Source organism: Porphyromonas sp. COT-108 OH2963 (assembly GCF_000768895.1).
In the GTDB taxonomy this organism is placed as follows: domain Bacteria; phylum Bacteroidota; class Bacteroidia; order Bacteroidales; family Porphyromonadaceae; genus Porphyromonas_A; species Porphyromonas_A canoris.
In genome coordinates this window covers 230,685-288,355 of the sequence record NZ_JRAP01000002.1, presented here as the reverse complement: position 1 = coordinate 288,355, position 57,671 = coordinate 230,685, and the positions used below count along the sequence as shown (strand labels likewise).

Here is a 57,671-nt window from a genome sequence, read left to right as displayed (position 1 = left end):
GCTTCGGTAGAGACTTTCTCACCTTGCTTCGAGTGTATTTCTCGGAAACTTTCTTGCAGACTTGGATAAGCTTGTTCAGAATCACCGGATACCACTCTTCTATATTCTCCTCCCTGCGATGAACCTGCTCCAACATCTCCTTGGGATAGTAGATAAGAGTACACAATTCCCTCTTCTCATCTTGCCTGACATATGCGCCGAAGAGCTCATCTACTTTCCGCTTTATACTGCCGGAAGCATTCTTGAGTACATGATCAAAAGCTTCGTATTCCCCATGAATATCTGCGAGGAAATGCTCTGTGCCTTTAGGTAAACTTAGTATGGCTTCAAGATTGATAATCTCTGTGGCAGCCTCAACTGCAGAAGGAAATTTCTCTGCCAAAAGTTGCAGATATTCCAGACTATAATTCTTAATTTTCATCTTTAAGGTCAATGTCTATAATGATTTGTTTTTCTGTCTTCAAAGATAGTAAATAGATCAGATATAAAGCAGAAAGGCTGTGTTAACCAAATCTATATGGTAACACAGCCTTAACTTTTGGGAGGAAGACGGGTTTCGAACCCGCGACACCCGGAACCACAATCCGGTGCTCTACCACTGAGCTACAACCTCCATCTTCAAAAGGTCTATTTCCCTTTTGCTCTGCAAATGTAGATATTTATTTTGGATTAACAAGGGATTCAAAGCTTTTTACTGATGAATATTGGCACATTCTGCACAATATGAAGCAAAATCAACTCAATTTACCAACTCAATCCTTAAAAGCAAGGATATATTCAACCTTTCAGCAACTATAATCTTCCTAAGGTTCAAGATAAAATGATCCGAGAGGTTTTAGGCGTCTCTTTACTAATTTCTTCCAAACAACTTTCTTCTTTACACTTTCATCAAACATATTACCCGTAGTGATGCACTTTTTTGCTGTTAAAAAGTTGTAGCTCGCCACAGTACTTTCTCCCGTTGACCGACTAAAACCGGAGATCTCTTTTCCAATCAAGAAAAAGTCTCCCAACTGAAATCTAAACTTGTAAGTCGTATTAGATGTTCCGTAAGTACCGGCAATGGCAAAAAAGTTGACTGTGATATCAAATACTCCTTTGTCGGTAATTTTAAGATAAGACTCATATTTAGTATATTCATCTTCCTCTGTCGGGATAACATTATCCCACATCTTAAAGATTTTATATCCCTCGGACTCCGTACCGAAATAGATCGCCAAAATATTCGGATTATAGTTGTATTCATATCCATCATCACGAGTAGATATTTTTTCTCTGTAATTAGGCTGTGCTATTAAGATAATATCCTCAATTCCATCCTTATTAAGATCTCCCTTTTCGTGAGCAAAAGCCCAACCCTCCGGCACTATTTTTTCAACACTTTCTCCTCTTTTGGCTAAAGTTGGTCTTCCGTTATTTTGGTTAGTAGCATAAGAAGTGCTACCTAAGAACAATGCGGAAATTGCTATCAACAATGTTGGCAAATAAGATCTCTTCATTCTATTTTTCATTTTCATAATAAGTTATAATCCGTGATATTCTTACATTATCCAAAAAGTATTGTGGTTTGAAAGCCTACTAAATGCTCTCTTGCTTCTCTTTCCGCCGATAAAGGTATAGAATTTTCAAAATACAGCATGTTGATAGCAAAGAAAAGACACTAAGAGATACAGACAAAGGAAAAACATCTAAATAAAAAAAGGCTCCCAAAGTTGGATAACAACCAACTTCGGGAGCCTTTCTGTATAACGTTAATTCCTAATTAGAGGAAGAGAACACGACCTGTGGACATTTCATAGATCGCTCCGCAGATCTTTATTTTACCCTCATCTTCAAGTTTTTTGAGGATAGGACTGTCTCGGCGAATCTCATCCATAGTCTGTAGTACATTTTCACGTACCACAGCATCAGCAAACTCCTTATTAGAGTAAGTACGTTCTCCTGCGTACTCGGTACCTTCCACAGAAGGCTTGATCTCCTCCATCAAAGAAGTGATATTGCCCATCTCAACACCTTTAATGGCAGCTTTGACAGCGCCACAGTCCTGATGTCCCAATACGAGAACGACTTTTGAGCCGGAAACTTCACAGGCATATTCAATACTGCCAAGCATGTGTTCATCAGCCACATTACCGGCTACACGGCCGACAAAAAGATCACCGACTCCCTTGTCAAAAATATACTCAACAGGTACACGACTATCAATACACGAGAGGATGATTGCTTCAGGATATTGCCCCTCCAGACTGGCAACAGACTGAGCATTGAGATCACGAGGCAACTGTTTGTTGGCAATATAACGCTCATTGCCTTCGCGCAGACTGGCCAATACAATATCAGGAGTAAGTTCCTGCTGTTTGTCTTTGGTTAGCACCTCGGTGATAAGTTCCTTTGGCTCTGTGTTAGAGGTTTCTGATTGAGTCGACTGCGACTGATCGTTGCAGGAACATAAGATAACCACAGCTGTGGCAAGCATAAAGATTTTCTTCATCTTCTTGTTTTTTATGGTTAATAATACACAAATCCCCCTTCTATCCTCGGAAAGGAGGAGGATAAACAGATACAGCAATAAGGCTATTTAAGCCTTTGCACAAAGATAATACTTTTACAAGTATCAAGGAAGCCAAGATCATATAGGGTAAACTCGCAGGTCGTATAGGTACTATGAAGTCCTACATCTATAAGATCAAAAAACGGAGTTGTAGAGCCGAATGTGGGCTTATTTTTTGTTTAATAAAAGTTCTTAGATTTCATATTGACATCACTAATCCAATAAGAAGAAAAACAAAATAAAAAGGGCTGAAATACTTCCTTTCTTGTTTTAGAAGCTTCTAAATAGTCCTGAAAATGTATTTTGATTGTGCAAAATGTTTTGCTAATTATTTATGTCAATAATACATACAATACAAGAAGCCCAAGTCCTACAAGCAAAAGAATCAGACAGCCTGAATTCACACTCGAACGATTGACCGTCTGAGCTATATCTTCAAGACTTTCTTTATTCAAAACCTTTCCAAGTACGAGTAAATAATCGCTTAGGATTCCAACAAGGATGGAATTAGATGATAACGAGCCATATGCATTTGTAACAGTTATTTGTATTCTTGTCTTATCTCCCTCCTCTGTGAGTGCAATATCTGCAATTGCAGGATTTAGATTATTGGAAATTGGAAAATGGTATGTATTGAATACTTCATTGATGTCATTTTCCTGAAGCATATACTTTGATGGAAATTTTTCAAAGAGCAACATAATAGCTGCTTTGACCTCATTTAATGGGTAATTGATAACAATCTCCCTTTCTGCTTTTTGTAAGCTGCTTACTAGTGGATTCATAATCAATATTTTTATTTATCATGCTATCTATTTAAGTTCATAGAGAAGTCGTCATTGTTTTTAATCTGCGATAAAAACTTTTAATAAAAACCACTACACAAAGATAGTCTTTTTCAGTCGTATTGTGAAATTCTTGTAAAGATTGATTACCATTTCTGCCTTTGCAGAACAGTGATATTACTAATATCATTTATTGTATATGGTGCAAAACTTTACCTTATAGATTAAATCTTCATCACAGAAAAACTTCTTACCATCGTTTCTATTTTTATACAAACAAAAAAATGCCCCAAAACCTTTAATTTTGGGGCATTAAACACATAATTTCGTGTACAAATTCTGCAAGTTACTAAACATTAGTACTTATTGCGGAAGCGGGGGGATTCGAACCCCCGGTACGGTAACCCGTACGTCAGTTTAGCAAACTGGTGGTTTCAGCCACTCACCCACACTTCCTTTTTCGAGTGCAAAGATAATACATCCAAGTCTATCACGCAATAGATAAAGCACATTTTCTTCTATCTTTGTAAGTAAATGGCAGAAATAATGGAAAGAAAGAAGAAAAACAACATAATAAAGTGGTTGGGGATAGCGTCTCTTGCCGTCATCTTGTGCGCAGGAGTCTTTACCTACATGGTGGTTAAGCGACTTAAAGATCCCGGAACATTCGGGATGTACAACGCAGGAAAGGGATGGATTTACGTTTTTCCCGAAAGCAGCTGGGATGATGTAAGCAAATCCATCACGGAGTTATACAGTGTAAAGTATCCATCGCTTCTCCCCTATCTACACCTCATATCCGATAGTCCATCGCCGGCAGTGGGCGCATATACCATACATCCCTCGGAAAGTTTGGAGTCTATATCCAAACGCATCGGCAAAGGAGAGCAAGACCAAGTCTCTCTGACACTGCCACTCGACAGACTTACCGGAGATACGGAGAGAGTTTTAGCCAAATATCTCATGTACAAAAAGGATGAGTATCGCGATGCACTACGAGATAGAGAGCTGATACAATCGCTGAACATACAAGACACAACACTACTGAACCACATTCTACCGGGAGAATATACGCTCTTTTGGAATACTTCTCCCAAAGAGGTGGTTACGATGCTTGTAAAGAGATACGAAGAGTTTTGGAGCAAAGAACGTTTGGAGCGTGCAGAGAGTTTAGGTCTTACACCTTTCGAGGTCAGGGTCTTGGCTTCCATTGTAAGCTTGGAGAGCAGATACCAACCGGAGTTAGCCACCATTGCCGGCCTCTATCTGAACAGGTTGCGATTGGGCATGCCGTTGCAGGCAGACCCTACCATCATTTTTGCCCATCAGGACTATTCCATAGTGCGTGTGTTGAAAAAGCATTTGGAGATAGACTCTCCCTACAACACTTATAAGAACAAAGGTCTGCCACCTACCCCTATTTGCGTTCCATCTCAAGAGGCTATGGAAGCTGTTCTGAACGCCCAAAGCCACAACTTCTTATACATGTGTGCGGACTCCGACTTCTCAGGCAAACACATCTTTGCTGCGGATTATGCCACACACTTGAAGAATGCACGACTTTTCCAAGAAGAGCTAAACAAGAGAGGTATCAAGTAGAAGCCCTCTTTTCGACCACATCCAAAAGGGCATTGAGAATATCCGCATTGTTGGACAATCTCGGCACTTTATGCTGTCCTCCCAGCTTTCCTTTCGAGTGGAGCCAGTCATGAAACGTTCCGTTCGGTGCTATACTCAATTGGAGAGGGAGTAACGTGTAGTCGTTGAACCTCTTGGCGTCGTAGTCCGAATTGATCTCCCTGAGGGTTTTATCCAATATATCGGCAAACTGCTCCGGTGAATCGGGTTGCGTATAAAACTCTATCAGCCACCGGTGATAACCTCTTCCCTCCTCTGCCAGTACAATAGGTGCAACGGTGTATTCAGACACTTTAGCTCCTGTTTCGGCACAAGCTCTTTCTATTGCCTTGTCCGCATTGTGCACCATCAGTTCTTCTCCAAATGCGTTGATATAAGACTTTGTCCGCCCCACTATCTTTATCTTGTGAGGATAGATGGATGTAAACTCCACGACATCCCCGATGATGTAACGATACAAACCTCCTATTGTGGTGATGATCATAGCATAAGGGCTACCTCTCTTCACGCCTGAAAGTGGTACGATAGCCCTTTCGTCTCCTCTGTTATATGCGTCCAGAGGCCAAAACTCATAGAATACAGCGTGATCCAGAAGAAGCAACATTCCGGGATCTTGACTCTCATCTTGAAGTGCAAAAAAGCCTTCGGAAGCGTTGTAGGTTTCTCTATAAAAGATCTCCTTTCCCATTATGGAGCCGTATTCTGCCCTGTATGGGTCGAAACTGATACCTCCATGAAAAAACACCTCGATATTGTTCCAAATCTCCGCCACACTCTTTGCCCCCGTGTAGTCGAGCACTCTCTTGATCACCATCAATAGCCATGAGGGAACGCCCGAAATGCTTCCCACATCCGCTTTGGCTATCACCGGAATGAGCTTTTCCAGCTTTTCCTCCCAGTTTCCCATCAACAAAATCTCTTTTGAAGGAACTCTGATCCACTCCCCGATGCTTGGCATATTTTGCACAAGTATGGCAGAGACATCTCCTGTCCGGATCCCGCTGCCCTCGTATGTAGGAGCATGACTTCCACCGAGAACGAAACCTTTGGATGCGAAAAGCCTGCTGTCGGGATTTTCTGCCAGATAAGACCAGACCACGTCCGAGCCGGCTTTGTAGTGGTTCTGCTTCAAGTAAATCTTTGGAACCGGTATATACTTGCTCCTGTCATTGGATGTACCGCTGCTTTTTGCCATCCAAGTGACGGAATAAGGAGAAAGAACATTCTTCTCGCCCCTTAGCATTCGCTCGATGTATGGTGCCAAAGCCTCATACTCTACCACCGGGACAGACGATGCAAACTGCTCATAAGAACACTGTTGCCCTAATCGAAAAGGTGCAAGGTAAGCAGTATTCTTGCTTCTATCCAGAATATACCGCAGCTGTTGGTCCTGCAACGCTTCTCCGGTCTTTGCGTAGCTGTTCAGGACTTTTACCCGATGTTTCGTGGCTTGATGCAATATCTTAGTCAGAAGATCCATTATTGTCTATATGAATTCGGATGTACACAAAGCGCAACAAAAGCGAATAGCTCAGCAGGTTGCCCCATACTCCTATTCGCCTTTGAAGATATTGGTTCGGACATATTCCGTACCAAACAGTTATTTCAGATACTCGGAGAGATCTGTATTTCCAAGAATTTCGCCAAGTTTGGTCAGATTAGGCTCTAAGCGTCCCCTTACCATTCCGGCCAGGAATGGAGGAACATCTGCATCTACCAACAGTTGTCCGTAGTTTTTGCCCTCTCTTTCCGTAAGCTCTATTCTCAGGCGAAGAGGAATGGGAGTAGATATGCCTTGATAGGTTATACAGTTCGGAGCAACATCTATCAACTTCAACCCCACTTCTCCGAGCGTTTTCACTTTCAGTTTCAGTTCTCCCTCAGAAGCAGAAAGAGTCTGAACCTTCTCTCCTCCAAACTTTGCGATCAAAGGTTCTACTTTGGTCAGGTCTGTAAGATAAGAGTGAACAGCAGGTATATCGAGCTTTATTGGAAATTCGGGACTTGAGAATGTCTTCATCGTAAATAATCTGTTTTAGTGTTACTCTACAAAGCTAATGAAAAACGTTCAGATCTGCCATCCTCCACTATTCAAGGAGTGTGCATTGCGAACTTTCTACTCAAAATCTTCTCGATGAATGCGTTTCTTTTCTCTCTTTAACCTGTTTATAAAGAGATATTAAGCTATTAAGGAAACGATTTCAAGGCTTGGTCTGTAATATTCAAAGATTGGTTTGCAGGATCCAAGGCTTGGTTTCCAATATTCAAAGCTTGATGTTCATGCTTCACTATTTGATTTGAGATTTTTATAACGTTCAGAACAAGATATAAACGAGATAAGAGAAGCTTCTTAAAGCGTTAGGAAGAGGGTTTGAATTTTAATAGTTTCGGGTTTTGCAGTAACCCTTAAAAATATTATTTTTGCAACTTATAAAACATATAGGGTAGAAAGCCCTCGAACAACTCAGTAGAAAATATAGAACTGCAAGATATATGAATAAAAAATACACTGAATATAGTGGTATGGATTTAGCCTCCACCAACCGCACGATGCTTGAAAAATGGAAGGCTGAAAATCTCTTTGCTAAAAGTCTTAACATTCGTAACGGAGCTCCGGACTTTGTCTTTTTTGAAGGACCTCCCTCTGCTAATGGTATGCCGGGTATCCACCATATCATAGCAAGAACGCTTAAAGATGTATTTTGCAGGTATAAAACCATGAAGGGATTCCGTGTCGATCGTAAGGCCGGATGGGATACACATGGTCTTCCGGTAGAGCTTGGCGTGGAAAAGAATCTCGGTATCACGAAAGCGGACATCGGTACAAAAATCTCCATAGAGGAGTACAACCACGCTTGTAGAAAAGAGGTGATGAAGTACACTAAGGAGTGGGAAGATCTTACAGACCAAATGGGATATTGGGTAGATATGCAACATCCCTACATCACCTACGATAACAAGTACATAGAGACCCTTTGGTACATGCTCAAGAAGCTCTACGAGAAAGGGCTTCTTTATAAGGGTTACACCATTCAGCCCTACTCTCCTGCTGCCGGCACAGGGCTGAGTTCTCATGAACTTAACCAACCGGGGTGTTACAGAGATGTTAAAGACACCACTTGTACGGCTCAGTTTGAGATATGCGACCCTAAACAGGAAATGCGGGGATGGGGAGATGCCTACTTCTTGGCTTGGACGACAACACCGTGGACCCTCCCTTCCAATACGGCTCTTTGCGTAGGCGGAAAGATAGATTACTCCGTTATCAGAACATACAATCCCTATACATTCAAACCCATCACCGTGGTTTTGGCTTCGGATCTGGTGGGTTCATACTTCCATAAAGACGGGGCTGCTTTGGAGCTCGACTCCTACAAGGAGGGCGATAAAGTGATCCCCTACCAAGTGGTAGCACAGCTAAAGGGAGCAGATCTTGTAGGCATGAGATACAAGCAGCTTATCCCTTGGATCAAACCGATGGGAGACGCTTTTCGTGTAATATCGGGCGACTTTGTTACAACAGAGGATGGAACGGGTATCGTACACATAGCTCCCACATTCGGTGCAGATGATGCCAGAGTGGCGCAAGCCAATGACATCGTAGGTCTTCTGCTTATAGACCATGAAGGCAAGCAAAGACCTATGGTAGATCTGTCCGGAAAATATTACAGGTATGAAGATCTGTCCGAAGAGTTTATCAGCTCCTATGTGGACAAATCTCTGTATGACGAGTATGCAGGACACTTTGTAAAAACAGAATACGACGACTCCGAACAGAAAAAGGATGAGGAGTCTCTCGACCTTAAGCTCTGCATGATGCTTAAGCAACAAGGGCTCGCCTTCAAGATCGAGCGATATGTACACAACTATCCTCACTGTTGGCGAACAGACAAACCAATCCTCTACTATCCGCTTGACAGCTGGTTCATCCGATCTACAGCCGTACGAGAGCGTATGATAGAGCTGAATGAAACAATCCTTTGGAAGCCTGCAAGCACGGGCACAGGGCGTTTCGGAAAGTGGTTGGAAAACCTTCAGGACTGGAATCTTTCCAGAAGCCGCTATTGGGGAACACCTCTTCCAATCTGGAGAACAGAGGATGGCAAGCATGAGATATGTATCGGTTCCGTACAGGAGCTTTACGAAGAGATAGAGAAAGCTGTCAAAGCTGGAGTTACAAGCAAAAATCCTCTCGAAGGATTCGTTCCCGGCGACTTCTCCAAGGCGAACTACGACAAGATAGATCTTCACAGACCTTTTGTCGATGAGATTGTTCTTGTTGCGCCTAATGGCGAACCGATGCACAGAGAATCGGATCTGATAGATGTTTGGTTCGACTCCGGTGCCATGCCTTTTGCACAATGGCACTATCCGTTTGAGAATAGGGAGTTCATAGATAATCATCAAGCCTATCCGGCAGACTTTATCGCCGAGGGTGTGGATCAGACCAGAGGTTGGTTCTATACGCTTCATGCGCTGTCTACCATGATGATGGACTCTGTCGCTTTCAAGGCAGTGATCTCGAACGGATTGGTATTGGACAAGAATGGCAACAAGATGTCTAAACGTCTTGGTAATGGTGTGGATCCGTTCGATACGATCAACAAATATGGTTCAGACCCGTTGCGCTGGTACATGATGACCAATGCGTCTCCGTGGGATAACCTCAAGTTTGATATAGAAGGGCTGGAAGAGGTTCAAAGAAAGTTCTTTGGAACACTTTACAACACCTATTCGTTCTTTGCCCTTTATGCAAACCTTGACGGCTTCTACAACGAGCAAAACGAGATTCCGTACAAGGATAGACCGGAAATAGACAGATGGATACTCTCTAAAGTTAATACGCTTATAGAGGAGGTGGATAGTGCCCTTCAACAATATGAACCGACACGGGCAGGACGTGCAATAGCCGAATTTGTAACGAATCAGCTTTCAAACTGGTATGTGCGTCTCTGTCGTAAAAGATTCTGGGGCGGTGGTCTCACCGAAGATAAGCTGAGCGCTTACCAATCTCTCTATATATGTCTGGAAACGGTAGCCAAGCTGATGGCTCCAATAGCTCCGTTCTATGCAGATCTGTTATATAGAGACCTTCAAATGAGCACGGCATCAGAAGAAGATCCGGTCTCGGTTCACTTGGCCGACTTCCCTGTCTCCGATAACCGTGAGATAGATACTGCTCTTGAAGCACGCATGGAACTTGCACAGAATATCTCTTCCATGGTGTTGGCACTAAGAAGAAAAGCAAATCTTAAAGTGCGTCAGCCTCTGACTCGCATTATCGTTCCGACGATAGACAAAGAGTTCAAGAAGAATCTTAAGATGATAGAGCACATCGTGATCAATGAGGTCAATGTTAAGGCTATTGAGACTGTGGATCCTTCCGACAGCGTAATAGTAAAACGTGTGAAGCCGAACTTCAAGGCATTAGGTCCCAAGTGTGGTGCTCACATGAAGCAGGTGGCTGCATACCTTACCGCTCTCGAACAAGAGGATATAAACAGCCTTGAACAGGCAGGATCCATATCGTTTGAAGTGGCAGGTTCTAACATAACGGTAGATAGAGCCGATGTGGAGATCTTTGCAGAAGATATTCCGGGCTGGTTGGTTGCCAATGAGGGAACTTTGACATTGGCTTTGGATATCAATGTAACAGAAGAACTGCGCCGAGAAGGAGAGGCAAGAGAGTTTATCAATCGTGTGCAAAACCTCAGAAAGTCAAAGAACTTTGATGTTGTGGACAAGATAAAGATCACCATCAAATGCGATGAGGATCTCCAACAAAGCATACAGACACACATGGAATATATCTGTACACAGGTTCAGGCATTGGATATAGCATTCTCTTCAAACTTGGATGAGAACAGTGCAGATACGATAGATATAAACGAGATAATAGTACCTCTTGTTCTGGAAAAGGTACAATCTTGATGAGAATATAAATAACCTCTTATACATTAAATGCTATGAGTGAAAAAATTGAAAAGACCAGGTATTCGGATGAAGAGCTTTTGGAGTTTAAGGAGATCATAACTCAAAAACTGGAAAAAGCCATAGAGGACTATGAGCTGCATCGTTCTTCTCTTGACAATTCGGACAGCAATGACACCGCGGACACCTCTTTCACATTTAAGAATATGGGAGAAGGCGCCAATATCCTCTCTAAGCAGGAGTCTGCAATGTTCGCTGAAAGACAACTCAAGTTTATTCAGAATCTTCAGGCAGCTCTGGTAAGGATAGAGAATAAAACTTATGGCATTTGTAGGGAAACAGGAAAGCTTATTCCGAAAGAACGGCTAAGAGCTGTTCCGCATGCAACACTAAGTATTGAAGCCAAGAATAGCGGAGTGAAGTAAACCGGGAGATAAAGAATAATGATAGGAAGCGAAAAAAAGAAGAGGAGCATCATAGTGGGATCACTAATACTCCTTCTTCTTGTGGTGGATCAGATTGTAAAAATTCTGGTCAAGACTAATATGGCTCTTGGAGACTCTATTGAGATAACCAAGTGGTTTTATATACACTTTACAGAGAATCCGGGAATGGCTTTTGGCTGGGATTTCTTTAATAAGTATATACTGACCATCTTTAGGATTGTAGCCTCGATGGGACTCCTTTATCTCATTGTAAGACTTATAAAATCTTACGATAAAGAGAAGCCTCGTTACTCTCTAGGGTTTATACTTACAATCTCTGCCATATTTGCCGGAGCTTTTGGGAACATAATAGATTCCGTGTTCTATGGTCAGCTTTTTTCTCATAGTCACGGACAAGTAGCCCAATTTTTACCGGCGGAAGGAGGATATGCCCCTTGGCTAAATGGGAAAGTGGTGGATATGTTCTACTTCCCGATCATCCAGACAGTATGGCCAAGCTGGGTTCCATTCTTTGGAGGAGAAGAGCTTATATTTTTCCGTCCTATCTTTAATGTAGCAGACGCTTGTATCTCCGTTGGGGGAATACTTCTCATCACACTGTATTATAAGTCTTTCGGAAGATTGATAGAATCGTCTAAGAAACATGAAGACTCTACTGAGGAGAAGGTATAATACCATTATTCTCTCTGTATTCTTATGCAGTATTCTCATATTTGGTTGCCGGACAAGACCCAAATATGTTCTCAACAGCGATGAATTTTATGCAGTTTCAAAGGATATATTCATCGCCGAACAGATTTTACGATCCGAATCCGTAGAAGATTCCGTTAAGGTTCTTTACTATCAAAGTATTTTTGACAAGCACAACCTTACACAGGCTCAATATGATTCGTCTCTTGTCTGGTACGCCAAGAATGTGAATCTTCTTAATCCGATATATGACAAGATTGCCAATGAGCTTGCAGCAGAAGAGGCTCTATTAAAAGTGATCAAACAGGATTCTCTTCATGTTTTGGACAGATTGGCTCCTAAAATAGATGATCTGTGGACTCATGCCAGACAGTTTGAGGTTCCGACTTCTCACTCTATATTCAGACGCCTGTTCTTCTTCAACAGTTTTCCTAAGGGAACAGATAATGAAGGGTTACGCTTTTCCTTTAATGTTATCACTCCCTCAAATGAAGAGCGTTCAGATAGTCTGAGAGTGGTTTGGTTGATCTTTTCCGAAAAGCGGAAAAGTGTTCGGATAGATACATTGTACAATCATCCTTCAGGGCAATATAGAATAGACATTCCTTATGACTCTACACTGTTCAATAATGCAACAAGACTTATAGGTCTGTTTCATTGGGATGGAGTAAAGAGTCTTCAAAGAAAAGCTCTGAGATCTTTTATAGACTCCATTCGTTTTTACCACTTCAAGGAAGAGAACCTGACGGATACGTTAAATATTTCCGAAGATAAAAACGGAAGTCTCGATACAATACCAACAGCAGATACAAGCACAGACAGCATCCCTAAAGAATCCGAAATAAAAGACTCGATACCCGGCTCCAAAGAACTCTAATCATGAAAGAAAAGATAGAACAACTCCGAGAAGAACTTAATAACCATAACTACAACTACTATGTTCTTGGAGTTCCTACTATTTCGGATATCGAATTTGATGCTCTGATGAAAGAGTTGGAAACTTTGGAGAAACAGTATCCGGAGTTTTTTGATCCTCTTTCCCCTACTCAGCGTGTGGGAAGCGATTTAACCGAAAAAGGTGTAAAGGTTAAGCACGCAAGGCCTATGCTTTCTCTTTCCAACTCCTATTCGTTTGAAGACGTAGTTGCTTTTTCTAACCGAGTCAAGGAGACAATAAAAGAAGATACCATAGAATATAATGTCGAGTTGAAACTAGACGGTATATCCATATCTGTGATCTATGAAAACGGTCGATTGTTACAAGCTTTGACCAGAGGAGATGGTGAGCAGGGAGAAGATGTTACTTCGTCTGTTAAAGCCATTTCTTCCATTCCTCTAAAGCTAAGAAGCGGAGATAAAATACCTGAAAGGATTGAAGTAAGAGGGGAGATAATCCTTCCATGGAAAAGATTTAAGGAGATCAATGAAGAGAGAGCAAGAGTAGGAGAAGAACTGTTTGCCAATCCGCGAAATGCAGTATCCGGAACGATTAAGCAATATAGCCCGGCACTTGTTGCACATAGAAAGCCTGAAGCGTATATGTACTACATCTATGCCGATGATGTTTCTTTTCTTCCCCAAAGCATATCAGAAAGAGTAAAGCTGCTCCATAGTCTCGGCTTTAAGACAGAATCTCATGGAAAAGTATGTCGTAGTACCGATGAGATTCTGGAGTTCATCAAACATTGGGAAAGCAAACGAGATGATCTGCCATTTGCAACAGATGGCATCGTGATCAAAGTAGATGAAATCAGACAACAAGAAGAGCTTGGACTTACAGCCAAATCTCCTAAATGGGCCATCGCCTATAAATATCCGGCAGAGAGAAAAGAGTCTAAGCTTATCGGGGTTGAGTTTCAAGTGGGAAGGACAGGTACCGTAACGCCTGTCGGGATAATGGATCCATTACATCTTTCCGGTACAATTGTCCGACGTGCTTCCCTGCACAACGCAGACTATATCAAAAGTATGGATCTCCGCCTTGGGGATATTGTTGCAGTAGAGAAAGGAGGCGAGATCATTCCCAAAATTGTAGGAGTAAGAACCGATCTTCGGAATGATGGAGCGACATCCCCTATTGTTTTTCCATCCAACTGTCCGGAGTGTGGCACTCCTTTGGTACGAAAAGAAGATGTTGCGGCAACTTACTGTTCCAATTCTACGGAATGTCCTCCGCAAATCATAAACACAATAGAACACTTTTGCTCAAGAAAAGCTCTCAATATAAACATTGGCCCGGAGACTATTAAGGAGTTGTACAGTAAAGGTATGGTTAAAGATGCATCAGACTTATACACTCTCACTCCCATGCACCTTATCCAACTCAAAGGATTCAAAGAACGTAGTGCTCTCAAGCTATACGATAGCATAAAAGACTCTGTAAGTACTCCTTACCACAGGGTGCTGTATGCTTTAGGGATTCCTCAAGTTGGGGAAACGACAGCAAAACTTCTCGCACAAAGGTTCAAGTCCCTTGACAATATTTCTATTCAGACCATTGAATCTCTCTGCGAGGTAGAAGGTATTGGGGAGATTGTTGCCGGTTCCATTAGAAACTATTTCCAAGAGGAGAGACACACAAGTTTCATAAACAGATTAAAAGCAGCAGGACTCAAGTTTGAGGCAGAAACGACTTCGGAGCAAAGTATTACTTCCAAAAAGTTAGATGGAATGACTTTTGTTGTCAGCGGAATATTCTCTTCGCACTCAAGAGATGAGATAAAAGAGCTTATCACTCAAAATGGAGGAAAAGTAGCCTCTTCCATTTCCTCTAAAACGAGCAAAGTAATAGCCGGAGAGAATATGGGGCCACAAAAGTTAGAAAAAGCGACCCAACTCAATATCCCTATCATCTCCGAAGACGATTTTCTGAGCCTCATCCATTAAAACTTCACCAACATTATGAACCATAACATATATCCATTTACACACCTTCATGTTCACTCTTTCTACTCAACCCTGGACGGACTTTCCTCTATCCCTCAGCTTGTAGAAGCCGCAAGAGAAGATGGACAAAGAGGTCTTGCCCTCACGGATCATGGAAATATGTTTGGAATAAAGGAGTTTTATAACCATGTTCAGAAGATCAACTCTCCCATCAATAAAAATATCAAGAATCTTAAAGAGCAGCTTAATGATGCTATTTCAAATGGAGGAGATGTAGCAAATATAGAATCCCAAATAGCAGAAGAAAAGAAAAAGCTGTTTGTTCCGATATTTGGCTGCGAGTGTTACTGTGCCAGAAGAGGCAGACTATCCAAGCAAAACAATGAGTTTGACCGAAGCGGCTACCACCTCATAGTCCTTGCAAAAAACAAAGTAGGATATAACAACCTTATCAAAATGGTTTCGATATCCTACTCTGAGGGAAAGTACCACCGCCCCAGAATAGACAAAGAACTCCTGGAAAAGTACCATGAAGGTCTTATCATCAGCAGTGCTTGCCTTGGAGGAGAGATTCCGAGACTTATCGCTCAAGATAAACTGCAAGAAGCAGAAGAGAGCATCCGCTGGTTCAAAAATATCTTTGGGGATGACTACTATCTCGAACTTCAACGACACAAAACAGACGACCCGACGGCAGATAGAACAACCTTTCTCAGACAAGAGAGTGTAAATAAACATATTCTGGATTTAGCGAGAAAGGTCGGAGTTAAAGTCATTGCTACCAATGATGTTCACTTTGCCAGAGAAGAGAATGCAGAAGCTCATGACAGACTTATCTGCGTAAGCATGGGTAAGCTCCTTGACGATCCCAATCGCTTGAGATACACAAAGCAAGAGTGGCTGAAGACTCAAGCACAGATGAGTGAGATATTTCAGGATATTCCTTTTGTGCTTACCAATACGCAGGAGATATTGGATAAAGTAGAGATCTACTCCATAGACAATCCTCCTCTGATGCCCCACTTCCCTATTCCGGAGAACTTTAGAGATGCGGACGACTACCTGCGTCATCTCACTTACGTCGGTGCTCAAAAGCGATACGGAGAAAATCTTTCGGAAGAACTTAAAGAGCGTCTGGAGTTCGAGTTGAACACGATCAAGAACATGGGATACCCCGGATACTTTCTCATCGTCCAGGACTTCATTGCTGCAGGACGCGCAATGGGTGTAGCTGTCGGTCCGGGTAGAGGATCTGCTGCGGGATCTGCTGTTGCATATTGTCTTGGCATAACGAACATAGACCCTATCAAGTATGACCTTCTTTTTGAAAGATTTCTAAACCCCGACAGAATCTCACTTCCCGATATTGATATAGACTTCGATGATGATGGTAGATTTGAAGTGATCAAGTGGGTTACCGAAAAATATGGTGTGGAAAACGTTGCCCATATCATAACATTCCAGACAATGGCATCGAAGAGTGCCATAAAAGATGTTGCCAGAGTAACCAATGTCTCTATTGCCGAGAGTAATCATTTGGCAAAACTGATTCCGGCAAGACTTCCGGACGTAAAAAAGATAGACATTACGGCAAGTCTCAAACATGTTCCGGAACTTGCAGAAATTTACGGCAAAGGAGATAAAAAGATACGAGAGACTTTAGACTATGCCATCCAATTGGAAGGGACTGTCCGCTCTACCGGTATTCATGCCTGTGGTATTATTATTGGTCAGTCCCCCATCTCAGATGTTGTACCCATTGCCACATCCTACGACAAGGAAATAGATGAAGAAATTCTCGTTACTCAATATGAGGGAAACATCATAGAGGAGACCGGACTGATAAAGATGGACTTTCTCGGTCTCAAAACACTCTCCATCATCAAAGAAGGATTAAAGAACATAAAGAGCAGACATGGTATAGAGATAGACATTGATGCCATTCCTCTCGATGATGCAAAGACTTTTGAGCTCTTCTGTAAAGGCAATACTTCTGCCGTCTTTCAGTTTGAATCCGCAGGGATGCAAAAGTATATGAAAGAGTTGCGACCATCTCGCTTTGAGGACCTTATCGCGATGAATGCTCTCTATCGTCCCGGACCGATGGACTACATTCCCTCTTTCATCAAACGCAAGCATGGCGAAGAGGAGATATCCTATGACCTTCCCTGCATGGAGCGTTACTTGGCAAATACTTATGGTATTACGGTCTATCAGGAGCAGGTGATGCTTCTGTCCCGTGAGATTGCCGACTTTACTCGCGGACAGTCCGATGAGCTTCGTAAAGCTATGGGTAAAAAGATCATCGAAAAGATGATGACACTCAAAGACAAGTTTATGGCAGGAGGTTCGGCTAAAGGGTATCCCAACCAAACATTGGAGAAGATCTGGGCAGACTGGGAGAAGTTCGCATCGTATGCGTTCAATAAAAGCCACTCCACTTGCTATGCCTACTTGGCTTACCAGACGGCATACCTGAAAGCTCACTACCCACCGGAGTTTATGGCAGGTGTGCTCAGCAGGAACGTAAACAACGCCACCGAGGTTACCAAATACATAGACGAATGCCAGAAGCTGGGTATTCAGGTACTTTGTCCCGATGTCAATGAGTCCGACCATAAGTTTACCGTAAACAAAGATGGCAACATCCGCTACGGATTGGAGGCAATAAAAGGGATGCCCAAGTCTGCCGTACATGCGATAGTTTCGGAAAGAGAAGCCAACGGACCTTTTACGGACATTTACAACTTCTTTGAGAGAGTGAACCTTTCCGCTTGTACAAGAAAAGCCTTGGAGTCCATTGTTTACTCCGGAGGCTTCGACTCTTTCTCCAATTACAGCCGAGAGGATTTTGTTGTCCCGGAAGTTCCGGGAGATGAAGATACTTTCCTCCTTAAGCTATTCAGATACGGACAGAAAGTACAACAAGATAAACACAGCATGCAACTCTCTCTCTTCGGGGATAGCGACTTTCAAGAGATGGCAAAGCCGTGTCTGAACAGCCATCCACCCAAGTGGAGCGATATAGAGAGACTCAAGAAAGAGAGAGAGCTTTTGGGAATATCCATCTCTGCATCCCCTCTCGACAAGTATGCCATCACGATCAAACACTTCTGCAACTCATCCATTTTGGATCTGAACCACGTTGATGAGTTCGTTGGGAAAGAGATGACGATGGCAGGAGTCGTAACAGGTTTCCGACAAGCCTATACCAAGAAAGGGCAGCTGTGCGGTTTCATCAAAGTGCAAGACTTTGAAGGAGAAGGCGAGATAGCACTCTTTGGAGACTCTTTTCCGAAATTTTCATCTTACGGAGTAGAAGGAATGTACATTTATGCCCAGATTCGGGTAGATGTGCCTCATTATAGAAGTGAAAACAAAAAGCCTTTCGTCAATATCGTCAATATCACTTCTTTGGACAACATCCACGACAATCTGAAGTACGATCTCGAAGTAGAGATTCCGATAACCAATCTGACGGAAGAGATTGTAGCCGAAATAGGAGATCTTCTTACGGTATGCGAAGAGGGAGATACCAATATCTATTTTCATTTCGTAGACTCCATAGCCGAAGTGAGGCTGAAAATGCAGGTGGAAAGACCGCTTAATATTTCGGCAGATCTATTGGACTACCTGACAGAGGCAGAGCTTAAATTCACTTTGGCACAAAAATAGATGGGACATTAAGAAGATAGATGATAGAGTATTTATTCCGAAACGAAACCGGTAAAATGCCTATCTTTATGTTGAAAATGATTTTTTTGATACTAAGAACCCTTTAAAACTTAACAGCAATGGCTTTTAACTTTACAGACGACAACTTCAAGCAAAAAGTGGCAGAAAGCATGCCTATCGTAATAGATTTCTGGGCAGAATGGTGCGGACCGTGCAGAATGGTAACCCCTATCATCGAAGAGCTTGCTGCCGAATACGAAGGCAAAGTCCTCATTGGCAAGATGAACGTAGATGAAAACAGCTCTACACCGGCAGAGTTCAGCGTTCGCAATATTCCTACTATCCTGTTTATCAAGAACGGAGAAGTGGTAGAGCGCCACGTGGGAGCGGCAAGTAAGGCAGTTCTTCAGCAAAAAGTGGAAGCTTTGCTGTAATCTTACTCGATCTCCGATCAATAAGCCTTTACACAGAAAGGAATTTTTCCAAGCTGTGTAAAGGCTTTTTTGTTGCTCTAAACCGACTAAAAAAACGGAATATAAATATTTATATGTTTGGTTTAACAGGTTCAGAGTTGCAAACCAAGCCTTGATTGGTAAACATCAAGGTTTGATTTCTGAAAATCAAAGTCCGACTTATGGCATTCAAAACTCGGTTTGATATAATAAACAGGTTCGGACAAAGCTTTATACACGTTCATTCTTTTTTGTGGCAGTATTCAAAAAAACAACGCAAAGCTCCATTCCACCATCTTTCAACTTCATCTTTTCTACTCATCCGCATCTCCGGGCAGATCCCCAACGTTAAACGGGTATGGTGTTCGGCATAAAACGATCCGGGGACTCTCCTAAGCTCCTTTTTTTCAAGGATGGCAGTGCCGTTCAAAGATGGCATGCATCGCTCGGTGGGTCTCTTTTTATTTGAATTTGACGTTGAAAACTATTATCTTTGTAAAATCTATAAACCAATGATAGTAAAGGAATATGGGAAAGAGAAAGATCCTCTTTGTTTCACAAGAGATTACTCCATATATTGAAAACTCCGAAATAGCAACACTTTCATTAAAGCTTTCTCAAGGCATCCAAGAGAAAAAGCATGAGATACGGACATTTATGCCCAACTATGGCAGCATAAACGAACGTCGCAATCAGCTCCATGAAGTGATAAGGCTTTCCGGGATGCTTCTGAACATCAATGATCACGATAATCCTTTGATAGTGAAGGTCGCAACACTTTCATCAGCAAAAATACAAATCTACTTTGTCGAGAGTAAAGACCTCTTCGATACAAAAACAGGAGTGTTGAATGAGGAAGGACTTCCGCATGACAACAACACGGAGAGAGCTATATTTTTTGCGAGAGGGGTCTTTGAGACCGTAAAGAAACTCAGATGGGTACCCGATATTGTACATTGCCAAGGCTGGTTTGCCGGCATGGCTGTCTTGTATCTCAAGAAGATGTATCACGACGATCCGCTTTTCAAAGATACAAAGGTGGTACTCTCTCTGTTTGAAGATACCCCCGAAATGCCTTATGGAAAGGATACGGAAGAGATCTTGAAGTACGACAATATCAAGTCCAAGCATATCACAAAGGAGGGATTGAACTTCTCTTCATTCGTGAAGCTCATGACCGAAAATCTTGATGGTATGATTTTAGGACCGATGGAAGCTCAAAAGGGTACAGAAATAGAAGAGGTTCTAAAACAAGAGAGTGTACCATATACTCGATTTGAAGGAGAAAACGATCTGGTGGACAAGGTTGTTGCATTCTACGACACTATCTAAAGATCGGCTCTGTCTAATATCAGTAAACATGAAAAATGGTAGTAATATGAAGAAACTTATAGCGTTTCTCCTTTGTAGCGTGGGTCTTTTGGTCTCCGTTGCTTCTTGTGATGAACCAAAGAATGCTCTCGGAATAGAGCTTCAACCCGACGACTCTAAGATAAAGACCTACTCGGCACAGTTTTCATTGGATGCAGTAACTGTTCCTTTTGATGTCAAAACAAATGGCGCAAAAGATGAAGACGGATTCAATAAGATATTGGTATCAAGTCCTTTCAGCTTTATAGGACATCTGCCCGATGAGTATTTCAAGAGTGTAAGCAGCGATTATCTCTGCCAGTTGTACGCTCCAAAGGGTTTGAAGTTCTCTGACATTCCCGAAAAAGGACGCATAGACTCCACAAGAGTTTCGCTCTACTATACCTCCTATGATGGAGACTCTTTGGCTCCTCTTACTATTGCCGCATATAAGTTGGGGAAGACAATTCCTTTTGAACACTACTCCGTTGGAAACATAGACCAGTACGGGCCTTTTGAAAAATTGGGAGAGTCTTCTTTTCTTCCATCTGTGGGCAACTCCCGAATCGTTATCGGCTCCGGACAAGATAAGGTAACAATCATGTCTGTATCTATTCCGGTGGATAACAAATTGGGACAAGACATATACGATAGGAGCGTAAAGAATGACCCGATATTCTCTTCGCAAGAGGCGTTTAATAAATACTTTCCGGGAATGCATCTGACCGTTCAAGCCGGATCCGGTAGTATGTTGCGCGTCTATCGTACTGCTCTTACGATGTATTATACCAAAGATACCATTGTTCAGTCTTCAAAGAAGACGGACTCACTTGTACACTTGGTAAAGGATCAAGAACTGATACTTACTCCGGAGGTTTCGCAGATCGCAAGATTTCATCATGCGGATCTTTCATCCCTACTTGGCAAGACTACGCTGAGCGGTAATCCGGATGAGTACTACACGAATCTCAAATCTCCGGCAGGAGTGGTTACGGAAATTACCTTCCCTACGAAAGCAATCCAAGCTCTTCTCAAGGAGGGCAATGCCGGCTATGAGAGAGCATTGGAGTCTGTTCCGTTTACTCTTACCGCAGACCCGAACGACAATGGAGTCTATCATCTTTCTGCTCCGACCTATCTTTTGATGTTGCCTAAAGACTCTGTCGCTTCATTCTTCAGCAGAAGAGAGACAGAATTGACAGAAGCTTATACTACGTTTTTAAGTCAGATTTACAGTTCGGCATCTACAAGCTACAGCTTTTCAAACATATCAAAGCTTATCAACAAGCACATCAAGGACAACCCCAATGAAGATCTAAAGGTATGGGTACTCCCGGTAGAGAGAGCGTTATCTGACCCTAACAGCAGCAATCCTGTTACTTTAAGCATAAGCAATCTCTTGAAACCAACCGGTCTCCGGCTCAAACACAGTAAGAACGGAAAGAACTTACGCATCATTTACTCGGAGCGGAAGACGACAAACAAGTGATATAGCAGCAAAACAAAAAAGAAACAATAAAAACAAAAGAGAGGATACTACGGGCTGATGCTCCGGGTAATCCTCTCTTATTCTAAAGAGTCATATAGAAATGAATAATTCATCAGTATCAAACTTAAAGTTCAGACTTATCTTAATGAACTTTTTGCAGTATGCAATCTGGGGGGCATGGTTGATCTCCTTAGGCGCATACTTGGGAGGATCACTACACTTTACCGGACTGCAAATAGGAAGTTTTTATGCCACAATGGGGATTGCTTCGCTGTTTATGCCCGCCATTATGGGTATCATAGCAGATAGATGGATTCCGGCAGAAAAGCTCATGGGAATCTCACATCTGTTAGGAGGAGGTTTTATGTTCTTAGCAGCCGGAATGACATCCTATGAAACACTCTACCCGATAATCCTATTGAGCGTAATGTTCTATATGCCAACCATAGCTCTATCGAACTCTGTTGCATACTCGGCATTGAACAATGCCAATCTCGATACCGTCAAAGAGTTCCCGCCAATACGGATTTGGGGAACCATCGGCTTTATCATTGCAATGGTGGCTGTGGATCTGTTAGGCTTCAAGACCAATGCCAATCAGCTTATATTCTCCGGAGCACTCTCCATAATATTGGCTCTCTATTCCCTAACTCTTCCAAAGTGCTCGATATCCAAAAGCAAAGACAAAAAATCGTGGGTGGACTTGTTGGGCTTACGTGCATTCGCCCTGTTCAAAGAGAAACAGATGGCAATATTTTTCATCTTCTCTATGTTTTTGGGCGTTTCCCTGCAAATCACAAATGGCTTTGCAAATGACTATCTGACCAACTTCTTCGGATCAATGCCACAGTTCGGCGATACCTTTGGAGTGAAATATTCGGGAGTACTCATCGCTATCTCACAAACATCCGAAACACTCTGCATCCTTCTCATACCATTCTTCCTCAAGAGATATGGCATTAAGATCGTGATGCTCATGAGCATGGTGGCTTGGTCTCTTCGCTTTGCCTTGTTAGGCTTGGGCGATCCCGGCAACGGAGTGTGGCTCCTTGTCCTATCTATGATTGTCTATGGTATTGCTTTCGACTTCTTCAACATCTCCGGCTCGTTATACGTGGACAAAAAGACCGATACTTCCATACGTTCCAGTGCACAGGGAGTATTCATCATTATGACAAACGGGCTGGGTGCAACAATAGGATCCTATGCCGCAGGATACGTGGTGGATCAGTTTGGTTATCCCAACTCCTGGTACATATTTGCAGCTTATTCTGCCGTTGTTGCCATCCTGTTTGCTTTTCTATTCAAATATAAACACGAACAGTAACCTCTCTTTCCTACTACTGAGCGATACTTGCTCAGATCACATTCCTAAAAAAGCTCTCCGATAAGCGTTACGATGCTTATCGGAGACCTTTTGTTATGTAGTATGAAACAAAAAAGAAGAGGAGTTCAGAGACGATGCGCCGTGAGTTCGGCTTGTACAAGCGCAAGGTCTCGCTCCATATTCAGCTTCTCTTCATAGGTCTGGAAGAAGTATTCGACCTCCAAGAGGTAGGTGAGCAGGGAGATCTCTCCGTTGTCGTACGCCTTGAAGAGGAGTGTGTCGTTGCGGTTGTCGGCAAGGACGGCATTGTAGCGGTCTATGTTTTGTCTCAGTACTTTGGCTCTGTCGTAGAGGTTGCGATAGTGGCGTCGGTGCTGTGTGCGGCTCTCTTCGGTCTCGGCGCGTGCCGCAAGAAGCTCCGCCTTGGCTTGACGAATGCGATTTTTATTCTCCCAGAGAGGAATGGAGACGCCCACGGTGATGCCCTGGAACCGCTCGCCGGTGAGAAACTCTCCCAAGTATCCGACGGAGAGCTTCGGAAGAGTCTCGGAACGAGTGAGCCTGAGCAGCTGCTCACCGACATGCTCTTGCTCTTTTTGTGTGAGCAGGAGCGGACTGTTGGCTTGTGCGTCCGTGTACCAGATGTCAAAGTCCGGCATCTCTTCAGGGGCAGGATAAGAGTCGATGACAAACTCCGGTGCTTCTCCCCCATTGAGCACGGCAAGCTCGGAGAGGAGTCGCTCTCGCTCCAGATCGAGGAGCTTGAGCTTGTTTTCAGCATTGGTGAGGTTGAGAATGGCTTTATTGTATTCAAGGACATTGACGCTGCCGGCTTTACTCATTCTGTCGTACGCGGTGGCTATCCGACGTGCATTGTTCAAGATCCTATCGTATAGCGCGAGAAGAGCATTGTAGCGAACGAGTTCTATGCAAAGTGATTTGGCTGCGAACATCAGCTCCATCCTCTCCGTGAGGTATTGGTAGTGAGCCGTGCGATTCTGTCTGTCGGAGAGATTTTTCCTATACAGATAAACGGTTGGAAAGTCCAGTGTCTGCTTTACGATGATCTCTTGACGCACTCCCAGTTCTGCAGGCCTGCCTCTGAAATAGCCCCATTCCACTTCCGGATTGGCAGGAGTAAGCCCGGTCTTATTGGAGATTTTTTTGGCTTCATATTGCCGTTGGAGCGTTTTGAGCTTCTTGCTGTTCTGCTCTATCTGCCTAAGCACAGGAGTGTATATGTCTTGCGCAAGGAGAGGTGCAGCAGTAAGAGATAGGAGTAATATCAGGGTCTGTATTTTTGTCTTCATTGTGCGTTCTGTTTTTGTTTTCTTTGTGCGAACCATTCGTACACTATCGGCATGAGATAGATGTTGAGAAGAGTAGAGGTGAGAAGCCCGCCCAACACAACAACAGCCATAGGGCTCTGAATTTCATTACCTGGTTTGTCTCCACTGAGAATAAGCGGAATGAGCGCAAGTGCAGAGGTAAGGGCGGTCATGAGGATAGGATTGAGGCGGTCAATAGAACCGTTCAATACTGTTTCATGCAGCGGTGTCTGCTTCTCTTGCAGCTGTTTGTACTTGGAGATGAGGAGTATTCCGTTGCGAGTGGCTATCCCAAACAGGGTGATGAAGCCGATGATAGAAGGAATACTTACAATAGAGGTGGTAAAGAATATGGCAAGAACGCCTCCGATAAGTGCCAATGGCAGGTTCAACAGTACGATGGCGGAGAGCGAAACACTCTGAAACTCTCCGAAAAGCAGCAAGAAGATGACAAGGAGAGAGACTATCGTGGCGATCAGAAGAGTCCGTGTGGCACTCTGCGCACTCTCGAACTGTCCTCCGTATTCTATGCGATAACCTTCCGGAAGTGTCGTGCTTTTTTCTATCTCGGTGCGTATCTCTTCTACCGCTCCTTTGAGATCTCGTCCGGAGACATTAGCGGAAACAACGAGCTTGCGCTGTACGTTTTCTCTTGAAATGCTGCTCGGTCCTCCCGCGGATACAATCTCTGCAACTTCACTCAAAGGAACTTTTCCTCCGAATCCGGTGTCTATAAGAGCATCTTTTATAGCGTCTATGGAGGAGGTGTAGCGTTTATCCAGCCTTAATACCACTCCGAAGCTTCTCTGTCCTTGATAGATTTCGGAAAGCTGCTCACCGGAGAATGCCAGCTCGATGAAGCGGTTGAACTCTTCAATGCTTATACCATATCTGGATAATGCTCCCCGATTGGCTCGGATCTGTAACTGCGGTGTCTCGGTCTGCTGCTCCACAGAAACGTCCACCACTCCGTCTATTTTCTCTATAACACTTTCGATCCGGTTACCCAACATTATGAGTCTGCTCAGCTCAGTACCGAAGATTTTGATCGCAATATTGGCTCTGGTTCCGGAAAGCATGTGATCTATCCGGTGTCCCAACGGCTGTCCTATCGTGGTTGCAATGCCGGGAATGCCTGCCAAGCGTTCTCTCATTTCATTGAAGAGCTCTTCTCTGCTTCGCTTGTCAAGCTTGAAATTGACGTCGATCTCTGCTCCGTTGGTGGACTGTGAGTGTTCGTCCAACTCTCCTCTTCCTGTCCGTCTGGCTGTGCTGATTACCTCCGGAATCTCCAATAATGATCGTTCTATCATGGAACCAATCTCGTTGTTCACATCCAGCGATACTCCCGGCTTGACAACGGCGGATATAACCGCAGATCCTTCATTGAACTCCGGAAGAAAACTCTGTCCCATTCGAGAGAATATCACTATGGCTCCGACAAAAAGAACCACAGTGAAAGCCACGACTTTCTTTTTGTTATCCAATACCCATGAGAGAGTTTTGAAGTATCCGGCAGAGAGTTTGCGAGTGATCCAGCTGTCTTTTTCGTTCTTTTTAAGGTACTTTTCTCCTGACAGGATCATCTTGCAAAGCAAAGGTGTTACGGTCATAGCAGTAACCAAAGACATGAAAAGAGAGATAATATACGCTATTCCAAGCGGTTTGAGCATGCGACCCTCCATCCCGGAAAGGAAGAAGAGAGGCACGAAAGCAACCATGACTATGAACGTTGCATTAAGAATAGAGGCACGTATCTCCTTGGATGCCTCAAAGACAACCGTGAAGACCGACTCTCGTTCGGCCTTTGGCTTCTTATGGTTCTGCCTTAGTCGCTTGTAAACATTCTCCACATCTATTATGGCATCATCGACCAAAGAACCAATGGCTATACACATCCCTCCCAGTGTCATCGTGTTAATATCCAATCCAAGAAGATAAAGTATGACAAGAGTGCCAAGAAGAGAGAGAGGAATGGCAATAACGGAGATAACCGTAGTCCTAAAGCTGTTGAGGAAGATAAACAGTACAACAATCACAAATATCGCTCCTTCCAACAACGCTCGACCTACATTGCTCACCGAACGCTCTATAAAATCTGCCTGACGGAATATATGGCTATCCAGCTTTACATCTGCCGGAAGAGACTTTTGAATCTCTTTCAGATTGGCTTCAATCTTTCTTGTTACATTCAGCGTATTGATGTTCGGCTGCTTGGAAACAGATAGAATGACAGCCGGAATAGCATTTCGGGAAGCATATCCCATCTTGATGGCACTGCCTATCACCACATCTGCGACATCGGAAAGCAGTACCGGTTTTCCGTCATTCATCTTCACAAGAGTGGATCCAAGCTCTTCCAAATCGGTTGTTCTGGCAATACCTCTGATGGCATACTCGTTACCATAGTCCCTCACAACTCCTCCGGTAGAGTTCGTACTCATGCTTCTTCCTACGGCTTCCAGCTCTGACATCGTTACACCATAGGCGTGCATCTTCTGAGGATCAGCAAAGATCTGATACTGCTTTAGATCTCCTCCTATTATGGTAACTTGTGAGACACCTCCGGTGGCAAGTATCGCCGGCTTTACGACCCAGTCTGCCAATGTCCGCAAATCCATCATGGAAGTGGAGTCTGCCTGCATACCTATAAAGAGGATCTCCCCCATAATACTGGATTGAGGTGCAATAATCGGAGTAATATCTTCGGGCAGAGACTCGCCCAAAGCAACCATCTTTTCGCTCACGATCTGTCTGGCTTTGAATATATCCATTCCCCAGTCGAACTCCGTCCAGACAAAAGAGTAACCATAAGAGGAGGCAGAACGGACTCTTCGCACATTTGTTGCTCCATTTACAGCTGTCTCTATCGGAAAAGTAACAAGGCGCTCTACTTCTTCCGTAGCCATTCCTTGGGCATCGGTCATGACAACAACGGTAGGAGCCGTAAGATCCGGAAAGACATCCACATCCATCTTTCCCGATGAGTAGATACCTCCTATTATGAGAAGCACCGAAGCGAGTAAGATAACCAACCGGTTCTTCAAAGAGAATCGGATTATATTATCTATAATATTCATCACTATCCTCCTTTCTTTTTAGTGCAAATGACCGGCATGAGGGTCTATTGATCCGGATGCTTGTGCCAGCTTTACCAAAACAGCTCCACGTGCCACCACTCTATCTCCTTCGGAGAGACCTCGAACGATCTCCGTTCTCAAACCGTCTTTCCTTCCTGTCTCCACCTCTCTTTTTTCAAACAGAACCGGAGTAAGTTGCAGATAAACAAAGAAGTTTCCCATCTCTTCTATGAGAGACTCATTGGGGATGGTGAGAACTTCTTCCTGACCTCTTGTACGGATGTACATCTCTATGAAAGAACCGGGAAGCAGATCGGCAATATTCTTTACACGGAACAATGTTGATACCACAGGGGTTTCCGTATTAACAAAACGGCTGTATGAGACCAAGCTACCATCCAATTCCTCAAGTGTGTATATCTTTTCATCGTTCATCTTTTTGAAATGAGCTGCGGAGATATCTCCGAGATAAGGATAATATTTGGAAGGTATCTCCGCCCGAATAAACAGATTTTTATTCTGCGAGATAGTCATGATGGCACGCCCCTCTTCCACATACTCTCCACCGGCAACCATGAGTTGCTTTACGTATCCGGATATTAAAGCAGTTACGGCTCTGCGATTACCGGAACAGTTTTTCTTTAAGTTATCAAAGATACTTTCTGCTGTCTCGTACTCCGATTTGGCTTGAAGAAGTTCGCTTTCCGTAACTATATTATCTTCGACAAGAGAGAGTTTGCGCTCATACTCTCTTTTTGCCAGCGCATATTGGCTCTCAGCTTCTCGGTAACGTACGGCAAGGTTATTATCTACCAATTCTCCCCCTTCTACGTAAAGCAGTGTCTGTCCGGAAGAGACAGATTTCCCCTCCACCATATCCCCGAATGGAATGGAAACGATACCGCTGTTCTTTGCCACGATAACACGCTCTTCGCCTTGTGCCGGTTCTATTTGAGCCATGGTCTTTATCACCTGTCCAAACTGCTCTTTCTTGCACACTTCTGTCGAAAAGCCTATTTTCCAACTCATCTCTTTAGTAAAAGCCACGCCGTTGGAACTGGTTATGACAAGATCTGCAGCTGCATGTTGTGCTTTATGAAGATTGTTAAATACGACTATTTCCGGTGTTCGGGTTGGCTGCTGTTCTCCTTTACCGTCAATCATTTCTATTAACAAAGCTCCTTTTCCTGCTGTTGATGGGGCAAGCTTCAGCTTGAATATCCCCGGACTTTGAGGAGCTTCGACTTCCTGTTTTACGGTCTCCATCGCCTCACCAATAAGGCTAACGGTTATCTTTCCCGACTCTAATGGCTTAAAGTCTGAAAGTTGAGTAACATAAATGGTTATATTGGAGGCTTTTCCTTTAGCAAATGGTGTGGCTTCGATAAAATACTCGTAATGGTCGTTATATGCCGTAAGCTGAAGCACTTCATCGTGCGTATGTTCCTCTTTCTCGGCATCTTTTTTTGCTCCACATCCTGAAAAGATTATAGTAAGGAGCAGAGATAATATTATGGTATATCGTCTCATTTTATAGAATCTGTTTATAGGTTTTACAGGACTTCCTCTGCCGACAACATGAGAATATATCGGACAGAAGTATATAACGTAACCCTCTTTCTCGCCATACGGATGGCAGAAAGAAAGATAAAGTCTCAGAAAATATCCGGACTCGACAGATCTATAAAACGGGAGGGGCGCGTAAACCGGAGACAGGCAGTACAGCTTCTGAGAGCTTGTACTTTACGTAAGGATTAAATAGTAATGTTCGGACAGGAAAAGCTGCTGCACCATCTATCTCTATGCCATTCAAAAGAAACGCTACCCCGAAACTTAGGTCTAAAATAACCGGTTCCGGAATCTGATCGGCATCATTGACGCTTCTGGATGAAGCCACATAAGCATCTTTCACCAAACACTCTTCCGCTCTCCCATCGCTGTGAGAACAATCGTCTCCGTGTGTATGTGTACGCTTCTGTTCGCCTACAATAGATGTTACAGATACGAAGTGCTCATTCAAGTGAAGATGAGGAGCCAAAGAGTGCACCAGCACGAAAATACCGGTAATCAAAGTCACTAATATGATGCGTCTGTCTATCATAAAGATGAAATCTGCACAACGTATAGGGCAAAAGTAACAATTTATATCCAAATAAAGCAACAATTTTATCCGGCTCCTTCTATTTATTCAAAACAACACCATTTTCTAAAATCATTCCTGCTTTTGAAGCAAAAGTCAAAGATGTTTTTATATAAAAGTACCGCACCTCTTTCCCTTATTTTCTTTCTCTTTTCTTGCTTTTGCAGCTTACTCGGAAAAACAGATTTCTCATAAAACACTTATAATAAACATCTTATCAAAATCTCAAATTTTTGATCAACTCTCCTCTCGGTCGTTTTCATAGGCTGTTTTTTCGTTAATATAGTTGAAATTTATACCATTTTAGTGTGAATAAATCCTAACTAAGAATATACATAAAAAATGGTCATCCAATCAAGAAAATATCATAAACATCTAATTATCAATACATTAAACCAAAAATCTAAACGTATTAAGTGAATTCGATAAACGTATTAAATGAAATCAATAAACGTGTTTACTGAAAAATTAAACACGTTTAGCCGATCGACTATCCCTATTCACACTTTTCACTTACCAGAATTGCCTAATTTGTGTGAAGAATCAAGCCAATTTTAACAATTCGATTGGGCGTTAAAAACAAGAGGAAAGATCAATATAGAGAGCGGTATTAAGGGAGAAATCTTCGGGATGGAATATATAAAAATATGTCATCTGTAATTGAATAAAAAAGCCAAGTGGGCAGCCCCCCCTGTCTCTTTTTAGAAAAAGCGTGTATCTGCTCCGATTTACAGAGCCTTTCTGTCGGATGAATAAAGAAGAATAAGACTGATATTCAGGAACTAAAACTCCCACTGCAGCTTCATCTTGAACCCGAATTCATTATAATCTTTGAGGCGAGAAGGGGTTATTCTGTAATAGAAATCCACACGCAAGATACGTAAAATATTCTCCAATCCCACCCCACACTCTGCATACCATTTATGAGACATGGGTGTGGTTTCGGGTGGAGTGATAAAAATTTCATCCGAATACTTGGGATGGTTGCGTCTACTTGTATTGCCGTACATACCGTTGAATATCAACACTTCCCTAAGTTTAAGCTCTTTGATGAGTGGGATCTTGTTGAGAAGAAGTCCTTTCATGTGATAACTCATAAAAAGAGAAGCGTACTCATCGGCAACATACTCCAATGGGCGCATAAGCTGGAACGCATGAGAGTAAAACTCGAATGAGGAGTTGGCAGGCGGTGAAAAGAGCATCGGGAATGGCACATGGTTCCAAATAATACCGGCACCTATCTTATAGTCTATATTCCCAAGGCGACCAATCCATAGATTTTGTTGCAAAGCAATCTCGGATCTATTGTAATAATACTCTCCGCCCATACGTGGAATGGCTGTCTCATGGCTGAATAGTATCTCCGGAATATCCATGGAAATTCTCACCTTTTCCGGATTTCTGGAAGCTCCCTCATACACCTTGCTACCCGGTGCATACTTTAGATGAATACCCAGTTTGACATCCTGAATGTGAGGTACTATCTCCAATGTGGAGTCCGGTAATATTTTCAGATAACGATATGTACCGGTGGGAGTATCTTTTACTTTCGTCCACTCCGCTCGGAGAGAGAGTCCGGAAAACCAGTCTTTCCTGTAACTCACTTTGGCCGCATTGCGGTAAGATCTGTTTGTGAGATAGGCAGAGCCCAAGCTGTTTAGCAGATTATCTTTGCTGGAACTGGAGTATATCTGTCCCGGAGTATGCAGATCCCGTTCGCTCGTAATGGTAATATCGTGCTTGGGGAACTCGTTCAGATTGTACTTTTTATCCGTAAAAGAGTATGAGGAAGATATGGAATACTTCCACTGCTTGTCCTTGAAGCCATAAGCTGCAAAGCCGTCAAGGAAAAAGTTTGAAAACAGATAGCCGGTTGTCTGTCCCCCTATCCTGAGTCTCAATCCCTCTATCGCATTGGTAGACACAAAGCTCGAAATGGGACCGAAATTGAATTTACTTCCGCCAAAGAGCATATCTTTTCGATAGCGTGTTCTCAGATAGTCGGAAGCAAAAGTATCTATCGTGCCGAAGACGAAGCGATAAAACGAAATCTCTTTCATCTCATCCAAAAACGATTTAAGCCCCTCGTTCGTGGACAGAAGCCTGCGATCCACAACATAAGTACTATCTAAAGCCACTGCGGCATCAGTATTTGAAAGATCTATATATCGAGATGGAGTATTCAGGACGATAGAGTCCGGAGGATTCCATGCATGGTTATCGTACATTCTGTTATGAATGCTGTATACTTTCAATAGTCGGTGAAAAAGCGACATTTGAGAGTACATATTTTCCGTTTTGGGCACTATAAGTCCATTCTCAAGAGCCATGTAGTCTATCTCTATTCGGAGCTTTTCTACAAAATTGAGGTTGATATACTCCGGCACTTCCAGCTCGCACCTCTCTATGGTATAGTCTTTGGTCGTATTAACGATGACACTTCCCGTAAAATTGAATGCTTGTGGCGTGAAAGGATAGAAGCTCAATACCCGAAGGCTATCCCCTTGGTCATTGACCAGAGAGTCCGTTATATAATATTTGTATGCCTTGGTTCCTTGAGAGCCTATCGGGGAAACAAATCTGTTATTCAGCAGTTTTATGTAGCTGGCATGGATATCCATGTCTGGAAACATCTCGTCAAGGCTTTTGGTCATAGTACCATCATCTATGTCTTGATCCACTCCGAGCGTGTTTCTGTAGAGTACGACCTCGTTTTTCTTAGACTTTTTGATGTCTGTCCCTACTGCTGTAACAGATTCTCTGACAGATAGAGGCAAGATGTACGACCTGTCAAAAACAGATCTCTCCACATATTTCTGAAAGAATGGAAAGGCTTTGTTCATCAACTTATTGTTCAAGTTGAAATTGGAAAGGCACAGAGTAAGATTTTCATATCTTTTGGCAGAATAGATTTGAACATCATCCACCAACAGCAGTCTCTGTCTATGCTTGCTCTGAATGCTGTCCAAAAGAATCACTGCAGGATTATTCTTTGCCTGATACTTCCCTCTTTTTGCTACAACAATAACATCCGGCGTTTTCCATACACCTGCCTGCTTATGTATGATAGAAGTGCTATCTTGCATCGGGATATGCTCCACTCTATCCGGGATAAGCAGTATGCCTCCGGCAAGAGCCCTCACAGGCTTTAATCCCAAAAGCAAGAAGACCCCTAAAAGTAGTAAATATGTTATTCTGTTATAACTCATTCGATTACAAAAATAGGCTATTTCTTTTTATTCTTCAATAAGCAATAGTTTCTGCTTTTTGCATATATTTTTATCTATATTAGGCTTCTTGATCATAGAAATACCGTTTTAATGGACTATCTTTGTGAAGGAAGAAATAAAAGTCGACACAAAGAAGAAACACAATAAACACTTATACAACATTTATAATTATGGCATTTTTGACACAAGACAAACTCGTAATCGTTGGTGCTGCCGGTATGATCGGCTCAAATATGGCACAAACAGCAGCTATGATGAAGCTTACTCCGAACCTATGTTTGTTCGATCCATTTGCTCTTGGATTGGAGGGTGTAGCAGAAGAGTTAAGGCATTGTGGATTTGAAGGAATCAATATCACCTACACCACAGATATTAAGGAAGCATTTACCGGAGCCAAGTACATCGTTTCTTCAGGTGGAGCACCAAGAAAGGATGGCATGACAAGAGAAGATCTTTTGAAGGGTAATGCAGAGATCGCAGCTCAATTGGGTAAAGACATCAAGCAGTACTGTCCGGATGTTAACCATGTTGTCATCATCTTCAACCCTGCAGATATTACCGGTCTTGTTACTTTGGTTCACTCAGGACTCAAGCCAACTCAAGTAACTACCCTTGCAGGTCTTGACTCTACAAGACTTCAAAGCGAATTGGCTAAGCACTTCGGCATCATGCAAAGCGAGGTAACCAACCCACGTACCTATGGTGGACACGGAGAGCAAATGGCAGTATTTGCATCTACTGCAAAGGTTCAAGGCACTCCTCTCACCGATCTTATCGGCACAGATAAGCTTACAAATGAAGCTTGGGCTGCTCTAAGAGAACGTGTGGTAAAAGGTGGAGCCAATATCATTAAGCTTCGTGGACGCTCTTCTTTCCAAAGCCCTTCTTACGTTTCAATAGAGATGATTCGTGCGGCTATGGGCGGAGAAGCTTTCCGTTGGCCTTCCGGATGTTATGTTTCTACTCAAGGATTCGACCATATCATGATGGCTATGGAAACAGACATCACCAAAAATGGTGTGGTATATAAGGAAACAAAGGGTACTCCGGAAGAGATGGCTGAACTGCAAAGCAGCTACAAGCACTTGTGCGAATTGAGAGATCAAGTTATCGCTATGGGTATCCTCCCTACTCTTGATAAGTGGAACGAACTTAACCCCAATATCAAGTAATGGTGCTGTAAAGTATCTTTCATAAAGAAGAAAAGAGAAAATCCCTTAGAGTGCTTGCTCTAAGGGATTTCTTTTTTAGCCTGATCCGAATAGTTCTACTGCTTAATCAAAGGCGAGGAGTATGAAGCCGTTTGAACGGGCAGGATATCTATGGAGACCGGTAGCTTTCCTCTAAAAGGGGCAACGCCGGTTATGGCTTCAACCATCGCTTTGCAAGCCATGGAGGTATCTTCGTACCCGACACAGATAGCGGAAGCTTTTTCGGATAACAATGGCAAAGCATTAAGAAGATAAGGCGTTCCCATCACCACGATGAGCGGCTTCCCTTTGACTTGTAAAGATTCAAGAGCTTCTTTATTCTCAACCCTCTTACCGGACAGTACAAGCAGAAGAAGCTCCCTATCCGATGTCTCTTCCGATATTCTATGAACCTGCTTCATCGCATCCGTTTTAGATAAAAGAAACTTTTTCGATAACAGTTGGCGAGGGATGTGGCGGGCAAAATCATTCATCAAACTCTCGTTTCCATCCACCAGCAATACGATCTTTTTTCCATCGTTCGGCTTCAAAGGCAGAGTGTTATTGTTTTTCACCAAAGTCATGCCAAGAGCGTGCATTTTCTCAGATAGCTGCACTGCTTTTTTTGCATGAAGACGTTGAAGAAGTCTGTCCGAAGAGAGAGCTGTTCTATCCATACATCCCAAAGCGATTTTGAATGCCAATACTCGCCGACACCTCTCTTCCACTTCAGAACTCGGCAGTTCCCCTCTTTTTACGGCATCCGCTATGGTCATAATATCTTCCAACGGAGTATTGCTGCCCAATAACAGATCTGCTCCGGCTCTGAACGCTTCAAGTGCCACATTGATCTTTTTATTCTCCTTTGCGCCCTCCATTTCGAGAGCATCCGTAAAGAGAAGTCCATCGAACAAGAGTCCGTCTCTAAGCAGAATGGTAGATATATCTCTGTTTAAGCTTGCAGGAAACGATGTCGAAGATAGAGACGGCACCAGAAGATGCCCGACCATCATACTACCCATTCCGGCACGAGCATACTCTCTAAAGGGAAGAAGAGCAGTCTCTTCCAAAGTCTGACGATCCGCCGCAACCGTTGCCAGAGCCTCATGAGAGTCTATATGTGTGTCTCCATGTCCGGGAAAATGTTTGGCACAAGAGAGGATACCATTTGCCTCCAACCCTTCCGAGTAGGCAATACCCAGGCGAGACACATTATGTGGAACTTCTCCGAAGCTCCGAATACCGATGACAGGATTTGCCGGATTGGTATTTACATCCAACACAGGAGCAAACATCACATGAATGCCCATCTGTTTGGCTTCTTCTGCAACCACTTCTCCATACTCCTTCATAAGCGACGCATCATCTATTGCACCCAGCAACATACTTTTGGGGTATCGTGTTGTACCTTTAAGCCTCATAGCCAATCCCCATTCACCATCAAAAGCCACCATCATGGGTGTTTTGGCTCTTGCTCTCATTCTATTGGTCATGAAGAGCTGATCATACGCACTTCCCCCTCTGAAGAGCACACCTCCCATCTTGCCGTCAATAAGAAAATCCCATTTTTTCATGGCATTTGCGTCCGTAGAAGGGACGACCATCGGCATCATACATTGTGCTACCTTCTCTTCCAAACTCATCCGTTCCATTATGGAGTCGGCTTGGCTGTAGTATGCTTCGGCATTCTTCCCGAACAGTTTTAAGGGATGTTTGGCAGATTGAGCAGCAATCGAGAAAGAGCAAAGCAATAGAGCAAGGGCGGTAAAAACGAGATAAGATACTCGAATGTTTGGGTTGGTATTCATGATAAATGCTTATTTGTTCTATTATACAAATGTAAGAAGAACAGCCGTATTTCTACTCTTTAAGGCTTCCACTCTCTTGGTCGGAGTGGTGATCCTCTTTCATTTCTTTGCCGAACGTGTTCAAATAAAGAGATTAACGGGAATAAAAGTTGCGATGAACCTTAAATCTTCTGCAAATCGTGCTTTGATTTGTGGTATTCAAGGTTTGATGGCTACAAATCAAACCTTGTTTCTTGCGTTCCAAGGCATGATTTCAACTTCTTATCATATTTAAGCATAAATATATACCTGATCAATCTATTTTTTCAACAGCTATAAAGAGAAAAAACAGAGAATAAAGGCTTGAACAGAGCATGGAAAGAGGGCTGAAAGAAAGAGCCAAAAGAAAGATTTGGTTAGGTGGGAGAATTTCCCTTTTTTTGTACCGAAATATGAGTACCCAAGTAGAAAAAGTGCTATGAAGGGTAGCGAATAATTGAATATAAAACAATGTATATCACAGTATTAAAGTCCAAGATTCACAGAGTACACGTTACGGAAGCCAATCTGGACTACGTAGGCAGTGTTACCATAGACGAAGATCTTCTGGACGCTTCGGGTATTTTGGTGGGAGAAAAAGTGCAAATCGTAAATAACAACAACGGAGAGCGGATCGAAACCTACACCATACCCGGCGAGAGAGGCAGCGGTATTGTTTGCCTTAATGGTGCTGCCGCCAGAAAGTTTATGGTTGGAGACGTCGTCATCATCGTGGCTTATGCGATGGTTACACCGGAAGAAGCCAAGACGCTGAAGCCGACAATCATATTCCCCGATACTGCTACAAATAAGTTGGCTCGGTAATCCCGAAGTCTATACATGAATAACAGATAAAAGATATGAACAGTATGTACAATCCACAGGAGTTCTTGAAATATGCTACCAAGCATGTCGGGCTGTCATCCCTCGGAGTGGAACAATATATAGGGCACTTGAATACCAGAGCCGAAGGCGGATATATCAATCCTTCAATCATTGAAGAACGCCAGCTGAATGTTGCCCAAATGGATGTCTTCTCGCGCTTGATGATGGACAGAATCATCTTTCTCGGCAGCGGTATCAACGACTATGTTGCCAACGTAATACAAGCACAGCTTCTGTTCTTGGAGACCAGTGAACCGGGAAAGGATATATCTATATATATAAACTCACCCGGAGGCAGCGTCTATGCCGGATATGGCATTTACGATACCATGCAGTATATCTCTTGCGATGTTAATACCATCTGCACCGGTATGGCGGCTTCCATGGCTGCAATAATATTGGTTGCCGGAGAGAAAGGCAAACGCATGGCACTTCCCCACTCCCGCGTCATGATCCATCAGCCTCTCGGCGGAATGCAGGGGCAGGCTTCGGACATGGAGATAGCTGCAAGAGAGATCCTCAAAGTGAAGAAGGAGCTTTATGCCATCATAGCAAAACATTCCGGGAAATCTATCGAAGAGGTAGAGCGAGACAGCGACAGAGATTATTGGATGGGGTCTCAAGAAGCATTGGAATACGGAATGATAGACAAGGTGCTTGTACGCAACGACAACAAGAATGCCTAATAACCCTGTACATGAGTAAGAAAAAGTCTGAAGATAAAGATAGACAGAAGCAGCACTGCTCTTTTTGCGGATTGGGAGTGGATCAGGTTGACATCTTGGTTCCGGGCCCTCAAGGAAATCTGTGTGACAGGTGTGCCTATGCCGTTCATGATGCTTTAGAAGAGGCACTAAACCCCAACTATAACAAAAAGAAAAAAGGGAAAAGCGTAGAACTTCCTCCTTTGGAGCTTCTTCCCAAACCGAAAGACATAGTAGCCTATCTGGACAAATATGTCGTAGGACAGGATGATGCCAAAGTAACACTTGCAGTGGCTGTTTACAACCACTACAAGAGATTGCAGTACAAACAGGCAAATATCGCCGGAGGTAAAGATTTGTCTTACCTTGCAGATAGTGAAGTGGAGCTGGAGAAGAGCAATATCATGATGGTTGGACCCACAGGAACGGGAAAGACTCTTCTGGCTCGCTCCATATCCAAACTCCTGCACGTTCCGTTCACGATAGTGGATGCCACAGTGTTTACCCAAGCCGGATATGTCGGAGAAGATGTGGAAAGCATTTTGTCTCGCCTGCTTCAAGCAGCAGACTATGACGTATCATCTGCTGAGAAAGGCATAGTCTTTATAGACGAGATAGATAAAATCGCAAGAAAAAGCGACAATCCATCCATCACAAGAGACGTGAGCGGTGAAGGCGTGCAACAGAGTCTGCTGAAACTTCTTGAAGGTACGGATGTCAATGTTCCCCCCGAAGGCGGACGCAAACATCCGGAGCAGAAGATGGTTAAGATCAATACAAGCAACATCCTCTTTATCTGCGGAGGGGCATTTGATGGTATAGAGAAGCGTATCGCCAAACGTCTAAATACCAAAGTGGTGGGATATGGCGTGGAGAACAAGCATAAAAAACTTGGGGAGCTGGATCTTTTGAAGTATCTCTTGCCTGCAGATCTTAAGTCTTTTGGTCTTATTCCTGAGATAGTGGGACGTGTTCCCGTCCTCACCCATCTGCTGCCTTTGGATAGGAATGCCCTGAGAATGATCTTGACAGAACCGAAAAATGCCATCTCAAAACAGTACAAGCTGCTGATGAAGATGGATGGTATAGACTTGGATATATCCGAAGAGGTTTATGATTTTATCGTAGATGTCGCTTTGGAATACAAGCTTGGAGCTCGCGGCCTTCGAGGTGTTTTTGAAAGATTGATGAGAGAAGCAATGTTCAATATGCCTTCAAGTCAGGAGAAAAGACTGCACATAGACTTGGAGTACGCAAAGGGACATATCGATCTGACAGATTTCAAAGAGGGGTATTTGTAGAGAAAGCCGATATTTTCAAAGAAATATCATGAGAAGTGGTTGGTATATTCGTTTTATTGCTATATTTAACTTCAAATAGGGAAGGATTCTTAACACTTTCCTTAAAGTGAGAACCACTCGAAGAATAAAGCAATATTTTTAAGACTATAGATACCAATACTACTTATTATCTGTAATAATGGCTAACTCTTTACGACTGACAGAGCATCTGAAAAAGCACTTTGGCTTTGACTCTTTTAAGGCAACACAAAAGGAGATTATTCAAAGTATCATAGAGGGTAACGATACTTTTGTGTTGATGCCTACGGGAGGAGGAAAGAGCCTTTGCTACCAACTCCCGGCTCTTATGTTGGAAGGGACAGCCATTGTAATATCTCCGCTGATAGCATTGATGAAAAATCAGGTTGATGCCATCCGTTCATACACGGAAAAAGAATCAACGGCACACTATATCAATTCATCTTTGAATAAGGCGGCATTAGAGCAGGTAAAAGCGGACGTTATCTCGGGGCAAACAAAGCTCTTATATGTAGCTCCTGAAAGTCTTACAAAACAAGACAATATAGAACTGCTTAGACAGATAAACATATCTTTCTATGCAGTGGATGAAGCTCACTGTATCTCTGAATGGGGACATGACTTTCGTCCGGAATATCGCCGGATAAGGACATTGATGGATGAGATAGGTACTAAACCTATAATCGCTCTGACAGCAACCGCAACGCCTAAGGTGCAAAGCGACATCCAGAAAAACCTCGGCATGGTAAATGCCAAAGTCTATAAAAGCTCCTTCAACAGAGAGAATCTCTACTACGAAGTTCGACACAAGAATAGCGAATTTGAAAAAGATATGATTCGCTTCATAAAGCAACATACAGGCAAGACAGGCATAATCTACTGTATGAGCCGGACGAAAGTAGATGAGATAACAGAGCTTCTGAAGACAAACAACATAAAAGCGATGGCTTATCATGCCGGCATGGATTCCATACAGAGAAGCACAAATCAGGATGCTTTTCTGAATGAGGATGCGGATGTGATAGTAGCGACCATTGCTTTTGGTATGGGGATAGACAAGCCGGATGTACGCTTTGTCATACATCACGATATGCCTAAAAGCCTCGAGGGATATTATCAAGAGACCGGAAGAGCCGGAAGAGACGGAGGAGAAGGACTGTGTATTGCCTACTATGATGAAAAGGATATGGAAAAGCTGGAAAAGTTTCTTATATCCAAAAATAAAAGTGTAAATGAAAGGGAAATCATCAAACAGTTACTGTCTGATGTTTCTGAATTTTCTCGAACCTCTATATGCAGACGCAAATTCCTGCTGCATTACTTTGGAGAGGTTTACGAACAAGCTAATTGTTGTAACTGTGACAACTGTAAAAGAATAACAAAGCAAGTGGAAGCAAAAGATTTATTACTTAACGTATTGGACGCAATTGCGGCACTAAAGGAGAAGTTCCCTGCCGAATATGTAATCACGATACTTTCCGGAGAGGAAACTGCTGATGTAACAACCTATAAACATGCCGACCTTGAGGAATTTGGTTCCGTAGTAGAAGAGGATAAAGAAAAGCTGGAAACCGTAATAAGACAGGCTCTCATAGATGGATATATCTCAAAAGATATAGAAAACTTAGGAGTACTTAAACTGACAACAAAGGGAAAGTCTTTTCGTAAGAAGCCCACTTCTTTTACGATTCAGATGGAAGATGCTTCCGAAGAAAGCAGCGAAGATGTAGAGCTTAAAGGGTCCGGTGGCGGAGCGTCCGACCCCATTTTATTCTCAATGCTGAAAGATCTACGGAAAAAGATTGCCAAAAAGTTGGATTTGCCTCCTTACGTCATATTCCAAGAGCAAAGTCTGAACGATATGGCGATGTTTTATCCGGTAACCATAAGTGAACTATCCAATATTTCGGGAGTAGGACAAAACAAAGCTCAACGCTATGGAGCTGAGTTTGTGGAACTGATAAGCTCTTATGTTAAAGAGAATGAGATCGAGAGACCGGAAGATATCAGAATCAGGATAGTTCCCAATAAGTCCAAACTTAAAGTTTCCATTGTTCAGCTCATAGACAGAAAGGTGTCTCTTGAGGATATTGCCAATAACTTCAATCTGGAATTTGATGAACTTCTTGATGAAATAGAGGGGATCGTGTATAGTGGAACGAAAATAAATATAGACTATATCATAAAAGATCTTTTGGATGAAGAGCAGACAGAAGAAATCTTTGAATATTTCAAGAACTCCACTACCGACGACTTAAAAACCGCAATAGAAGCACTCGGTCCCGATATTGAAGAAGAAGAGGTAAGGCTGGTAAGAATTTATTTCTTGTCCGATGTGGCTAATTAAACAACATCCCCGGTAAGTTTCTATGAAGGCATCTCTTTTTCTTCTCTCCTGTTTTCTTCTTTTGGCACATATCAGTACATCTTGCATTGCCAAAGAAGAAGAGAACGATTCTCAGAAAATAGAAGATCTGAACTCTTCTATTTCCTGGAACAATATCAGAAGAGATACCCTCATAGCGATAAACAAAGACTCTTTATTGGCTTGGGGGATAGATGCGGCTGTTACAAAAGAACTTAAAGTCGCCACTCTTTATATAGAAATGTCTCTTATCTCCCCTAAAGTTTTATCTAAAAACTTGAGTGTTTTAGAGCAAAATATACATAGGATACTCTCTTTTGTCTCACCTAAACAGTATGCGATAACAAAGAGTAATACGGAAGAGTCGAGAGTTAATTCTTATTTCTCTACTTACATTGATAACTTCAAGGCCAACCTTAAATCTTACTACACTGCAATGCAGTTTGGCGATATTGAGGATGAAAAGCTCTCGTCGGCATCTACTTGGTTTATCTCTGTGAAAGATTCTTTGATATACAATAAACATAATGTTGCTTCCGTGGTACAGTTTGTTGAGAGCAGCTTGGGAGAGGATGATAAAACCATTCGTTCTGCTGCATATAACATAGACTTGGAAAAAGGTAGCAGAATATACTTGGACTCTATTATCAACCTTAACTCTGAAGAGTTAGTATCAAGTTTTGTGGTTAAAGCCCTAATGAGGGACTATTCTGCCGTAACGGAGGAAGATTTAAGTAACAAAGGCTTTTTTCATTACTCCGATATTCATGTCGGAGAAGATTTTTATTTTTCAGATACCGGCTTGACATTTATCTTCGATCCTTACGAAATCGCTCCTTCGTCTATGGGGCGAATAGAAGTGAACGTTCCGTATAGTGATCTAAAGCCCGTTTTCAAAGAACCTTTAATAATAGACTCTTCGTTGTAGAGAATATTATATACACTCGATCTTTATGAATGTAGAGCTTATATATAAATTTTTTCCCTCTCTTACAGATCGTCAGAAAGAGCAGTTCAGCTTGTTACCGAGTCTCTATCTGGACTGGAATAGCAAGATAAATGTTATATCCAGAAAGGATGTAGACAACCTTGTCTGCAATCATATTTTGCACTCTCTTGCCATAGCAAAGTTTGTCTCCTTTAAGCATGACACTACAATCCTTGATATTGGTACAGGGGGAGGTTTTCCCGGAATACCTCTTGCCATTATGTTCCCGGAAGCAAAATTTACCTTAATAGACAGTATAGGGAAAAAGCTGAAAGTGGTTGATGATGTCATATTAAAGACAAGACTTGAAAATGTGAGAACCATTCACACAAGAGCGGAAAACCTGAATGACAAATATCAATTTATCGTAAGTCGTGGAGCTCTATCTATGGATATTTTAAGAGGACTAGCTCAAAAACTAATAGATAGAAAAAATCAGAAAAATGGCATCCCCAATGGGATAATAGCTTTGAAAGGAGGGAGTTTGGAGGCTGAGCTACGAAATGTAAAAAATATAGCTATCCAAGAAAACATTTTGGAGTATTTTGATCTGCCATTCTTTGAATCGAAAAAAGTAGTTTTCTTGCCCTTATGATCTTACATATAAAGACATTTTCATTTAATCTGGCGGGAGAAAATAGCTATCTCCTGTACAATGAAAAAGGAGAAGCAGTTCTTATAGATTGCGGTGCTTCAAACCCTAAAGAGTGGAATACAATCCTATCTTTCTTATCTGAGAAGAATCTTACTCTAAACATATCTCTTGCTACTCATTTTCATTTTGACCATGTTTGGGGTGCCCCGTTCGTATGGGATTCTTTTGGCATTAAGACCTACGTATCTCAAGAAGAACGAGAAATATTACCCTCTTTGAAAGATCAGCTACGAGCCTTTGGTTTAACACTTGATTCTAAATTAGATGATACATGTTTTGAGGCCTTGGATCCTAATATGAAAACACTTATTGGAGAACCACTACAAGTACTATCGGTACCAGGACACTCTCCGGCACACGTAGCATTTTTCTTACCAACACAGCAATGTATGTTTTCAGGAGATGTTATATTTGCAGGGGGAATAGGGCGTACCGATCTGTGGGGAGGATCTTACGAAGTGTTAGAACAGTCCATATTCGATAAGATTTATACGTTGCCTTCTGAAACCACAATTTATTCCGGACATGGGCCGAGTACAACGGTCGGCATTGAACAGCAAACAAATCCTTTCTTTAGGTTATAGCATAATTATCAAAAACATTATAAAAATCCATTATTCTTAATCATGATATGAATACATTAGATTTTTCTATCCGTCACGTAGGTATTTCGGAAAAAGATCAACAAGAAATGTTGGAATGTGTGGGAGTTAAAAGTTTGAACGAACTGATAGAACAAACCATACCTTCAAATATACATCTTCCTAAGGAACTTAACCTTCCATCTCCACTCACAGAGAGAGAGCTTATAGAACATATCTCTGAGTTAGGTAGCAAGAATAAAGTCTTTACATCTTATATAGGTATGGGATGGTATGACACATGCACTCCTGCACCAATACAGAGAAATATTCTTGAAAATCCAAGCTGGTACACTTCATATACTCCTTATCAAGCCGAAATTTCTCAAGGACGTTTGGAGGCATTATTCAACTTCCAAACAGTGGTAACGGAACTTACCGGTCTTCCTTTAACAAACTGCTCATTATTGGATGAAGCAACAGCCGGAGCAGAGGCCGTGGCTATGCTGCACAATACGCTTCCAAAATCCAAAAAGAAAGCAACTAAAGTTTTGGTAGATGAACGAGTATGGCAGTCAACCATAGATGTTATTACCACTCGTTCTATTCCTCAAGGTATTTCCGTAGAAGTATGCGATGTATTTAGTGCAGAACTTTCCGAAGATGTATTTGGAATAGTTGTTCAGTATCCTGACGCCAATGGAGAGGTAAAAGATTATACTCAACTCGTGGAACGTTCTCACGCAATAGATGTACGTATTGCAGTTGCCGCAGATATTCTTTCTCTTGCCATTCTAACTCCTCCTGGAGAATGGGGAGCCGATATAGTCTTTGGTTCTTCGCAACGCTTCGGTATTCCTATGTATTTTGGTGGTCCTTCGGCTGCATTCCTTTCAGCTCATGATGACTATAAAAGATCTATACCGGGTCGCATAGTTGGTCTGTCAAAAGATCGTAATGATCGTCCAATATATCGCTTAGCTCTTCAAACTCGCGAGCAACATATCAAACGTGAAAAGGCAACATCAAATATCTGTACAGCTCAAGCTCTTTTGGCGACAATGGCAGGTATGTATGCTGTATATCATGGGGCAGATGGCTTGAGAGATATAGCAGAAAGAGTGCATGGGTATGCCAACCGTTTGGCTATTCTTCTTAAAGATCTTGGCTACCAAATAAAGAGTGAGTCATTCTTTGATACCATTGTCTTAGAATCACTTTCAGAACAAGAAATCGCCAAAATAAGAGAAATAGCTGAAGAAGTACGAGTTAATTTCAGATATGATAAGAGTGGAACCATCGGTATTTCTGTTGATGAGACAACATTAGAAAGCGATTTGGGAATGCTCCACTATATTTTTGCTCAGGCTAAAGGTCTGGAAGTTGATACCGACGTATGTTACGACTCGGATAGATGCACAGCTAAGCTACCACAAAGTATGGTACGTAAAAGCAATTTCTTGCGCTTTGATGTCTTTGAAAAGTATCATACAGAGACAGAACTCATGAGATATATCAAGCGTTTGGAAAGAAAAGATATTTCTTTGGCGCACTCTATGATTTCTCTCGGATCATGCACAATGAAGCTGAATGCAGCGTCAGAACTATTCATTCTAAGTAATCCTCAATTCGCCTTCATACACCCTTATGCTCCTAAAGATCAGACAGAGGGATATATGGAAATGTTGGACAACCTTTCCGGCTATCTTGGAGAGATTACGGGATTACCTTATGCATGCCTTCAACCTAATTCCGGGGCGTCCGGTGAATATGCAGGTCTTAGGACTATCAGAAATTATCATGAATCTATAGGACAATCTCATCGAGACATTATACTTCTTCCTATCTCTGCTCATGGTACCAACCCTGCAAGTGCTATCCAATGTGGTTACAAAACCGTAACAGTGGCTTGTGATAATGATGGTAATGTAGATGTGGAAGACTTTGAAAAGAAAGCAAAGGAGAATGCAGATCGTCTTGCCGGAACAATGATTACTTATCCTTCTACTCATGGTATATTTGAACCGGAGATAAAGAAGCTTTGCCAAATTATTCATGACAACGGAGGACAAGTTTATCTTGATGGTGCAAACATGAATGCACAAGTAGGCTTTACCAATCCGGGATATATCGGAGCGGATGTGTGCCACTTGAATCTACATAAAACATTTGCCATTCCTCATGGTGGAGGTGGTCCTGGCGTAGGTCCTATATGTGTGAAAGAACACCTTAAACCATTCTTGCCAAGTCATTCTCTCATCTATGGAGATGGTGTTACTCCAGTATCTGCAGCACCATTTGGTAGTGCGGTGATCTTCGGTATCACTTATGCATACATTAGAATGTTAGGTGTAGAAGGTCTTAAGAGAAGTACCGCTATAGCAATTCTTAGTGCAAACTACATGGCTAAATGCTTGGAAAAAGAGTATGGAATTGTATATACCGGTAAAACAGGCAGAGTAGGACACGAACTTATCTTGGAATGTCGCAAGTTGAAAGAAGAGACAGGAATAGATGAGACCGATATCGCAAAACGTCTTATGGACTTTGGTTATCATGCTCCAACACTGTCATTCCCTGTTCATGGCACACTTATGATAGAGCCGACCGAGAGTGAAAGCTTAGATGAGCTTAACCGCTTCATAGACGTTATGAGATGTGTCCGTCGTGAGATAGAGGAAGTGAAAGAAGGAAAAGCAGATCCTGCGAATAACGTTCTCAAAAATGCTCCACACCCACAATATGAAGTTACAGCAGATGAATGGCCATTCCCATACTCAAGAAGTAAAGCAGCATTTGCTCTTCCATATTTGTTAGAGAATAAGTTCTGGATCAATGTTGCTCGAGCAGATGGAGGTTTTGGAGATCGTAACTTAGTAGCTACAATGTCTTGCTGCGTTGTGGAAAACTAACGAGGCGCATAGAACTAATTATGTTCGTTAAAATAGACTTTGACATATAACCTTAAGGTGTACTCTGCTTCGATTCAATATAGAGGTAGAGTACACCTTTCTCTTTTATACTAAACACTATTATCACTTATCGCTATATGAAAAAATGCAATTATGTCTCTATTACAGAGGCTATATCTCATGTCAAGAGTAATGATAAGATAGTTCTTGGACATGGAGCGGTCTCTCCAATCTTACTATTAGAAGAGTTATATCGTCAGCGAGAAAGATTATTTGGAGTAAAGATATTCCACCTAATTTATTTGGGAGACCCTGTTCACACACGCCCCGATGCTCAAGCTCACTTCCAGACACGAGCTCCGTTCATCACCGGAGGAGCTATGAGAGATGCTGTGGCAGATAATCGTGCAGAGTTTGTACCAATGCACTTTCATATTATTCCATATCACTTTCTCCCCGGAGGAGGATACGAACCGGATTGGGCTTTTATTCAAGTAACCCCACCCGATGCCAATGGTCGCTGCTCCTTGTCTCTGGCTTCTGACTATACCCTACCTGCGGCAAGAGCAGCGAAGCGAGTTATTGCAATGGTCAACCCTAACCTGCCGTATGTGTATGGAGACAATTTTCTGTCAGTAGATGAAATAGATTTCATGGTCGAAGCTCCCATGGAGAATCTTACCATTGCTTCCTCTCCCATTACAGAGACAGATCAAAAAATAGCAGAGTATTGTGCTTCACTTATTGGGGATGGTGCTTGTATTCAAGTAGGAATTGGCTCCGTACCTGAGGCTGTGCTCTCCAAACTTCACGACAGAAAAGATCTTGGGATACATACAGAGCTGATGACCGATGCCATCATGAATCTGATTAAGAGCGGAGCTGTCAACGGATCAAAAAAAGGAGTTTTACCCAATAAAGTACTTACTGCATTTGCCATGGGGTCTCAAGAGATGTACGACTTCATGCACAACAACGAAGATATTCTCCTTTACCCTGTGGACTTCACAAACAATCCTTTTGAAGTTGGGAAAAACGAAAACTTTGTATCCATCAACTCTACGATAGAAGTTGACCTATACGGACAGCTCTGCTCCGAAAAAGTTAATGGAAGACAATACAGTGGTACCGGCGGACAAGTAGACTTCCTTCGGGGAGCAAGATATTCCAAAGGAGGAAAGAGTATTATTACTGTACACTCAACAGCAAAGAATAGAACTATTTCCCGCATCGTTCCATCTCTTTCAGCCGGAAACAACGTTACTTCAGGCAGGACGGATGTTGACTACATAGTTACCGAACACGGTATTGCCCATCTGTTTGGAAAAAGTGAACGGGAACGAGCATTGGCACTATGCGCTATTGCAGATCCTCGATTCAGAGAAGAGTTGGAAAAAGAGGCTTATACTCGCTTCAATATTAAGAAGATCTTCTAATCCAACCAACAAAAAGGTTCAAACTACTTGATATACGAAAGCAACCGCTTTGAATAGTTTCTTAGGAGCTATTTCAAAGCGGTTGCTTCTTATATAAACGAGTCTATATATCCTTGGCAATATAAAAAGGATAAATTCCTAATAAGTTACCGGTTTTAGTTTCAGACCGGTAGTTTCTACCAATCCGCACATCAAGTTCATAATATGTACTGCAGTTCCTGCTCCACCTTTAAGAAGATTGTCCTGCACACTTACAACCATTAGTTTTCTTCCGTACTTCATCAAATGGATTATAGAATAATTGGTATTTACCACTTGTCTAATATCTGGAACAGTATCCTGAATATAGACAAAGGAATGATCATCAAAATGTTCTCTATAAAACTTCTTTATTTCGTCCAAAGAGACATCTATGTCAAAGTAGGTACAAGCATAGGTTCCTCGAACAAAGTTCCCTCGTATAGGCAAAAAGTTAATCGGCTGAGTAAAGCTGTTCTGACAGCATTTCAGAGCATATTCCATCTCTTTCGTTTGTCTGTGCTCAAAGGGGTGATAAAGAGTAATCCTATCACTCATCGAATCATAATGAATAGCCGTACTTTGTGGTCTTGCAGCATTCTCAGTGTGTCCTATTACGGAAGAGACATGCAGCTCACTATTCATGAGCAGATGCTTGGCTAAAGGAATGAGTCCGACAATGACGGAGTTTGCAAAACTTCCCGGTACAGAAACTGATGAGGCATTACAGATAGCCCTTCTATTCATTTCAGGCAAGCCATACACAAACTCCCGTCCGGAACAAAGTTCTGCTGTCTTAGCCACTCGCTGTTCATCCAGTGGGCGCAGTTCATAAGAGAAGTCTATAACTTTCAAGCTCTCTGGCAGTATATGAGATGAGTAAAAAGCTTTTGCCCGTGCGCTGTTAAGGCAAACGAAAAGAACCTCCAACTCCGAGAAGTCTGCATTATCCGTAAAAACAATTTCTCTAAAGTTGAAAAGCCCCGGATGAATATGGGAAACCATCTCACCAACATGCTCCGGAGCATAAACCTTTTCCAGTACTACATCCTCATGATTTATGAGCAGAGCTATAAGCTCGCCCACCATAAAACCTTCACTCCCTACTATTCCTACCTTTATCATACTGTTTTATTCTCTACTAAAATACGAAGTCAATACCAAGAGCCAAAGAGGCGGTAGTATAGCCATCAACATTCGCATACTTGAAGTACGGGAACACCCCAAAATACTTATTGAAGCGATAAGAAAGCCCACCACATATAACATCCTTTGGTATAGATTTATCGGTTTTTCCTACCTTAATATCCACATGATCCCATCTGGCAAAAAGAGAAAGCTCCGGCTTCAAATAGACCGTAGAATAGATAGCTCCTCCCTTAACAATACCATCATCTTCACCAAATTGAGCGTGAGATAGTACATTATATTCCGCTGCAACCCTAAATGGTTTGGTATTATAGGCAACCATACCTCCCAATAGAGTTCTGGGAGCAAACCCTTTCGGAGCATTCCCGACCTTCAAATCCGGAGTAATTGCAGCAAGTGCATTCAGCCTTAATCCCACAGGAGTGCTGATGTTGATACCGGAATAAAATTGAATGCGACTGTCCACAGCCAGATTGAAACATCCTTCACCATTCGTTACAGAAGCGTATAGCTTAAAATAGTCTGTCGGACGATAATTGAGATATACACCCAAGTCAGCACTGGATGCAAAGCCATGCACATAAAGGAAAGCCGGTCCCACGTAGCGATGTCCCCATTCTATCTCATGCTCAAAGCCAACACCGGTTTCCACAAGACCGCTTCTCACGGTTAGCTTCTCCACATCATAATTTACAGAGGCGTACTTGGGCATCATCTGATACCTTCCGTCTACGGGAGCTAAATCGAGTACCACTTCTCCGCTCCAAGGAGTATTTGTTGTTATACTATAACCGAGATAGCTCCGATTAAGGATAAACTGAGAGGGAGTATTTTTATTTAGCCCTTGGGAATACTCTCCAAAGACGCGCAAGATGGGTTTACCTTCCCAGTTAATTGTTTTTTCTTGTGCCTTCATCTCTCTTCCTGTAAAAAACAGGGTGCACATAGCAGCAATACAAAAAATAAACTTTCTCATCTTTTTAAGGTTTTAGGTCTGAATACTTACACTCTCACAATCAGCGGATATACCCTTAGTCTAATATATCCGCTCTCTTTGCGACTCTACGAGAGAGTCCACAATATAGTCGTCATACTCCATAAGCTTATCTATATGTCCCTTAGGTCCAAGCTCTATGATGCGATTGGCTACGGTCTGTATAAACTCATGGTCATGACTTGCAAATAAGATATTACCGGAGTAAGTCTTCAGAGTGTTATTAAATGCTTGTATAGATTCCAAATCCAAATGATTCGTAGGGGTATCCAATATCAAAACATTAGCATCTTTAAGCATCATGCGAGAGATCATGCAGCGCATCTTCTCCCCTCCGGAAAGTACAGAAGCTTTCTTAAGAATCTCCTCTCCGGAAAAGAGCATCCGCCCAAGATACCCCTTTAGATAGACCTCGTTTGTATCTTTTGCAAACTGACTGATCCACTCTATAAGATTCATATCTGTGTCGAAAAAGGCTGTGTTATCCAAAGGAAGATAAGCAGTTGTGATAGTCTGCCCCCAGTCATACTCTCCCTCATAGTCTTTCTCATTGCCATTTATAATCTCAAAGAATGCTGTCATAGCTCTTGGATCTCGGCTCAAAAAGACTACTTTTTCGCCCTTTTCGATATTAAAGTTCAGATCTTTGAAGAGATACTCTCCATCCAGTTTGTATGAAAGCCCTTTGATTTCCAATATCTTGTTTCCGGCTTCTCTATCCGGTTGGAACAAAATACCCGGATAGCGGCGAGATGAAGGCTGTATCTCATCCACATTGAGCTTTTCCAACATCTTCTTTCTACTGGTTGTCTGCTTACTTTTAGCGACATTAGCACTAAAGCGTCTAATAAACTCTTCAAGCTCTTTCCGCTTCTCTTCCAACTTTTTATTTTGCTGTTGCTGTTGTCTGAGAGCCAGTTGAGAACTTTCGTACCAGAAGCTGTAGTTCCCTGCAAACATTTGTATCTTACCATAGTCTATGTCCACGGTGTGCGTACACACCGAATCGAGGAAGTGGCGGTCGTGACTAACGACCAAAACGGTATTCTCAAAGTCTGCAAGATAGTTTATCAACCAATGTACGGTATCGAGGTCCAAATCGTTTGTAGGCTCATCCAGAAGCAGATTATCCGGCTTACCATACAACGCTCTGGCAAGAAGAACACGAACCTTTTCCTTACCACTCAAGTCTTTCATCTGTGCATAGTGCAGATCCTCTTTTATTCCAAGTCCGGAGAGAAGTATGGCTGCATCGCTTTCAGCATTCCATCCTTCCATTTCGGCAAACTTTTCTTCAAGATCTGCAGCACGGATACCATCCTCGTCTGTAAAGTCTTCCTTGGCATAGAGAGCATCTTTCTCCTTCATCACATTCCAGAGCACAGAGTGTCCCATAAGGACTGTATCCATAACGCTAAACTCGTCAAACTCGAAGTGGTCTTGCTTTAGTACGGACAACCGTTCGCCCGGTCCGAGGATCACGCTTCCCTTTGTCGGTTCAAGGTCTCCACTTATAGCTCTTAAAAGAGTAGACTTCCCTGCCCCGTTGGCACCTATAATTCCGTAGCAGTTTCCGGATGTAAACTTCATATTGACATCCTGAAACAACGCCCTCTTTCCAAACTGAATAGTTAGTTCGCTAAGTGTAATCATCTAATATCGCTTCTTCTTTGTCTATAAATTAAAACTTTTCTATTTCTCTTATCCACATTTCTCCCACTGCATCACTCGGCATACGCCATCCTCCTCTTGGGGAGAGTGTGATAGCTCCAACCTTTGGAGCATCCGGGCTACAGTTTCTCTTAAACTGATTGCTAAAGAATCTCCTTATAAACGTGGTCATTGTACGCTTCAGCATATCCTTAGAATACTTATCTCCAAAAGCCTTGCCTGCCATGAAAAGTATCTTTGTCGGAGAGAAAGCATTATGTATCATGTGATACAAGAAAAAGTCATGCAGTTCGTACGGACCTATAATAGCTTCCGTGCTTTGCCTGTTGGTACCATCCTTATCCTTTTCGGGGAGAAGCTCCGGGCTTACCGGAGTCTTCAAGACATCCCTTAGAGCATCCTCCACAACCTTTTCATAACCACCGTTATCGGCAATATGTTCTACCATCAGACGCACGACAGTCTTTGGAATAGAGGCATTCACGTTGTACATCGACATATGATCACCGGCAAAGGTGGTCCATCCTAAAGCCAGCTCCGAAAGGTCTCCTGTTCCCAACACGATAGCTCCTTCCATATTGGCTATATCCATAAGGATCTGAGCGCGTTCACGGGCCTGAGCATTCTCAAACGTAACATCGTAGCTCTTTCCATCGTGTCCTATGGCAGCAAGATGGTCTCGGACAGATTCGGTGATCTCTACTTCTCTGGTGGAGATACCGAGTCCGTTCATCATGGTTTTGGCGTTATTGTATGTCCTTTCCGATGTTCCAAAACCCGGCATCGTTACTCCTATGATTCCTTTTCTGTCCCAACCCATAAAGTCGAACGCATGCACGGCAACCATCAGAGTAAGCGTGCTGTCCAGACCACCACTTATACCTATCACGGCTTTCTTCGTTCCGATATGGATAAGACGCTGGAAGAGAGCAGACATCTGTATATCCCACATCTCTTGGCAACGCTCTTTCCAGTTTTTGGAAGAGGGCATAAAGGGATACTTCTCCACGGGGCGAGTCATATCGTACTCTTTAACCTCGTTAAGGTAGAAAGGTATCTCCGTCATCTCTTCCGTGCACACCACGGAAGCCACACTCTTAAACGAGGTATTGATAAGCCGTTCCGTGCGTATATATTCTACGTCTATATCGTTTATCAATAGGCGTTCACCATATTCAAAACGCTCCATTTCCGACAAAATCTCTCCGTTTTCCGCGATGAATGCTTTCCCGGTGTAAACCAAGTCCGTAGAGCTCTCTCCGTATCCGCAGGAAGCATACACATATCCGCATATCGCTTGTGCCGAGTTGCCACTAATGAGTGCTCTCAGATAAGCATGCTTTCCGGCATTCTCGTTACTTGCGGAAAGGTTGAAGATGATATGTGCTCCGTAGAGAGAAAGACGTGTTCCCGGAGGTGTCGCTGTCCACATATCTTCGCAGATCTCCACACCTATTCCTATCTGTTTATACTTAAACAGGAGATTGTGTCCGATGGGTACAACAAAATCTTTGATATTGATATGCGAGAGAGAAAGCTCATTGGCAGAAGAGAACCAGCGTCTCTCTTGAAACTCTCTATAATTGGGAAGGAACGTTTTAGGGATGGCACCCAAGATCTTACCATTTTGGAAAGCAATGGCGGCATTGTATAGACGCTGCTCCACACGGATAGGCATACCGACAAAAACAAGGATGTCTGTCTCCTTGGTGCGCTCCACCAAAGTACAAAGCGCCTCTTCTGCCTGCCGTTGCAGGAATGGCTGTATAAACAGATCCGAGCAAGTATAGCCCGTAATACACAGTTCGGGAAAGGTGATAATCTCCACCCCTTTTTCACAAGCCTTAAAGATGAGCTGCTCTATGCGCTCTATATTGTAGTTACAGTCTGCAACCTTTACAAATGGCACGCCTGCTGCCACTTTTACATATCCATGTTTCATATATCGCTATACACGTAGATTATTGGTCTGTTGTTCTCGATCTTCTTATTCTGTATGTTGAATGATTTTAGTGTAAAGGTAGGGAAGATTTATCAATCTACCTATTGTTGTGCCTGCTTAACTGCCATCTCTACTCTTTTCTTGACGCTTTCTTACACCATCCGGCGATAAATTCTCTTGTAAACGGCTTCAAAAACAGCGTTTAATACAGTAAAATCTTGCTCTATTCCCGTTAAAGATTTGTAACCAAACTTTGAATGCCATAAGTCAAGGCTTGATTTGTAAAATTCAAGCCTTGACTTCCAAAAATAAGCATTTGATTAGTAACTCTTTATAGATTAAAAGAACATTATAAACACGTTCATCATAACTTGTAAACAGATCAAAAACAAATACTCTCCCGGTATCAGAAAAAATCTTTGTAAAGAGAAGATTGCAGGACGTCCTATACATACCGGAAGCAGATCTTATCTGCGAGAATGGAGATACCTAAAAATGCCCGTTTTCCTCACCTGTAGGAAATTTGAGAGAAAGAGCAAATAAAATTGCTATTTTTGTATGAGATTGTGGGCTATACCCCAAAATAAAAAGCGAGAAATGAACAAGAACAGATCTATTTTACTTCTACTGTTTTTAACACTCCTAATCCCGTCGAAACTTTCCACTTACGCCGATGCTTCCGGTCGGGTCGGGATCAAGAGCGAGGTATTAAGAAATTGGCGTTACAAGAGTTTGAAAGATACCCTTTGGAGCAACTGTATTGTGCCTTCTGTGGTGCAGGAAAATCTTATCAAAGAGAAGAGGCTTCCTCTCCCCTACTATCGGGACAATGAAAAAAAGGTTCAGTGGGTATCGGATCAAGATTGGGTCTATGCCACAACATTTGAAGTATCGGAGATTGATAGGACTTCGGGAACAAGACAGATGCTGGAGTTTGACGGGATAGACACATTTGGAGAGGTTTATCTCAATGGCGAACATCTTGGCTCGACAAAAAATATGTTTTTGGCTTACAGCTATGATGTTACGGGTAAGCTCGTAAAAGGGGAGAACCATCTGGTGGTACATCTTAAGTCTCCTATCGGTACGGTTCATTCGCAATACCTTTCAAACGGATTCAACTACCCTGCCGACAACGACCACTTCCCTATTCGTTACAGCCCTTTTACACGGAAAGCTCCTTATCATTACGGCTGGGACTGGGGAATGCGTATGGTTACCATGGGCATTTGGAAAGAGGTACGTCTTTCTACATATCATACTGCACGCATCGCCTCTGTGGATGTAGAGAGCAAAATAGAGTGGTCCGGAGAAAATAGTGCCAAGCAGGCATCCGTTGTCGTAAACGTGGAGTGCGACTCGTTTGATAAGGAAGTTTATTTTGCCCAAGCGGAACTCACCTCCAAGCAGAATGGCAAAAAATGGTCTGCCGATATGGATGAGAGCAGCCTGAGAAAGAAAACATGCCACTTCTCGATCCAAGATCCGGAGCTGTGGTGGCCAAGAGAATGGGGCAAAGCAAACCTGTACACACTCACCATACGCCTGTTGGATAAGGACCGGAAAGAGATAGACAGAAATATTTCGGAGATAGGAATCCGGGAGATCAAGCTGATCAATAAACCGGATGACAAGGGGACATCGTTCTATTTTGAGGTAAACAGACGCCCGATATTTGCCAAAGGAGCCAACTATATACCCGGAAATTTGATGCTTACGACACGAACAGACGAGTACTTTAAGTCGCTGTTCGATGATGTCGAGTTCGCCAACATGAACATGATTCGCGTTTGGGGAGGAGGAGCATACGAGGATGACAGATTCTATACAGAAGCAAACCGAAGAGGCTTGCTGGTATGGCAGGACTTCATGTTCGGCTGTACTGCTTATCCTGCGGATAGTTCGTTCCTGGACAATGTACGTCAGGAAGCCATCTATCAAGTAAAGCGTCTGAGAAATCATCCCTGTATAGCATTCTGGTGTGGTAATAATGAGATAGAAGAGGGAATACTCTATTGGGGCTGGCAGAAGCGACTCTCTCCACAACATTATCAGCAACTCAAAGACAGCTATGCCCCTTTATTTCATGAGTTACTTCCAAGCATTATAAAAGAATATGCTCCAAGATTCGATTACATTCACGGCTCTCCGATGGGTTCCAACTGGGGACAGCCTCAAACATTCACGAACGGAGATATTCACTATTGGGGACTGTGGTATGGTAAACAGCCTTTTGAAGTCTTCGACAAGTACCCGATGCGTTTTGTGAGTGAGTATGGCTTTCAGTCTTTCCCCTCCATGAAGACAATATCGACATTTGCTCTTCCTGAAGATTACGGGCTCGAAACAGAGGTGATGAAGGTGCACCAAAAAGCTTCGACAGGCAACGGACTGATAAAGGAGTACATGGAACGTGAGTACGTAGTGCCTGAAAAGTTTGAGGACTTTGTCTATATCGGTCAGGTTCTTCACGGGAGAGGTATGGCCAAATCCATTCGCAGCATGCGAAGAGAGCGTCCCACCTGCATGGGGTCTCTCTATTGGCAGTTGAATGATGCTTGGCCCGCTGTGTCGTGGAGTAGTGTAGACTTTTTCCAAAACTATAAAGGAATGCACTACACAACACGTGAAGCATACGCTCCGGTAGCTGTCATGACGAAAGATATAGGGAAAGATTCTCTTGCCATATTTGTTGCAAATGACAAGCTGAATGCACTTCCCGGTGGATCTCTTCGCTTGGAGACAAAAACAGTTCAAGGCAAAAAGCTGTACACTAAAACAATCTCTCTGCCTGTGATAGCGGCTAACAGCGTTACGCAGGTGGGTCTCTTCTCCAAAAGAGATATTGCAATGGCGGAGAATATTACAGAAAGAGTGCTTTCGATCAGTGTCTCTACCAAAGAGGATAATGCGCGCCTGCTATGGTACGCAGTTGCCACAAAAGATATGGATCTCCCCGATCAGGTATTGAAGTACAAGGTTATCAAGCAAACAGATGGCGAAGCTGTAGTCCGCTTCCAAAGTGAACGTTTGGTGAAAGATCTGTTTATAGAGACACCTTGGCACGCTACCAGATTTAGCGATAATTTCTTTGACCTCTTCCCTGGAGAGCAAAGAGACATTATTATCAGACATGCCGAAATTTCAAAGAAAACGCCTTTGAAATTGGAGCTGAAAACCATGAATGAAATTCACAACAAGTACAAAATAATAGGAACAATATGATATTAGAAATTTGTGCCAATTCTGTAGCTTCTTGTATTGCTGCTCAAGAAGGAGGCGCACAACGTATAGAGCTATGTGCCGGTATTCCTGAGGGTGGCACTACCCCCTCTTATGGCATGGTAAAAAAAGCTCGTGAGGCTGTAAGTATTGGTTTGAACATCATCATTCGTCCAAGAGGAGGAGATTTTCTATACTCTCCGACAGAAGTGGAAGAGATGATAGAGGATATCAAAATCCTTGGGACATTGGGAGTAGATGGCTTTGTATTCGGAGCTTTGACACCCGATGGAGAGGTAGATAAAGAGGTTTGCAAAAGACTCATAGAGGCTGCACAAGGCTCTCCGGTTACTTTTCACAGAGCTTTCGATATGGCTAAAGATCCGAAGCAGGCATTGGAAGATATTATCGAGTTAGGGTTCGATCGCATTCTTACATCCGGATGTATGCCCTCCGCATTAGAGGGAGTCTCCACCATAGCCATGCTTGTACGAGAAGCTCAAGACAGAATAGCAATCATGGCAGGCTGTGGAGTAAATGCTTCTAACGTGCATGAGATAGTACAAATGACAGGTGTAAAAGAGGTGCATGGCTCTTTCCGCTCTCCCATCGAAAGCAAAATGAGATACAGAAACAGTGTTGTAAGCATGGGAGGAACCGTGGTTGTGGAAGAGTATAGCACTCCTCAGACAGATGCCGAGAAGGTAAAAGAAATTATTAACATCATAGGCTGAATATGAACTCTAATCTTTCAAATATAGGATTGATAGGTCTTGCCGTAATGGGTGAGAACCTTGCTCTAAACATTGAACGGAA

At 42.7% G+C, this 57,671-nt stretch carries 40 protein-coding genes and 2 tRNA genes (2 of these 42 cut by a window edge); 24 read left to right on the top strand and 18 right to left on the bottom strand.

The window, feature by feature from the left end; genetic code table 11:
• The 6 genes from HQ39_RS01185 to HQ39_RS01160 all read right to left on the bottom strand — a co-directional run.
• Window positions 1-421, bottom strand: partial view of a fructose-1,6-bisphosphatase gene (locus tag HQ39_RS01185; protein ID WP_036848996.1) — the 5' portion only. Its footprint begins 1,547 nt before the window's first position; only the first 421 of its 1,968 coding nucleotides appear in the window; it begins with the start codon at window positions 419-421; its stop codon lies beyond the left edge, outside the window.
• A 119-nt stretch (window positions 422-540) separates the two neighbouring features.
• Window positions 541-614, bottom strand: a tRNA-His gene (locus HQ39_RS01180).
• A gap of 189 nt (window positions 615-803) precedes the next feature.
• The gene (locus tag HQ39_RS01175; RefSeq protein ID WP_052079310.1) at window positions 804-1,499 is read right to left on the bottom strand and encodes a hypothetical protein; all 696 of its coding nucleotides are present in this window, start codon (window positions 1,497-1,499) and stop codon (window positions 804-806) included.
• Window positions 1,500-1,762: 263 nt separating this feature from the next.
• Window positions 1,763-2,476: a carbonic anhydrase family protein gene (locus HQ39_RS01170; protein ID WP_262498701.1), complete on the bottom strand. Its 714-nt coding sequence runs from the start codon at window positions 2,474-2,476 to the stop codon at window positions 1,763-1,765.
• A 407-nt stretch (window positions 2,477-2,883) separates the two neighbouring features.
• Entirely contained in the window at window positions 2,884-3,336 is a 453-nt protein-coding gene (locus tag HQ39_RS01165; protein WP_036862855.1) for a hypothetical protein, read from the bottom strand.
• Window positions 3,337-3,705: 369 nt separating this feature from the next.
• Window positions 3,706-3,792 (bottom strand) — tRNA-Ser (locus tag HQ39_RS01160).
• Between the two features lie 90 nt (window positions 3,793-3,882).
• On the opposite strand from HQ39_RS01160, the gene mltG reads away from it, so the two are divergent.
• Window positions 3,883-4,935, top strand: a complete 1,053-nt coding sequence (gene mltG, locus HQ39_RS01155; protein ID WP_036863049.1) for an endolytic transglycosylase MltG — start codon at window positions 3,883-3,885, stop codon at window positions 4,933-4,935.
• On the opposite strand, the gene HQ39_RS01150 is transcribed toward mltG, so the two are convergent.
• The gene (locus tag HQ39_RS01150; protein ID WP_036862853.1) at window positions 4,928-6,454 is read right to left on the bottom strand and encodes a GH3 auxin-responsive promoter family protein; all 1,527 of its coding nucleotides are present in this window, start codon (window positions 6,452-6,454) and stop codon (window positions 4,928-4,930) included. The two genes, mltG and HQ39_RS01150, sit on opposite strands and share 8 nt — an antisense overlap.
• A 120-nt stretch (window positions 6,455-6,574) precedes the next feature.
• Window positions 6,575-6,994 carry a hypothetical protein gene (locus HQ39_RS01145; RefSeq protein ID WP_036862850.1) on the bottom strand — a complete coding sequence of 140 codons (420 nt, stop codon included), beginning with the start codon at window positions 6,992-6,994 and terminating at the stop codon, window positions 6,575-6,577.
• 473 nt (window positions 6,995-7,467) lie between these two features.
• On the opposite strand from HQ39_RS01145, the gene ileS reads away from it, so the two are divergent.
• The 10 genes from ileS to HQ39_RS01090 all read left to right on the top strand — a co-directional run bounded on the left by ileS (window position 7,468) and on the right by HQ39_RS01090 (window position 23,220).
• Window positions 7,468-10,905, top strand: coding sequence for an isoleucine--tRNA ligase (ileS, locus tag HQ39_RS01140; protein ID WP_036862847.1), 3,438 nt, complete (start codon window positions 7,468-7,470; stop codon window positions 10,903-10,905).
• Between the two features lie 35 nt (window positions 10,906-10,940).
• Complete coding sequence (locus tag HQ39_RS01135) at window positions 10,941-11,330, top strand: TraR/DksA family transcriptional regulator (protein WP_036792346.1); 390 nt, start codon at window positions 10,941-10,943, stop codon at window positions 11,328-11,330.
• Between the two features lie 18 nt (window positions 11,331-11,348).
• Complete coding sequence (locus HQ39_RS01130; RefSeq protein WP_036862845.1) at window positions 11,349-12,023, top strand: lipoprotein signal peptidase; 675 nt, start codon at window positions 11,349-11,351, stop codon at window positions 12,021-12,023.
• Entirely contained in the window at window positions 11,995-12,918 is a 924-nt protein-coding gene (locus HQ39_RS01125; protein WP_036862842.1) for a DUF4296 domain-containing protein, read from the top strand. The genes HQ39_RS01130 and HQ39_RS01125 overlap by 29 nt, the downstream gene beginning before the upstream one ends.
• 2 nt (window positions 12,919-12,920) lie before the next feature.
• Entirely contained in the window at window positions 12,921-14,927 is a 2,007-nt protein-coding gene (gene ligA, locus HQ39_RS09495) for an NAD-dependent DNA ligase LigA (RefSeq protein WP_036862839.1), read from the top strand.
• A gap of 27 nt (window positions 14,928-14,954) precedes the next feature.
• Window positions 14,955-18,602 (top strand): DNA polymerase III subunit alpha, encoded by a 3,648-nt coding sequence (gene dnaE / locus HQ39_RS09490; protein ID WP_036863045.1) that lies wholly within the window; start codon window positions 14,955-14,957, stop codon window positions 18,600-18,602.
• Between the two features lie 119 nt (window positions 18,603-18,721).
• The gene (gene trxA, locus HQ39_RS01110) at window positions 18,722-19,036 is read left to right on the top strand and encodes a thioredoxin (RefSeq protein ID WP_036792335.1); all 315 of its coding nucleotides are present in this window, start codon (window positions 18,722-18,724) and stop codon (window positions 19,034-19,036) included.
• A gap of 546 nt (window positions 19,037-19,582) precedes the next feature.
• Window positions 19,583-20,386 carry a glycogen/starch synthase gene (locus HQ39_RS01100; protein WP_036862834.1) on the top strand — a complete coding sequence of 268 codons (804 nt, stop codon included), beginning with the start codon at window positions 19,583-19,585 and terminating at the stop codon, window positions 20,384-20,386.
• Between the two features lie 46 nt (window positions 20,387-20,432).
• Entirely contained in the window at window positions 20,433-21,893 is a 1,461-nt protein-coding gene (locus HQ39_RS01095; RefSeq protein WP_160216095.1) for a DUF4270 domain-containing protein, read from the top strand.
• A 100-nt stretch (window positions 21,894-21,993) separates the two neighbouring features.
• Window positions 21,994-23,220, top strand: a complete 1,227-nt coding sequence (locus HQ39_RS01090) for a nucleoside permease (RefSeq protein ID WP_036862830.1) — start codon at window positions 21,994-21,996, stop codon at window positions 23,218-23,220.
• Between the two features lie 125 nt (window positions 23,221-23,345).
• On the opposite strand, the gene HQ39_RS01085 is transcribed toward HQ39_RS01090, so the two are convergent.
• The 5 genes from HQ39_RS01085 to HQ39_RS01065 form a co-directional block, all read right to left on the bottom strand.
• A complete protein-coding gene (locus HQ39_RS01085; protein ID WP_052079305.1) occupies window positions 23,346-24,530 on the bottom strand; it encodes a TolC family protein in 1,185 nt (394 codons plus the stop codon).
• Window positions 24,527-27,628, bottom strand: coding sequence for an efflux RND transporter permease subunit (locus HQ39_RS01080; RefSeq protein ID WP_316931416.1), 3,102 nt, complete (start codon window positions 27,626-27,628; stop codon window positions 24,527-24,529). The genes HQ39_RS01085 and HQ39_RS01080 overlap by 4 nt, the downstream gene beginning before the upstream one ends.
• Before the next feature lie 18 nt (window positions 27,629-27,646).
• A complete protein-coding gene (locus HQ39_RS09105) occupies window positions 27,647-29,158 on the bottom strand; it encodes an efflux RND transporter periplasmic adaptor subunit (RefSeq protein WP_052079302.1) in 1,512 nt (503 codons plus the stop codon).
• Between the two features lie 151 nt (window positions 29,159-29,309).
• Window positions 29,310-29,729 carry a hypothetical protein gene (locus HQ39_RS01070; RefSeq protein ID WP_036792322.1) on the bottom strand — a complete coding sequence of 140 codons (420 nt, stop codon included), beginning with the start codon at window positions 29,727-29,729 and terminating at the stop codon, window positions 29,310-29,312.
• An 821-nt stretch (window positions 29,730-30,550) separates the two neighbouring features.
• Entirely contained in the window at window positions 30,551-32,977 is a 2,427-nt protein-coding gene (locus HQ39_RS01065) for a DUF5686 family protein (protein ID WP_036862827.1), read from the bottom strand.
• A 191-nt stretch (window positions 32,978-33,168) separates the two neighbouring features.
• On the opposite strand from HQ39_RS01065, the gene HQ39_RS01060 reads away from it, so the two are divergent.
• Window positions 33,169-34,170: a malate dehydrogenase gene (locus HQ39_RS01060; protein WP_036862824.1), complete on the top strand. Its 1,002-nt coding sequence runs from the start codon at window positions 33,169-33,171 to the stop codon at window positions 34,168-34,170.
• Between the two features lie 95 nt (window positions 34,171-34,265).
• Here HQ39_RS01060 and HQ39_RS01055 read toward each other — a convergent pair whose 3' ends face one another.
• Window positions 34,266-35,996: a glycoside hydrolase family 3 protein gene (locus HQ39_RS01055; protein WP_052079301.1), complete on the bottom strand. Its 1,731-nt coding sequence runs from the start codon at window positions 35,994-35,996 to the stop codon at window positions 34,266-34,268.
• A 489-nt stretch (window positions 35,997-36,485) separates the two neighbouring features.
• Here HQ39_RS01055 and panD point away from each other — a divergent pair, with 489 nt between their 5' ends.
• The 9 genes from panD to HQ39_RS01005 all read left to right on the top strand — a co-directional run bounded on the left by panD (window position 36,486) and on the right by HQ39_RS01005 (window position 47,859).
• Window positions 36,486-36,839, top strand: a complete 354-nt coding sequence (gene panD / locus HQ39_RS01045) for an aspartate 1-decarboxylase (RefSeq protein WP_036792314.1) — start codon at window positions 36,486-36,488, stop codon at window positions 36,837-36,839.
• A gap of 44 nt (window positions 36,840-36,883) precedes the next feature.
• Complete coding sequence (gene clpP, locus HQ39_RS01040) at window positions 36,884-37,585, top strand: ATP-dependent Clp endopeptidase proteolytic subunit ClpP (protein WP_394358435.1); 702 nt, start codon at window positions 36,884-36,886, stop codon at window positions 37,583-37,585.
• A gap of 11 nt (window positions 37,586-37,596) precedes the next feature.
• Complete coding sequence (clpX, locus tag HQ39_RS01035) at window positions 37,597-38,904, top strand: ATP-dependent Clp protease ATP-binding subunit ClpX (protein ID WP_036862820.1); 1,308 nt, start codon at window positions 37,597-37,599, stop codon at window positions 38,902-38,904.
• A 178-nt stretch (window positions 38,905-39,082) separates the two neighbouring features.
• The gene (gene recQ, locus HQ39_RS01030) at window positions 39,083-41,269 is read left to right on the top strand and encodes a DNA helicase RecQ (RefSeq protein WP_036848949.1); all 2,187 of its coding nucleotides are present in this window, start codon (window positions 39,083-39,085) and stop codon (window positions 41,267-41,269) included.
• 22 nt (window positions 41,270-41,291) lie between these two features.
• Entirely contained in the window at window positions 41,292-42,215 is a 924-nt protein-coding gene (locus HQ39_RS01025) for an RsiV family protein (RefSeq protein ID WP_036792290.1), read from the top strand.
• Between the two features lie 25 nt (window positions 42,216-42,240).
• Complete coding sequence (gene rsmG, locus HQ39_RS01020; RefSeq protein WP_036848948.1) at window positions 42,241-42,870, top strand: 16S rRNA (guanine(527)-N(7))-methyltransferase RsmG; 630 nt, start codon at window positions 42,241-42,243, stop codon at window positions 42,868-42,870.
• On the top strand, window positions 42,867-43,514 hold the full coding sequence (locus HQ39_RS01015) for an MBL fold metallo-hydrolase (RefSeq protein WP_052079299.1): 648 nt from the start codon (window positions 42,867-42,869) through the stop codon (window positions 43,512-43,514). The genes rsmG and HQ39_RS01015 overlap by 4 nt, the downstream gene beginning before the upstream one ends.
• Before the next feature lie 47 nt (window positions 43,515-43,561).
• Window positions 43,562-46,423, top strand: coding sequence for an aminomethyl-transferring glycine dehydrogenase (gene gcvP, locus HQ39_RS01010; protein ID WP_036862819.1), 2,862 nt, complete (start codon window positions 43,562-43,564; stop codon window positions 46,421-46,423).
• A gap of 137 nt (window positions 46,424-46,560) precedes the next feature.
• Window positions 46,561-47,859 carry an acetyl-CoA hydrolase/transferase family protein gene (locus HQ39_RS01005; protein ID WP_036862816.1) on the top strand — a complete coding sequence of 433 codons (1,299 nt, stop codon included), beginning with the start codon at window positions 46,561-46,563 and terminating at the stop codon, window positions 47,857-47,859.
• 138 nt (window positions 47,860-47,997) lie between these two features.
• Here HQ39_RS01005 and HQ39_RS01000 read toward each other — a convergent pair whose 3' ends face one another.
• The 4 genes from HQ39_RS01000 to HQ39_RS00985 all read right to left on the bottom strand — a co-directional run bounded on the left by HQ39_RS01000 (window position 47,998) and on the right by HQ39_RS00985 (window position 53,633).
• The gene (locus HQ39_RS01000; protein WP_036862814.1) at window positions 47,998-49,002 is read right to left on the bottom strand and encodes a hypothetical protein; all 1,005 of its coding nucleotides are present in this window, start codon (window positions 49,000-49,002) and stop codon (window positions 47,998-48,000) included.
• 16 nt (window positions 49,003-49,018) lie between these two features.
• The gene (locus HQ39_RS00995; protein ID WP_152565466.1) at window positions 49,019-49,942 is read right to left on the bottom strand and encodes a hypothetical protein; all 924 of its coding nucleotides are present in this window, start codon (window positions 49,940-49,942) and stop codon (window positions 49,019-49,021) included.
• Window positions 49,943-50,062: 120 nt separating this feature from the next.
• Complete coding sequence (locus tag HQ39_RS00990; RefSeq protein WP_036792272.1) at window positions 50,063-51,673, bottom strand: ABC-F family ATP-binding cassette domain-containing protein; 1,611 nt, start codon at window positions 51,671-51,673, stop codon at window positions 50,063-50,065.
• 28 nt (window positions 51,674-51,701) lie between these two features.
• Window positions 51,702-53,633, bottom strand: a complete 1,932-nt coding sequence (locus HQ39_RS00985; RefSeq protein ID WP_036862810.1) for an NAD(+) synthase — start codon at window positions 53,631-53,633, stop codon at window positions 51,702-51,704.
• 597 nt (window positions 53,634-54,230) lie between these two features.
• Between HQ39_RS00985 and HQ39_RS00980 the strand changes: the two genes are divergently transcribed.
• The 3 genes in view from HQ39_RS00980 to gnd are tightly spaced (at most 2 nt apart) and all read left to right on the top strand, a layout consistent with a single transcriptional unit that may run on beyond the window.
• The gene (locus HQ39_RS00980; protein WP_052079297.1) at window positions 54,231-56,858 is read left to right on the top strand and encodes a glycoside hydrolase family 2 protein; all 2,628 of its coding nucleotides are present in this window, start codon (window positions 54,231-54,233) and stop codon (window positions 56,856-56,858) included.
• Window positions 56,855-57,589, top strand: coding sequence for a copper homeostasis protein CutC (locus tag HQ39_RS00975; RefSeq protein ID WP_036862808.1), 735 nt, complete (start codon window positions 56,855-56,857; stop codon window positions 57,587-57,589). Before HQ39_RS00980 ends, HQ39_RS00975 begins: the two co-directional genes overlap by 4 nt.
• A 2-nt stretch (window positions 57,590-57,591) precedes the next feature.
• Window positions 57,592-57,671, top strand: the start of a protein-coding gene (gnd, locus tag HQ39_RS00970; protein WP_036792263.1) for a decarboxylating NADP(+)-dependent phosphogluconate dehydrogenase. Its footprint extends 1,381 nt past the window's final position; 80 of the gene's 1,461 nt are visible here — the first part of the coding sequence; the start codon lies at window positions 57,592-57,594; its stop codon lies beyond the right edge, outside the window.

Bases quoted from the DNA above. Each gene is read 5' to 3' on its own strand.
- HQ39_RS01175 (WP_052079310.1), bottom strand. From the start codon at position 1,499: ATGAAGAGATCTTATTTGCCAACATTGTTGATAGCAATTTCCGCATTG.
- HQ39_RS01170 (WP_262498701.1), bottom strand. From the start codon at position 2,476: ATGCTTGCCACAGCTGTGGTTATCTTATGTTCCTGCAACGATCAGTCG.
- HQ39_RS01165 (WP_036862855.1), bottom strand. From the start codon at position 3,336: ATGAATCCACTAGTAAGCAGCTTACAAAAAGCAGAAAGGGAGATTGTT.
- mltG (WP_036863049.1), top strand. From the start codon at position 3,883: ATGGAAAGAAAGAAGAAAAACAACATAATAAAGTGGTTGGGGATAGCG.
- HQ39_RS01150 (WP_036862853.1), bottom strand. From the start codon at position 6,454: ATGGATCTTCTGACTAAGATATTGCATCAAGCCACGAAACATCGGGTA.
- HQ39_RS01145 (WP_036862850.1), bottom strand. From the start codon at position 6,994: ATGAAGACATTCTCAAGTCCCGAATTTCCAATAAAGCTCGATATACCT.
- ileS (WP_036862847.1), top strand. From the start codon at position 7,468: ATGAATAAAAAATACACTGAATATAGTGGTATGGATTTAGCCTCCACC.
- HQ39_RS01135 (WP_036792346.1), top strand. From the start codon at position 10,941: ATGAGTGAAAAAATTGAAAAGACCAGGTATTCGGATGAAGAGCTTTTG.
- HQ39_RS01130 (WP_036862845.1), top strand. From the start codon at position 11,349: ATGATAGGAAGCGAAAAAAAGAAGAGGAGCATCATAGTGGGATCACTA.
- HQ39_RS01125 (WP_036862842.1), top strand. From the start codon at position 11,995: ATGAAGACTCTACTGAGGAGAAGGTATAATACCATTATTCTCTCTGTA.
- ligA (WP_036862839.1), top strand. From the start codon at position 12,921: ATGAAAGAAAAGATAGAACAACTCCGAGAAGAACTTAATAACCATAAC.
- trxA (WP_036792335.1), top strand. From the start codon at position 18,722: ATGGCTTTTAACTTTACAGACGACAACTTCAAGCAAAAAGTGGCAGAA.
- HQ39_RS01100 (WP_036862834.1), top strand. From the start codon at position 19,583: ATGGGAAAGAGAAAGATCCTCTTTGTTTCACAAGAGATTACTCCATAT.
- HQ39_RS01095 (WP_160216095.1), top strand. From the start codon at position 20,433: ATGAAGAAACTTATAGCGTTTCTCCTTTGTAGCGTGGGTCTTTTGGTC.
- HQ39_RS01090 (WP_036862830.1), top strand. From the start codon at position 21,994: ATGAATAATTCATCAGTATCAAACTTAAAGTTCAGACTTATCTTAATG.
- HQ39_RS01085 (WP_052079305.1), bottom strand. From the start codon at position 24,530: ATGAAGACAAAAATACAGACCCTGATATTACTCCTATCTCTTACTGCT.
- HQ39_RS01080 (WP_316931416.1), bottom strand. From the start codon at position 27,628: ATGAATATTATAGATAATATAATCCGATTCTCTTTGAAGAACCGGTTG.
- HQ39_RS09105 (WP_052079302.1), bottom strand. From the start codon at position 29,158: ATGAGACGATATACCATAATATTATCTCTGCTCCTTACTATAATCTTT.
- HQ39_RS01070 (WP_036792322.1), bottom strand. From the start codon at position 29,729: ATGATAGACAGACGCATCATATTAGTGACTTTGATTACCGGTATTTTC.
- HQ39_RS01065 (WP_036862827.1), bottom strand. From the start codon at position 32,977: ATGAGTTATAACAGAATAACATATTTACTACTTTTAGGGGTCTTCTTG.
- HQ39_RS01060 (WP_036862824.1), top strand. From the start codon at position 33,169: ATGGCATTTTTGACACAAGACAAACTCGTAATCGTTGGTGCTGCCGGT.
- HQ39_RS01055 (WP_052079301.1), bottom strand. From the start codon at position 35,996: ATGAATACCAACCCAAACATTCGAGTATCTTATCTCGTTTTTACCGCC.
- panD (WP_036792314.1), top strand. From the start codon at position 36,486: ATGTATATCACAGTATTAAAGTCCAAGATTCACAGAGTACACGTTACG.
- clpP (WP_394358435.1), top strand. From the start codon at position 36,884: ATGTACAATCCACAGGAGTTCTTGAAATATGCTACCAAGCATGTCGGG.
- clpX (WP_036862820.1), top strand. From the start codon at position 37,597: ATGAGTAAGAAAAAGTCTGAAGATAAAGATAGACAGAAGCAGCACTGC.
- recQ (WP_036848949.1), top strand. From the start codon at position 39,083: ATGGCTAACTCTTTACGACTGACAGAGCATCTGAAAAAGCACTTTGGC.
- HQ39_RS01025 (WP_036792290.1), top strand. From the start codon at position 41,292: ATGAAGGCATCTCTTTTTCTTCTCTCCTGTTTTCTTCTTTTGGCACAT.
- rsmG (WP_036848948.1), top strand. From the start codon at position 42,241: ATGAATGTAGAGCTTATATATAAATTTTTTCCCTCTCTTACAGATCGT.
- HQ39_RS01015 (WP_052079299.1), top strand. From the start codon at position 42,867: ATGATCTTACATATAAAGACATTTTCATTTAATCTGGCGGGAGAAAAT.
- gcvP (WP_036862819.1), top strand. From the start codon at position 43,562: ATGAATACATTAGATTTTTCTATCCGTCACGTAGGTATTTCGGAAAAA.
- HQ39_RS01005 (WP_036862816.1), top strand. From the start codon at position 46,561: ATGAAAAAATGCAATTATGTCTCTATTACAGAGGCTATATCTCATGTC.
- HQ39_RS01000 (WP_036862814.1), bottom strand. From the start codon at position 49,002: ATGATAAAGGTAGGAATAGTAGGGAGTGAAGGTTTTATGGTGGGCGAG.
- HQ39_RS00995 (WP_152565466.1), bottom strand. From the start codon at position 49,942: ATGAAGGCACAAGAAAAAACAATTAACTGGGAAGGTAAACCCATCTTG.
- HQ39_RS00990 (WP_036792272.1), bottom strand. From the start codon at position 51,673: ATGATTACACTTAGCGAACTAACTATTCAGTTTGGAAAGAGGGCGTTG.
- HQ39_RS00985 (WP_036862810.1), bottom strand. From the start codon at position 53,633: ATGAAACATGGATATGTAAAAGTGGCAGCAGGCGTGCCATTTGTAAAG.
- HQ39_RS00980 (WP_052079297.1), top strand. From the start codon at position 54,231: ATGAACAAGAACAGATCTATTTTACTTCTACTGTTTTTAACACTCCTA.
- HQ39_RS00975 (WP_036862808.1), top strand. From the start codon at position 56,855: ATGATATTAGAAATTTGTGCCAATTCTGTAGCTTCTTGTATTGCTGCT.